Source organism: Variovorax sp. Soil_C_17 (assembly GCF_057657265.1).
This window is the reverse complement of record NZ_JBDGIT010000019.1, coordinates 1-57,671: the sequence shown is the minus strand read 5'-3', so window position 1 is coordinate 57,671 and position 57,671 is coordinate 1. Positions and strand designations below refer to the sequence as shown.

The window sequence follows — 57,671 nt, the reverse complement described above, 5'->3', positions numbered from 1 at the left end:
CGCCATGCGTCGCGAACACGCCGAAGCTCTGGCCGTGAAGGACCAGGACCTGCGCCGGACCGAGGAACGGCACGCCGTCCAGGAGCGCCGCATGCTCGAGGAAGTTGACCGGGCCCGCCAGGCGGCCAAGCAGGCCGAGGCGTGGTTTGCGAAGGAACAGCAGCGGCGCCTGCAGAGCGAAGAGGCCGCGGCCCAGACGCTGGAGGCCGGGCGCCAGCGGCTGCGCGAAACGCAGGAAACAGCGCAGCAGGTGGAACGCGAGCTGCGTGAGCGGCTCGCGGAGCGCACGGGGCTGCTGGCGAGGACTGAGTCTGAAGGCTCGGCGCTGCGGCAACGCCTGGAAGATCTCGAGCGGCAATTCGCCGAGGATAGGAAGTCGCACGAGGAGACACGGGGGCTGCTCGCCGCCGCTTTGGCGGCCGTGCGCACCGCGGACAAGCCGGCGCGCAAGCCGGCGGTCCGGCGAGGCAAGGGATCCATGCCTCCATCAGGATGAGGACGGCTTTGCTATAGGCTGACGCTGCGCATCCCGATTGCCTTCGCGCTTCCGGTCGCGTCGGTTGCCCAAGGAGGCAACATTTGTTATACTGCTCTCACCACTCCTCCTTTGAGGGCGTCGTTCAGTTGGCGTCAGCTTAGGAAGAAAAGACCGCCCTCGGGCGGTTTTTTCATGCCCGGACGATTTGTGAGAGCGCTGTTGTGGAAAGCAAGAAAACTGCCGTCTACATCGACGGATACAACCTCTACTACGGCCGCCTGAGGGGGACGCAGTTCAAGTGGCTGGATCTCCCTGTCCTCTTTGACCATATCCTGTCGATCCAAGACCCCGCGGCCGTCGTTGAGGCCGTCAAGTTCTTCTCCGCACCCGCCCTCGGCCGTTTTGCCTCCCACGGCGGTGATTCTGTCATCGCCCAGGAGAGCTACCACCGGGCCCTGCAAACGCGGCACCCTGCCCGGTTCTCAATCAAGCTGGGCAACCACAGCATGGACAACGACGGCTCCCTGCTGCCTACCTTCGTGCCAGGCCAGCCCTACGACCGCAACGTCAAAACCCGCGTGTGGCGCCTCGAGGAGAAGATGACCGATGTGAACTTAGCCATGGCGATGTACCGGGACGCGAGCAAAGGCTTGTTCGACCAGGTCGTTCTGTGCTCCAACGACAGCGACACGGAGCCCGTCCTCGAAGCCCTGCGAGAAGACTTCCCGAAGCTCGTCATCGGCCTGGTCACGCCCGTGCGGCCGCCGGCTGACGAATCAACATCACGAAGGTTCAGCGTGTCGCTCATGAGGCACGCGCACTGGACCCGCCGCTACATCCTGGACGCAGAACTCAGCGCTGCCCAGTTGCCCCCAGTTGTCCCGACGAAGAAGAAGGCGATCCGCAAGCCTCCCCATTGGTGAAGAGCGCCCCGCCGCAGCGTACGAGACTCGCCACATCGGCGACGGGAATCTGCCGCGGACAAAGGGCGAAAAACCAGATTTAGCCCATCGTCAGGCTCACGTCCAAGCCACAGTTCAGCATGCCTCGAACAAACATCGTGAACGTCCGGCGGTTCCACCTTGCGCCTGACGCGGCGCCCTCAGTGGATGGCGTCCACCTAATTTTGGCGGACGCCCATGCATCCCAATAGCTCCAGTCGTCCGGGGCATCGGCGACAACCACGACCGTGTCAATCTTTCGAAAAGATACGATTACCCCTGCAGCAGCGTCTCGAGGATCTTGAGCGACAGCTCGCCGAGGAGAGGAAGTCGCACGAGGATGCACGGACACTGCTCGACGAAGCCCTGGCCGCAATGCGCGGCTTAGAGACGTCGCGACGAACGACAGTTCGAAGGAGCAAGTCGATCTCGGCGAAACCCTGAGGAAGGGAAGCTACACCCTCTTCGGGAGCGCACATCGCAGTCCGCCGCCACCGCAGCGGTCAAGGCGGGCAAGGCGGTCAGCGGCACCAGGGCCTGACCCGCCTTGCGTTCCAAGCCTGGCTTGCCACATGGCGGCCAAGCTGGCTAGCAGTCCCGTCAACCGGGCGACCCAGCCGGCTGTGGTGCGCGGCCGTCTCGGCGGAAGCAATGCCGGTTGTCCCCCTCGCCCCGCTGCGCCAAGCCACGTGCCCACAGCGTCAAGCAAGCCGACAGGACGGCCCACGGCACAACCGACAAGCGCTCGGCGATTGCGGCGTAGGGCTGCCAGTGCGCAGTGAGCGCCGCCAGCACGCGCTGCTCAAAGTCGTCGCTGGTGCGAAGGAAAGGGTCATCCCAATCGCACCAGTAAATCCGTGAGCGCCAGATGATGAAGTGGCTCTTGCAACCCGTGTTGCGCCACACGGACGGGTACAGGCTGACCGCATGGGCCTCCATGTACACCCGCCACGCTGGCCCACTTCGCCCGTCGAGGTTGATTGTCAGCGTTTCACCGCAGCCGTCAGGGCATCGCAGCACCAGCGAGCGGTCCACACCGCGGCGGACCACAACAGCGTGGCCAGGCGCGGCCAGACGCTCGTCGGCGTCATGCCGATGTTCCACGAGCCCGCGGAAACTCAAGGATTTGGCGCGTTGCTTCATGCGGCCTCACGATACTGAAGGCACAGGGCTTGGATGCCCTCGAGCAGTTGGCAGCCGAGGATCCAGGCCCACGTGCGGCGTATCGCATCGGCTTGAGCCGCGTCGAGATCCGGCTCGAACATTGCGCGGCGCAGTAGATGCAGCGCCAGCGTTATGGCGTAGTCGATGCCCGCGCTGCTAGCCAATGCCACTTGCCGGGTCTGCAGCACGGCGTCCCGCAGCCACGGCAGCGAGGCGTCCTGCTGGGAAGCTGGCGGCACGAGCACATGGCGCACGGCGAAGAGGTCCTTTACCGTAGCCAGCCATACGTCTTCGTCCATGCCGTACTTAGGCGGGGGCATCTGGAAGGCGATCCACACCTCCATGCACGCCGGGTCGGCGCTGGGCGGCCCGAGGACCACCCTGGCCAAGTCGATGATGATCGTGTCGTCGCCACGCACCCGCGCGTTTTCCGCGTGCATGTCACCGTGCACCGGGGCCTTCGGCCAAGTCCGCGTCGGCAGATTCAGGAAGCCCTCCCAGACAGCCTGCGGATCGCGTATGAATCCGAAATCGGCAGCGGCGCGCAAATAGCGCTTTCGCACATTCTGGTAGACGAACACCCTGGACAGCGCCGGCGCGATCGAGCCGACTTCGCATTGCAGCGCCGCCGTGGGTGCACGCCAGCCGGCCAGGGTCTCCTCGAACAGGTTGGCGATGGCGCGACCAGCACGGCCCTCCAGGATCAACGTCCACAGCGACTCCGATTTGGTGACGAAGCTGCCCACGAGGATGCCCAGATCGGGCCCCACGATGCAGCGCGTGGGCTGTAGATTAGGACGCAGGTTCCAGGCGATGTGGGTCTCGGCGTAGCGCTCGTAGCATTCGCGTTCGGTCATGATGTGCACCGCACTATCAAGCTTGGCGAAAAACGGCAGAGGATGTGGCCCAGCCATCGAGTTGGACAGCGTGGCCTGCACCAGCACCGTCACGGCGGAACGCCCGCCAGCCAACGGGCTCAGCGTCACGGACTCGCAGTCCGCGAACGCACGCTGCAGTAGGAACGTCTGCGCTTCCGTGAGCGGCAGGCCCTCAGGCCGGTGGATGTGCAGCGCTCGATTGACTGCGGGTCCCGGGTCGTGGCGTGCAAAGATCTCTGCCACTTCGTGGGCTGTCGCGCCGATGCGGTACTGCACCCGATCGCGCGCCGGTCCTCTGGGCAGATGCTTTTCGAGCTTTTCCTGCACGAAGCTATGGGCCAAGCTGTCGGCCAGCATCACGACCACATAGAGCCCATGGTTGAGGGCATGCACCACGCAGTCGAGCACGGCCGTCACGGCCGGTACCTTGGGTGGCATGGCGCACAGCACGAGCCCGCGGGAGTGCACCAGGTCCAGAGCTCCGTGCTGGAAGGTGTCCAGTTCCACTTCGCACAACGCCAGCCCCCGGTGGGCGTGCTCGGTGCGGTGGTCCTTCTGCGGCGCCGCTCCCAGCCACAGGACCTTGGCGCGTTCAGGCTGACGCAGCATCATGTTCGCACCGGCAGCGCCCAGCTGCCGCCTCGTGCGAGGGCCCCTTCCACCGAGCACACGATGCAATGCGGCCGCGGCGACAGCAGCTGCGGCCGCGCGGATCCGCGCAAGCCGTCGTAGTGCAGCAGCCGTGCCTCGCCCGGGTAGGAGGTCACCGCAGACAGGAACATGGCGACCGCCGCCGATGTGACAATGCCGTTGAGCGGCATCACCGCCGGTTGCGGGACGGACGCGTTCTCGAAATACGGATCCGCCCTGCGCTGTGCCGGGCTCATCATCTCCCAGCGCACTTGCTGGCCATCGATGCCGTCGGCGCAGACCAGGCAACCCAGGCCGGGCGCCAGCATCTGCGCACGCCCGGTGACCGACGCCAGCCGGCCTGCGTCGACCCGGATCGCCACACCCATGTCGATCATCGGAATCAGGTATTGGTAGGCCAGTTGGTTGAGGACCGCGCGGCTGGCCATGGAGTCGGTGCAGCCGAAGATGAAATCGACTTGCGTCAATCGCTCGGCCAACGCACTGTCCGTGACATCGCCGACATGGGCTTCACACGCGGCGGACGGATTGATCGCCCTGATCGCGCGCTCAGCGACCTGCGCCTTGGGCAGCCCGACATCCTGCGTGGTCGATCCCAGCAGCCGGTTCAGGTTCGTCGTGTCGACTTCGTCATGGTCCACCAGCACGAAGCGTCCCACGCCGAGATGGGCCAGCTGCTGCGCGACGATGGAGCCTGTCCCGCCGAGGCCGACCACCGCGACGGTCAGCTGACCCAGCATGGCCTGTCCCTCGACACCAAAGGCGCGAATCTGACGGTCATAGCGATGGTCCGCCCCACCACCTCCAGCTTTCGAGTAGTCGCGCACAGTAGGCCCAATGGCCACGGCGGATGCCGCGATGTCGCCGCCCAGCTCGCGCAGGTGCACCCGCGCGCCCGTCACGACGGCCGCGAAGTGCTGGCGATCCGGGATCCGGGCCTTGAAATAGCTGGCCAGCGCCGCTTCGCCGGCGTCATCCACTGGGGAGAAGCCCTCCAGCGGCTGCTCGCCGGGATGGGTGTGCAGCAGGACGATGCCCGCGCCCATGCTGCGCGCGCGGTTGACGGTCTCCAGCATGAACTCCGGCGTCAGCGAAGCGCGCACGGCACTGCGTTCCTGGTAGGCGTCCTCAGGCGCCAGCACCAGGTCCTGCACGGTGTAGCGCGGCCGGCCGGCCGCTGTGCCAGCGGCTTGCACGAAGCCGACGGCGCAGGTCTCGACTGCCAGCGTCTTGGCGGCCGCGTGCAACTGGGCGAGCGACGCCCAGGGAAATGCAACCCGCTTCATACGGGCTGTGCCAGGCGTTGGCGGATCACCGACAGCCAGGTCACCAGGTCGTCGCGCGCCGCGTTCCACACCTGCAGGTGCCAGGAGAACCACAGGGCCAGTTCGCCCGGCAAGTGGGGGATGGGCGTGCCCAAGCTCGAGTTCTGCGGCACGGCGCCCGAACTCAGGCGCAAATCTGCATCGGCCCAAAAGCAGTCGGGCTGTGCGAAGGGGTAGCCTTGGGGCGCCAGCGAGTGGACGGACGTGTACGGCTTGCTCCAGCCCGCGGGCAGCGCGACCTGCGGAATGGAAACCAGCCGACTCCCATCCGGAAGCGGGCGCACCAGCATCTGCGGCTCGCGCTGGCGCAAGCGGTCCAGGTGCATTTCGATTGGTCCCATGCGCATCAACCGAAGTTGGCCGGGGGCACCAGCGTGAACCGGCGCGGGCCGCCGTGCTGCTCGTCCAGTGGCACCAGTTGGTCGTCGGCGATGATCTGGTCAGGATCGTTGCCATGGCCTTCCAGCGACAGCTTGGTACCCGGCGGCACGTTGGCCACGTAGGCCTTGATCTGCGCGCCCGTCAAGGCGGGCTGGTCCGTCTCGAACTTCTCGGTGCCTACGAAGAACTTGTAGTTCTTGGGCTTGGGGTCATGCTTCTCGTTCACGATGTAAACCTTTCTCGGTGGTGGTGCGGTCGGCATCGGTAAATCCGCACCGCATACCTTCAAATGCTCCAGCTCGGGCCGTTTCGCGACATCGGCCAGGAAAAAACTTCTTGCTTCCTGGCCGGGCCGATGCTCCCCTTCTAGGAAGTGCTCCAAGGTCGCTGCCTTTGGACAACGGGGCGCCATCCCCCGAATGGCGGAAGCACTGGAGATCCGCTTGCCCTATCCTCGAGAGTTAGGTGGCCGACGGACGGCGGCCGGAGGGAATGTCCGAGATCAGCGCCGAAAGGAGCAATTGGTGTGACAGGGAACAACAAGGACGTGATGGACGCGGAAGGCGAATGGACAGTCGAGGAATTTCAGCAGTGGATGGACGGCAACATGTCCAGCAACGCCGATCGAAAACGATGGGTGTTGTGGGCGGCGCGGCTGCTCAAGGACCTGCTCGTCGAGCCGGAGGAATTGCTGCGCGAGGCGGTCATGCGCGTGCTGGCGGGGCGGCGCACATTGAGCCGTCAGGTGCCCATCGACGTGAACATGTTCGGCATCATGCGAAGCATCGCCTCAAGCTGGCACAAGCGCCGCGCACGAAGGCCCGAGATCAGCGTCGAGGACCTAGTTGCATCGGATGACGAAGGGCAAACGCAGGATCCGTTCGAAGTCATCGTCATCCCGGAAAATGCAAAGGCAGCCAGTCCCGAGCAGGAACTGGCGTTCAAGCAGGAAATGGATGCAATATTGAACTTGTTCGCCGACCGGGAAGACGCGCAATTGGTCATCATGGGCCGGGCCGAAGGTCTTAAAGGCGCCGCGCTCGCTGAGGCGGCTGGTCTAGACCAGGCCCAGCTTGCCTCCGTGCAGCGCCTGATTGCCCGTCGGCTGGCCGTCTATAGGAGAGACGCATGACGAAGCCTGACGCACGGAAGCAGCTTTCCAACGTCTGGCAAGCCGCGTTCGAAGACTTGATGGCAATGAGCGAGAGCGAAATTGACGCTGAGCTCAAGGAATTGGGCCTGGACCCTGCGACAGCAGCACAGAAAGGCGAAAAGGCCATCGACGAGGGCGTTGCGCAGGCGCGAGCATTGCGCCGGGCGCAGCTGCGCGAAAAGATGACGTCCGCGCGCGACCAGGCCAAGGCCACGCGCGATCCTGCAGTGACTGTGGAACTGGCACGCCAACGGATTGCGCAGATGCAAGCGGCCAACGATGCGCGGCTGACGCTGGCCGCACGTAACCGTGACCCCAAGAGCATGAGCGAGGAGGAAGTCTTGGACTTGTACTGGCAGATCGAAGAATTGAAGCGGTAGCTGGCATGCGGCGACCTGAAGACCTGCTGTCGCGCTGCTATGTCGACAGCCCTGAAGACATCGACCTCGAAGTGATCGCCTTCGAGGCGGGCTTGCAAGTGCGCGACCGGCCCATGATCGGCTGTGAGGCCAGCTTGGTAGGCTTCGGGGATAGGGGCATCGTCACCGTCACGACCGGTATATCACCGGAGCGCCGGCGCTTTTCGATCGCGCACGAGATCGGGCATTGGGAGCAGCACCGCGGCCAGAGCTTTTCCTGCCGGGTCGAGGAGCGGGCGCTGGACAAGGCCGAGAAGAGCAAGGAGCGGGAGGCCGACGACTATGCTTCCTCGCTCATGATGCCCACTGGCATGTTCAAGGAGGCCATCAAGGCCGCCAAGGGCGGGGTCTCACTGGCACTCGTAGGTGACCTGGGCACGACGTTCAAGGCCAGCTTTCCGGCTGCAGCAATCCGCTTCGCCGAGTTGTCCGGGGAGCCGGTGGTGCTGATCTTCAACGGCGCCAACAATAGCCGATGGTGGTCCGCGCGCTCCAGTCGGGTGCCTGAACATCTATGGCTGAAGCGACAGGTTGATGGCGATAGCTACGCGAGTGACCTGCTGCAGGCTGCTGCGAACACCAAAAAGCAGGGCAAGATGCCTGCGGAACTGTGGTTCGAGTCGGTCCCAGAGGATCGGTACGATGTGCAGGAGCATTCGATCAGGTTCGCCGAAGGCGTCTATACCCTGCTTCACCTCACGGACGAGGCGTTGCTCGAGGAACGCATGTCTGCCAAGCGAGCCTGGCGCCATCACGAGTAGATTTGCCGACTCGGGCCAATGGGTGACGGGGCGTTGCAAGTAAAGAGCGCAGCATCGCAAAAATAGGTTTTCTATAAACTGCATCCGAAAAGAGCTTCGCGTTGAATTGCGCGATGGAGTTGTCTATAAGGCACGATGATGTTTTTCCTTCATGATGTGTCAGTCTTCTGCGAGTATTTGCGCGGGCGGCGCATTCCCAATCGCAGCGAGGTTCGCATCCGTGTCTCCCCCCCCCCGGCGGACTACTCCGTCAATGCGGCTTTTCGCCGTGGACTACATCGGGTGCTCAATGTCGGCGAGGCGGAGAAGGCCATGAAGCGCGCAATCACGCCGGAGGGTCAGTCCGGTGCAGGCCAGGCGGGTGGACGAGATGCAGGCCGTGGCCGATGCGATGAGCTTGCTCGCCAACATCGCGATGCCATGCACCATCTCGCAGATGCGGCGGTTTTCGATCGCTGGGTCCATCGACGTCAGGTCGTGCCGCCCGAACTCATTGGACGGATCGCGCCCACTCGCTGGAGGGCGTCTTACGCAGCATCTTTCGTTTGCCCCATCGGCATGCGTCGGGCCAGTCGCATCGACGAGTTGCTGCCCATCGTTGGCTCCCAGGAACAGTGGCTGACCACCGCGCGAAATAGCGCGGATTAGCATCGTCCCAAAGCGGCGCATTGGCTGGGATCGCGGGGGATCTACACAAGGAACGTGTCTACGCGGAGGTCAGTTATGGAAGACGCATGACGCATTCGTCGACAGTTAAGTGGTCCGCGCACCCGCTCGAAGCCATACGCGGCCCCCTTCACCCAGCGCTTTCCAGGCGATCTCCAGAGCCGAGGGCTCGATCACATCGCCCCTACACAAGCGAGCGTAATCGCCATGCGAGCCCGTCGGATGCGGCACGCCGACAACAGCCCGATCGCCGGCCATAAATCCAACGCCCTCGTAAGCTCGCCGGCCGAGAGCAATGATCGGCCAATGACCAGGCGCCGCACGGAGCTCATGCACCAGGAATTGTCGACTGCATTCCATCAGGGTTTCGTGAGGAACATTGGATGCCCCCTTGGGGCATTCGCACTTTGCAACGTCGGTCCAAAGAATCGATCCCTTCAAACCGAGCCCTGAAAGAAAGCCGCGGGTGACCCTGAAGTAGTCGACGTTGCAAATGTTAAGGGGGCCATGCCATGCGATCAGCTGCTGCTCGTACGCGCCGGAGTTCTGCTGGTAGTGGCGAGCCTCAGGCTTGCCGAACGCTCGACCAGGATTCATGCCGACAACGATCACGCCATCATCCGGATCGTCGCCCCGGAGCTCGAGCATCAGGCCGCGCGGAGGCACGCCATCCGCGGGGCTGTTGAGCACACCTGCGCAAGACCGAGAGCATGCCGCCATGTGCGCGCCCATCTGCCTGATGGCCAGTTCCAAAGATTCCATGTTGCCTCCAGAAGCGCGAAGCATCGGGCGACCCACCCTACGCAACCTGCGGAACGGTTCGCCAAGGACGGCGGCTCTCGGGTTCCGCGTCCCTGATGGTACCTTTTCGCAGTTTTGACCCGACGAGCGGCAACTCGGAGAAGTCGGGGTGACGAAGGCTCTTCTGAGAAATGTATCTCAACCCCATCAGGACCGAACAGGGGCCAGCGTTCGCACAGGTCGAATAGTCTCGATCAATCCTTGGACTCTTCGCTGGAGTTTTTCACGCTCCTGCTCGTGCTTGGAGTATCGCAAAGGATCGCCCGGGACGGCCCCATGCAAGAGGCGAGTTGCCTCGATGGCCAGCGAAAGCGCGACTTCCGGCTCACTGTGCTTGAGCGACACGGCCTGCTCAAGCCTGGCCCTGGCACGCTGCAAGTCGACTAGATAGTCCGGCTTACCGAATCGACGTGCAGACTCGAGTGCGCCATCGGCGGCATCAACGTCTGACCGTCGCGCGGCAATCATTCCCGACGTGAACCATGCATCCGCGTCCAATGGATCAAGCCCGACCGCTTTACCTGCGACGCTGGCGGCTTTCTCCAATCGATCATTAACCATCAAATACCACGCGAAGCGATCAAAAAGAGCCGCGTTTGCGGGATCGACCAACGTGGCTTCCTCGTACCAGCGGATAGCGCCTTCGACATCTCTTCGGTTCCCAGCCAACTTGGCTGCCTTTGCCGCATTGGTTCGAAATGCAGCTGCAACTCGGTCCGAGACCTTTTCCTCAGCCGCGGCCGTCGCTTGGAAGTGCTTCTTTCGGATATGACCCGCAGCAGTGGTGATTCGATGTCGTCCGCTGCCGTCCAAAGCTGCAAATTTTGCGGATAGGAACTCACGAGCGCCACTATCTAGGGAGATATCAAAGTATGGCCCGTAGTCAACCAGTGAGCCGAACCTGGTCTCTTCAAAGGCGGTGAGCCAATTCGGCCCATAACAGGAGAACTCCGCGCAGGCCCAGTTCAGCATCTGCTCGCCGATTGACCCGCCGAGCTGGGCAATCGCGAGAAACACATCTCGGTAGGACTGCTCCATTCGATTCCAAGCATCCTCGAACAGAAAGGCGCCGAGATCTCCTCGCTCCTGACTGAGGATTGCACTGGATCCTTCATCGATGCCGCAACTCGTATTGGCAATGTGTCGGGCAAGCACATCCAGGAGAATCGGCTTTCCACCAAAATCGCGAGTCACTTTGCGGCGCTTGGCTGGTCCGGCCTGTTGAATGGCTTTGGCATCATACGTCGCTGCCAGTTTCTCGAGCAGAAGCGCCCCAACATCTTCAGTCATCGGTGGAACCGGGATCTGTGTCGCCTCGAATCTCTCACGACGGCGCGAGGTCACAAGGAGCTTGCCAACTTTCTTGGACAGTTCTCGCAGCACCTTGCCCAGATCCGTTTCACCCGTCGTTGTTCGTGCCAGCGTTTCGGTGTTGTCAATCACCAAGAGTATCGAGTCTCTGTTCAAGCCCGCGGACTGAAAAAGCGTCGCTGCCCGCGCGATAAGGGATCTTGAGTCTTCTGTGTGCCAGTCTCTGGTTAGTGGCGATTCGAGTACACGTGCGAGACTGCGTATGGCTTCATTTACGTTCGCACCGACGCCGCCGATTGTCTCCAGTCCTGAGACGCCCCAGCGGGTAAGCTTCGCTGAATAGTAGAACAGTAGCTCTGGCATCCAAGACAGTGTCTCTGGTGGGCTGTCCAACAGGTCATTCAGGAATTCCAAGACCAAGGTTGTCTTGCCGATGCCTCCGTCACCATAGACAAGACATGCCCTGGAGTCCGTATCGTTCCACCAATCGAGCAACTCTGAGATTTCATCCGACCGGCCCTCGAAGGTTTGCGTCTGCTTGAGGGGTATGACGGTGGAGGCGCGCCACTTCGAGGCGCCCACGGATGCGAGGCGAGCAACCATCTCGGAGGGCCGTCCGGCAAGCTCCCGCAGTACTCTGCACTCGTCTGAGATCTCGATGAAGACGGGATTTGATTTGACGTGCGAAAGTGTCTGTCCTCTTATTCTCCAGACACTTCCACGATTTTCCAAGCGTCTTACTAGAACCAACTGGCCCTGATGTTGACGAATGGTTTCCACCCGTATGTCCAACGTCGGAGTGGCGACGAAACCCACCGCGGAGCCTGCGCCGCTTGGATCGAACCGAGGAAGCAGGTCCCCCAACATGTCGATCAACATCTCCACATGGCGTGGCAGCACACTTAACGCCTCAACCAAAGAGCTTTCGTCGAAGACGCCGTGGCCAATCCGATCGTTCCTGGTGCTGATGACGCGAAGGCAGATTTCTCGCCCAGAGAGTTCAGAGCTTGATCCTCGTGCATCGAACCAAGAAGGGCAGCAATTTGGCCAGACTTGTCGCAATGCAGGAATACATAAATCCAAAGTCGCAACGAAGTCGCCGTCGCTGGGCTGGAGAAGCCGCTGAGCCTGCTCGGGGAACTGCTCTGGAACTTCGGAGATAGTTGCGGTGATCTCAAATCCGGCATAGGCAGCCGACTGAACCACATAGCGAAAGAGAGAGAGCAAGTATCCGTATTTGAGTCCCTGATCCGCTAAATAGGCAGCAGTTGACAAATGATTAAGAAGGTCTGCTTTTATTGTTCTTAGGTTATATTCGCGATCCACTTTGAAGTACCGTTACCTGTCCGCATGCGTCCGAACGCGGCCAACTATGGCAATATGGTAAGCCAATCGCTCGATGGCTTTGCAGCTGGGTGGCTGAGCATCAATGTCACCTTGCGTCGGCGGCCATGCACGGCTCTTAATCCACAGCGCCAAATGGACGGCAGGTGTGCGTTGCTGCTGCCCTGGTAGCGCTGCCGGGTGCGCAGGCTCACGCCCAGGCAGCGGGGTGTTCCCGCGAAATTCCATTTGGTCGGCGAGCAGATTGGTCAAAAGCGGCAGGCTTTCGGCGTGAAGAATGGCATGGCAATCCTGCGAGCTGCGAGATGTGCGATAGCCTACGATGCAGGCCCTGCAAGGGCCATGTCCGCTTGGCGCAAGGCCGCAAGACCATGGTGCCTTCTACTCCCTGCCGTTCGGGTTTTCAGGGAGAGGAGCGAATGAAAAATGAAATCGACATGACGTGCGATCCGATCGTCTTCATGTAGACCGGCGGACCGGCGGACCGGCGTGCTCGGCGGCCTCTTCGTCGAGAATCATTTCAAGCCACGTGCGCCCTGCGACAAGAAGACGGCTGGCTTTGCAAGCACCCGTCCGGCGAAGGATGGCCGAACCAGATGCATAGGCGCCACGAGCGCCGAGCCTTGCCGTGAGGGCGCCTGCCGGACTTGCGCTCAGTCGCTTTCCGGGAACGCCTCCTGATTGAGCCCCCGGGTGAGCAGCCGCATACGCTCCCACGCCAGCGCAATGTCCGGATCACTGCAGGCATCCAGTGTCGCTCTGCACCCGGCCACCTGATCCCCAAAAAGATCATGGCGCCTGCGGTCGATCACCAACGGCTGCAGGATCTCCCACGGCGGCAGACAAAGCGCCTCGCGCCGCGGCAGGAGCGCAGCCATGGCCAGCCCCTTCGGATCGAAGTCAAAGAGCCCGATGACAGGCCGCGTGTCGGCCTCGACCAAGCGGCGGGCCGAATCGATCCGGAACCAGGTGGGCGCGCCCCTAAACAGCACCAACGTGCGTCGCCTATTGAGGTGCGGCTGCAGCCAGCCGTAGCGATGGATACGCCGCATCGGCTCCAGGTTCTCGCAGACGACAAGCACCTCGTATGGCAGCGCCAACGCTTCCTTCCAGTCCATGGCCAGGAAGCTCCCCTCGGGGGTTGCAATACCCGGGATCCGGTCCGCGACAACCGCGACCAGACCTTCGGTCACAGGTGCGGCGGCGGCCTTCTCTGAAGCTGCATCATCAGCCTCGTGCCGCCGCCGGCCAGCCTCGGGCGCTACGATCGAATACCGGGCGTTGCCCAGCTTGATCTCGGCCTTGATGAAGTCCACCTCCTCGTAGTAGACCGCGCGGCCGCGCACGCGCCCGAGATCCTCTGTGTCCGCCATCTCCTTGGCGATCGCTGAGCGAAGCTGCGGCGAGCGGTTGGCCACCAGGTTGCGAAGGAACGTGTATTGCGCTGGTGTCATGACATGACCGGCATCTCGACGGCCGCCGGCCCTTCCTCGGGCCGTGCCTGCGCCAGCTGCCGCCCCAGCGTGCGCTTGAAGAGCGCGATCGCATCGGGCGTCGGCTCCAGGAGCGCATCGCTGAAGGTGTGGCGGAATCGCTCACCAGGTGCAGCCGGGTCGACCATCAGCACCACGCGGAACTTGTAGGGGCGCAGCGCCGAGGCCGAGAACGCGAGCCACAGGTCCGGCGCCATCTCCTTGGCTACAGCGTCGCCGGCGCGCCAGTCCATCACCGAGAGCGGCTTGGCGCCTTCGGTCTTCGCATGCGCGATCGCGGCGTGCGCCAGGCGCGCGAGCGCCTGCATGGTCGGCTTGCCAGGAGCACCGCGCGGCTCCTTGGGCTGCGCTTTCTTGATGCGGGGTGACCTGTCCGCCGGCGGCGCCGCGACCGGCACCTTGGGAAGCGAATGCACTTCATCGCGCATCAGATCCTTCATGCTCCGGTCGTCGTCGTGCGGATCCATGTGGATGCGCAGTGGAGGCAACGGCGCGCCGATGAACGGCTTCGACAGCATGAACGGGGGGATGACGTCCGGGACCTGTGGGTCCTCCAGCCCCTTCCAGGCGGGGTTCTGCCGCATCAGCATGGCGGTGCGCGCGAGCAACACGTTCTTGCGCTCGATCTCGCGCATGCTGAAGATCTCACGCCGGATCTGGCTCTGATACTGGGAGAGCGTCTGCGTCCAGCGCGGCAGTTGCCCCTGGATCGTGTTGCGCAGCATGGCGGCCAAGGCCTGAAGCCCTCGCTCGCGCGCGCCGGCTTCCACCTTCTCGACAGCCCTGCTGAGGCGCGTGAGGTCGTTGCTCATCACCTCGCTTTGGCGCTGGTAGTAGCGGTTCTGGCTGCTCTTGGCGGCCAGCGACGTGACGTTGCCAAACCGCGTGCTCAGGAGAAGGCCCAGCAGGCGCAGGTTGCGCTCCACCAAGTCGGAGATGTCGAACGCGTCCTGCTCGATCTGCGCCGCGGCCTCGTCGGCCTCCTTGAAGTCGCCGGCGGACCTGAGGTCTTCCAGCTCGTTCCAGATCATCGGGATCTGCTCGACCAGCTGCCCGATGCCGGTGAGGCTCTGATAGGCAGGGTGAATCTGCAGGATGTCGTTGGCGAAGTCGCGCAGGCGGCTGTGCAGCCGGTAGCCGCGCTCGCCGGCGGACCGCAGGACGTTGAGCTCGCGCAGCGACCGAATGGCCGGGTCGGCAGCCGCCAGTTCACCATCCACGCCCACGAGCTCACGCAGCGCCACCTCCACCAGGTCGACGTGGCGGGTCAGCGCCGAGAAGACCGGCTTGAGCGGCGAGCTCCGATCGGAGTTGCTCATTCCTTGGCCGCCTCTGTTAGGCGCATCTGCTCCTGGTCGACCACCGAGGCATCGCTGATGAGCTCGGTGTTCTCCGAAATCACCTCGAGCACGGCGTAGAGGAACTCGATCTTGCCGGTGAGCTTGTAGCCGCGACTGTCATTTGGAACCGGCATCGCGTAGCGCTCCTTCACGAGGAACTCCAGCATGCGGGAGATTCGGTCGTTGCTGTTCGCATCCAGGCGCATGCCCGGCAGCGCCAGTTCCATCACCTGCTGCTCCAGGGCCGGCGTGAGGCGAACGCGCTCCGCCAGCTCCGATTCCCACAGCGTGAGCCCCGGCTGCAGGTGTGAGTCCTGGCCCTGAGCCTGCCGGATCGCTTCGAGCACCGGCACAATGGGCCAGAGCGTCGTGCGCACGTTGCGCAACGACTCGCGCACGGCCGCGCGTGCCTCGGTGTCGGCCACCTCTGGGGCGAGGAAGAAGGCGCCTTCGTCGCTCAGGCGAACGAGCCGGAAGCCCAGCTGCTCCACCCAGGCTTCGGCGGCCGCGCGGTGCTCTTCTTCGCACAGCAGGTCGTAGCCGACCGGATGCGCGACGGGGCAGATGAAGTCGCCCGCGAGGAGTGACTTCAGGGTGCTTGCGAGCTTGCTCATTGCGCGGCCTCCTCGACTTCCAGATCAAGAGTGTCGTCGGCTGGCGCGCTCGCCTTGACGATGGAGCCGTCGTCCTCGAAGAGGTGCGAGCTTTCGAACAGGCAGCCGAGCGCCGGGTCGATGCTCGGCGCCGCGCACACGGCGGTGACGTTCTGCTGCATCAGCTTGTCCAGGTACGCCAGCATGTTAAGGGGGCTCACGCGCCCCACTTCGTCCAAGACCCAGGTCATGCCTACCGGCGAGCGTGGCCCGCGCACGATGCCCAGGAACCCGAGTAGGAACATCATGGTGATCAGCACTGTCAGGCCCGTAGACGAGAGTCCTGTCATCGACCGGTCGTTGTCGACCTTGTGGTCCTTACCGTTTTCGGTGAGCTCGAAGGACAGGCGCACATGCTCGTCCAGATTCACCTGCAGGGAGCCAGTGTCGGGGATCTGGTCGCGGAAGGAGCGCACCAGGGAGATCTCCTCGTCGCTGGGCAGTTGCGGGTTGGAGGCGAGCGACGTGCGATGCGAGCTGATACGCGACTGGCTCACGTCACGCATCTCGCGCAGCGCCTTGAGCGCCGGGCTCGAGGTGGCGGTGGACGAGATGTTGATGTGCAATTTGTTGAACCGCTTGAAGCCGCTCGCTTGGTCCAGGGACTTGTTGAACTGCCGGTTGAGCTCGCCCACTCGGGCTTCGAAGTTGGCGATGTGGTTCACGAAGGACTCCGCCGCGGCGAAGTAGCCGTCCATCTCATGGCGTAGGGCGATGTGGTACTCGCGGTGCGTGAGCGGCGCGAACCATTCGCACACGGCGCGACCCCAGTCGACCGAACGCTCGTGCTGCAGGTAGGAGTCGCCCCACCCTTGGTCTTCGCGCTGCTGGGTGAGCGCGTTGTGGGCGGACTGACGGCTATCCAGCCACTGCGAGATGGCACTGGTGCGCTCGCGCATCTTCGAGCACAGATCGCGCGTGGCGCTTTCCAGGCGCTGCGTGGCGGTGCCGAGTGCGTCCAGGCGCGTCCTCGCCGAGCTGCTGAGATCGTAGTACAGGCCTTCGCCAACGTAGACCGGCCCCTGGTTGCGGTACGGAGCCAGCTGCTGATCGCGGAGGCGTCGAAGGTTGTCCAGCTCCTCCTGGGTGGTCGTCAACTGATGGCGCGCATTGGCCTCGTCGGAGACGAGCTTGGCGCGTTTGTCCATCATGTCCTTCTCGAACCTGGCCTTGTCGGTGGCGGCCATCTCCGCGCGCTTGCGAAGCTCCTGCTCCCGTTCCTCCCGCTCGGGCTTGAGGGGCAGGAGCTCCAGCTCGAACTTGCGCCATGCGGCCACATTGTGAGCATTCTGGGCGATGGCCAGCAGCTTGGCCTCCAAGCGGCCGATTCGCTCGTTCAGCTCCTGCACCTTGACAGGGTCGACGCCCAGGCCTTCCAGGGCGCGGCTGTGCGCCTCCTCGGCCCGTGCGCGTTGCTCCTTGGCACCCTTGTCCGCCGCGGCGGCTTCATCGGTGAGGCGCTGCAGCGTAGCGTCGCGCACGGTCCGCAGCCTCCCGACGCGTTCATCGAACTGGCGCATCACCGTGTTGCGGCGGGCCTGCTCGTCCTTCACCAGGGTATTCTGCTCGGAGGTGAGTTTTGAGAGCTCCAGGCCCAGCTTGCCGGCCTCATCGCTGTGGGCTTTGCGCACGCGCGCCACCTCCATCTCAAGGTGCTTCCTCGCACGCACCATCGCTTCCGCGGCATCGGCCTGGTTCGATCTTGCGCGAGTGAGTGCATGCTGGCCCGTCTGCAGAGCCTTGCGGTCGGCATCCAGGTCGGCCTGCGCTTTCTTGGCCGCGGCCAGGGCGGCGGTGTGGTGGCCACTGGCGTCGTCCAGCCTCGCGGCCGACTCGTTGATCCTCGCGCGCGTGCCGTCTTGCGTCGCCCACTGCGGCAAGTCGATGGGAGCGACGTTCAGGCGCAGCGACCCGACGGCCACCTCTTCGCTGTCGTCAGCCCCGCCCTGCCTTTCGTGCGCCGGTGCCTGGGAGGCGCGCAGGACATCGTCATCGAACTGCGGCGCCAGGTCGGTGCGAAGCAGGTGTTCGGGATCGAGCACCTTGGCGGCGCTTGCCCACTGGTCTGCGGGTCGGGTGCGAAGCGCTGAGAGCACGCTCCCGGCGGGAGGGTTGAGCTGGGCTTTCAGGATCTCGTGTCGGGACGTGGCGTCGGCCAGTTGCGCTTCGGCCTGGTTAAGGTTCTGCAGCGACTGGGCCTGCAGGGCCTCGTTGGACTTGAGCGCCAGCTCGGTGCGCTCGACATGGCGCGTGCACTCGACCAGTTTGGCGTCGGCTTCCTTGAGCGCCGCATCGGCCTGAGCTTGGTTGTCCATGGCCTCCTTGGGCGCTTCAGCCGCGCGCGACAGGGCGTCCTGCGCGCCGATGTTGTTGCGGTGGTCCGCGATCTGCTTCTCGATCTCGACCAGGCGTGGCGCCGTCGGCATCGCCTCGAGCGCCTCGAGCACCGCCTTGCGTTCCACCTCAACTGCGGCGACCTGGATTTCACAATCCTTGGTGGCGGCCTCGCGCTGGTCCTGGATCTGGCCCTTGCGATCGCGCAGGTCTTTGTCCAGCTTCGCCAGGGCCTCCTGCAGGGCTTGCTGCGCATCGTTGGCGCGCGCGGTCAAGCCGTTTCGCGCGGTGGTGGCTGCCTGTTTGTCGTGCGCGTACTGGCCCTGCAGCGCATCTTCCTGCACGAGAGTGTCGACCTTGATTGCGGCGAAGTGCTGTTCCTGGCCGTGGATCTCGCCAAGCGCCGCCTTGGCCGCGGAGTGCGCGCTCTTGGAATCACTCACCGCGCGGTCGTGGGCGGCGGCGGCGACCGAAGCGGTGCGCTGGTGCTCGTCCATCTGGATCGTAAGCTTTCCGAGCTCCAGCTTCAGCTGATCGACAGTTTCGGCCCGGCGGTCGATGCTCAGCTCACACGCTGCACGCAAAGAGCCCAGGTCCAGGGCGATCTGCCCCACTTTCCCGATCTGATCTTCGATGACCTTCTTGCGCGCGGTGTCGTTGAGAACCTCCTGGGCGTGCTTCACGTTGGCGAGCCAACTATCGACGTCCTTGCGGTCCTTACGCAGCTGGCGGGCGTTGGAGTTGCGCGCGCCTTCGAAGGCCGAATCGTTCAGCCGCTCAAGCACCAGGCTCTGCAGCTCACGGAACGACATCTTCTCGGAGGTCATGGCCACCGCGATCAGGTCCAGGCCGTAAAGGCTCGAGGGCCCAAGTGAATGCTGGGCGGCCCAATGACGGAGGCTGCGCGCCTCCTTGGTGTGGCGATGCTCGTAGAGGATGACGCTTCGATACTCGTGCAACTCCCACCGCGGCGAGACCACTTTGCCCATGCGCTCCACATGGTCCTTGAACCGGTCGCGCTCGACGAACTCGCCGTTCTCATCGACGAAGTAGGCCTCGTTGTAGGCCCCTTCGATGATCATGAATTCTGGACGGTCTACGGCGGGCTTGGCGAACATGACCGCCAGGCGCAGGTCGTCCTCGGTCTCCCGTTCGTACTCGAAGGCGACCGCGCTGCTGGGGCCGGGAAGCGTGTAGCCAATGAGGTTCTGCTTCTGGGTGCCGCGCATGATCCGCTCGGGCGTCGCGCCGTAGAAGAGCGGAATCAGCCGCATGAAGCTGGACTTGCCAACGCCGTTCTCGCCGATCGCCATGGTGTGCGCGCGCAGATCGAGCAGCGCGATCTGCGCCGATGCGGCGTCCGTGGTCGCGTTCCGAATATTGATGGCGAAGACTTTGCGAAGGCGATGGGGCATGTAGTTGGTACCAAAGTGCGGCCGCTACCGAATCACAGCCATCATCGCCTTGTTCGGCAATCGACGGACCAAGGCAGCGGCGCAGGAAATCGATGTCCGAGCGGAGGGCGTCGATGGCGAAGATCCATCCCTCTTCTTGGGATCGGCTTCGACGTCGATCGACACAAGCCGACCCTCGGCGGCAATGCGCCGGGCGCGTGCGCGCAGAGAATCGACAAAGGGGTTTTCAACGGCGGCCGGGCAAACAGCTCAAGAGCGAGGGAGCGTTTACTTGTAACAGAAGTTGACATTCCACTGCAATAGGCCAGAGGGCTGCTCACCCCTCATGAAGCCCAGAAACTTGCACTTCCGGCTGCCGGCTTGATCATCCGGGCAGGACACACCATTGGACCTTGGCTTACTTTTGTTGAGTAACCGCGTCCCCGAGCTACCTCTTGGCGCCTGCGCGATCCGGCGCAACTATGGCGTCGAGAGCATGGGCGTCGAGCTGGCGTCAATCTCGGCGCTTGGTCCGTGATCAGATGCGCACTGCTCGCGACCGCAGCGCTACTGCAAAAGGCCGATCGACCGGATACATTTGCAGACAATGAAGCAGATGCCCTGGAACCTTCATGGCGGCTGAACTGGCACGCCTCCAAAGCCCCGCTGCGGTTCAAGCGGCCCTGGACGAGTTCGTTCGCCTTGGACGGACCGCGTTCTTGTCACGCTACGGTTTCGGGAAGTCCCGTGACTTTCTGGTGCGCGATGGCAGAACTGGGCAGCTGTGCGATTCGAAGGCCATCGTCGGGGCCGCCTTTGGCTACCAGTTCCCCGACGAGGGGCCGCTCAAGCCCAGCGACTTTTCCGGCGGCGAGGCAACGGTTGTCCCCAAGCTGCAGCGCCTGGGCTTCGAGGTGGTGCGAATTGGCGAGGATTGGACTGCTGAGGAAGTGCAGGCCACGGTCTCGTCCTATTTCGAGATGCTGCGGCTGGAAGCTGCGCGGCAGCAGTACACGAAATCGGAATTCAATGCCCAGCTTCGCCAGCAGCTTCGCGGTCGCAGCAAGGGCTCGGTCGAACTCAAGTACCAGAACATCAGTGCCGTCTTGCACGGGTTGGAACTGCCATTCATCCCCGGCTACAAGCCTCGCAGCAACGCGCAACTGCTCCTTCGGCAGGCGGTTCAGAAATTCGTCCTCGATCATCCGAACCTCGTGTCCCGCGTGGTCGATGCGATGGAAGAGGTCAAGACGCCAGCCCAGCAGACTTTCCACGCTTCCGTGGTGGCACCGCCCCTCCTCGAGACAGTGGCGCAGGTCAAGAAGGACGAGCCAAAGCCCAGGTTGCCGCGCAAGATGAATTGGGCGCAGCGCGACGAAGTCAATCGAACGCTCGGCCGCGCCGGTGAGCAGTGGGTGATCGGTTTCGAGCAGCGGCGACTCACCGAGGCGGGTTATCCCGAGCTGTTCCAGCAGCTGGATTGGGTCTCGGATCGGCTGGGCGATGGAGTCGGTTACGACATCCTCTCGCACGAGCGGCCGGGCGAGCATCGCTTCATCGAGGTCAAGACCACCAATGGCGGTCATGCCTCGTCCTTCATCATCAGCCGCAATGAGCTGGACTGCGCAGCAGAGAAAGAGGACGCCTTCCATCTCTACCGTGTGTTCCAGTTTCGCGAGGAGCCCAAGGTCTACATCCTCAAAGGCAAGCTGGCCGAGCAGCTTCACCTGGAGCCGATCGACTACCGGGCGTCATTCCGACGTCTGGTGGGGTAACAACGATGACTGACAAGCCTTGCCCCTTTTGCACCCTACCGGCCGAGCGCGTCCTGGGTCAAAACGCCCATGCCCTCTGGATTCGCGATGGTTTTCCCCTCTCGCCAGGTCACAGCCTGGTCATTCCCAAGCGGCATGTGGGCTCCTTCTTTGAAATCAGTCAGGAGGAGCGTGCCGCCCTCCTGGAACTGCTCGATCAAGCCCAGGCGGCAGCAAAGACGGAATTCCAGCCCGATGGCTTCAACATCGGGATCAACGACGGCGCCTCCGCGGGCCAGACGGTGCCGCACCTTCACGTTCACCTAATCCCGCGCTTCCAGGGTGATCTGGCTGACCCGAGGGGCGGCGTTCGATGGGTGATCCCGGAAAAGGCCGACTACTGGAGCCCGCGCGCTTGACCTCCAAGGCCCCGCCTTCCGCCGAGGAGCAGCTGACGTTTCTGACGAAGCTGCAGCGCCTGTTCGCTGAGGGCGACTTCACGGCCACCTACAAATTTGCCTTGCTCATTGCGCTGTCCGACCTGGCGGTGGAGCTCGGTTCGGACGACGGCGCCGAGCTGGCGCTCACCACCCGGCAGATTGCCGAGCGGTTCATCCAGCTGTACTGGCGCCACGCCCTTCCCTACGGGACCGGGAGGCCGCACACGGGCCCCGGCGTGCTGAGTCAGAGCCTTGGGGTGCAAGCCGCTGTTCTGACGGCGATCGAGGAGTTCCGAACACGATCGAGCGCGACAACGCTGCACCAAGCACGCAACGAGGCCTTGTACGGAACTCTGTTGACCAAAGTCGCTGCGGTGGTTTCGGCGCAGCCGCTGGCCTATATGCAAAACTTCGGCGGCATCACCGATCCCTTCCTCTACGAACGGCCCGGCCGAGGCGTCGTGATGCTCAAGCCGAATGTCGCCTACTGCCTACGTCGCTTCCACCCTCTCGTGCAGCAGCTGTCCCGCACGCATTGGGTGGACCACATCAAGGCCAATCGGCGAAATCACGGAATCTTGGGCGACTCGGGTGATCTGGAAGATTTTCTTTTTGGGCTCTCCCGCCAGTCATTGGCCATCATTGGTGCCGGGCTGCGGAAACTGGATGGCCCGCGATGCTTCTATTGCGGGGAGGGTTTGCAGGGGAGCGATGTGGATCACTTCGTTCCTTTTGCGCTCTACCCGCGCGACCTTGCGCACAACTTCGTGTTGGCGCATCCGCAGTGCAACCGCAGCAAGTCCGACTCTTTGGCTGGAAAGCGTCATCTGGAGCGATGGCTGCAGCGGCTGACAGCTCGTTCGCCACAGCTCAGCGAGATTGGCGAAGTTGCAGGCGTGACCGTCGACAGCGGCACAGCTCATCGCGTGGCCGCTTGGAGCTATGCCAACGCCCATGCTGCTGAGGGACGGGCTTGGGTGAAGCCATCAACCTATGAAGCAATCCACTCCGACCACCTGCTACTTCTGGCCGCCTTGTGAACTCGGCATGCTACTGCACTGGCTTGGCATTGCCTTCCATCAGAAGGACAAGCCGGGCGCCCCGGCTGGCGGAAACGCCTCCCTCGAGACTGGCTGCGGAAATACGACTCGATCGACGAGTCCGGCTTTCTGCCGCTGAATGACGGATTCGCGTCTGATGCACGTTGAAAAAGCTCCAATGGCGAAAAGTCCCGTGAGGCCGAAGTATGAGCCTGGCACAGAACATCAGTATAGCTCTCAGCTGTTGAGAGAGTTCTTGCTGCCAGTGAAAATCTAATCAACACTAATTGGTTTTTTAACAAGCTAAAGCAATTTTAACGAGGAGAAGCATGGGCGAGACAATTAACATATCAAAAATGGCAGAGAAGCTTTCCAAGGAACTCAAGGCCATGTCGCCGGGCTGCGCGTCCTGCGGCCCGGCGGGCAGCGGCGTTGCCGGCGCTGCGAGCCATTGGGTTTCCTGGTCCAGCCGGAGCACCTGCTGGTCCGCGTCGTCGCACCAGGCGCTCGGCGCAGGGCCGACGCGGGACGTGGTGATCAGCAGGCCGAGCCGCGCGTCCTGTGCCTGGTAATCGAGGCGCGCCTTCGGGAATTCCGGGTCCAACGGCACATAGGCTGCGCCGCACTTGAGCACGGCGAGCAGCGCGACCAGCATGTCCGCGTTCCGCTCGAGGCAAAGGCCGATGCGTTCGCCACGGCCCATGCCGCGCGCGCGCAGGGCATGCGCCAGCCGGTTGGCGCGCGCGTCCAGTTCGAAGTAGGTCCACTGACGGCCTTCGTGCCGCAGCGCGATGCGATCGGGCTTCGCCGCCGCCGTCTGCTCGAAGCCTGCATGGACCAGGCCGCCGCGCGAAAGCGGGGTGGGTACTGGCTGAAGGGCGAGAAGGCGCGCTTCCTCGGCAGCATCAAGCAGGCCGACGCGGCCGAGCGCCACGCCGGGCTCGCGCACCGCCGCCCTCAGCAGGCCTTCGTACATGCCCATCCAGCGGGCGATGGTCTCGGCGTCGAACAGATCGACGTTGTATTGCACTTCCCACTGCATGCCCGCGGCGACCGGCGTGAGGTTGAGGAAGAGCTCGAAATTCTCGTACGCCCGCGGGATGCTGCGCAACTGCACCTGCAGCCCGGGGAACTCGCCGGCGGTGCGCTCGGTGCTGGCATCGACATTGAAGAGCACACTCACCAGCGGCAGGCGGCTCGGATCGCGCGGCACCAGCAGCTTCTTGAGCAGCGTGCCGTAGCTGAGGTTCTGATGCTCGAAGGCGTCCAGCAGCAGGCTCCTGCTTTGGCTCGCCAGCTGGGCAAATGGCATTGCGGCGTCGACCGAGACACGCAGCGGCAGGAGGTTGACGCAATGCCCGACGAGCCGCGGCATGTCACTGGCAAGCTGGCCCGCGGCCGCGATGCCGATGACCAGGTCCTCCTGCCCCGTGAGGCGATGCAGCACGCCGGCGAAGGCGCCGAACAGGGCTGCATAGAGGCTGGCGCTCGACCCGGCGGCGAGCTTGCGAACGCCGTCGAGCAGCTCGGCGTCGAGCAAGCCGTCAATCCGCCGCGACGAGAAGGTCCGCATTGCGGGGCGTGGGCGGTCGAGCGGCAACTCGAGCACCGGCACGCTGCCGCCCGCGAAGCGGCCGAGCCAATAGTCAACATGGGCTTGCATGCGCGGGCTGGCGGTTTCGTCGGCTTCCCACTTCGCGTAGTCCGCATAGCGAGGCGCCGGCCCCGGCGGTGGGCGCAGGCCCCGCTCGTGCGCATAGAGTTCGCCGAGGTCGGTGCAAATCACGCTCAAGGACCATCCGTCGCACACGGCATGGTGGGCGCTGATCAGGAGGGTGTGGTCTTCCGGCCTGGTGCGGTAGAGGCTTGCGCGGAAGAGCGGGCCCTGCTCCAGGATGAAGCGCTCGCGCACGGCCGCTTCGAAGGCTGCTGCCAGCCGGCGCTTCTGTTCCGCCGCATCCACATGCGACAGGTCGATGTGCTGCAGCACGGAGGCGGTGGCTGGCGCAACGAGGAGCTGGGTGCCATCCGGCGAGAAAGTGGCACGAAGGCTATCGTGGCGTTCGAGGAGGTGGTCTATGGCGCGTTGCAGGGCGGCCTCGTCAAGCGGCCCGGCGAGCCCGAGCGCGCTGGCCTCGTTGTACGCCAGGGCGGCGTCCGGACTCAGGCGATCGCCAAGCCAGACCTCGCGCTGGGCTTCCGTGCTGGGAATGATCGTCTGGACCTCGCCGAAGGCGAATGGGTCGAAGTCCTCAGAGTCAGGTTGGTCAGCCTGGTGTAGTGCACCTCTCACAAATCGATCCTCTGAGTGCAGGTTAGTCACGCATGCGCTGTCGCGTTGAAGGCGATTGATGCGCAGGGCCGGCTTTCTTTCGAAGCTCAATAGGGCGGTACCTTCGTCAATTTCAGGGAACAAAAGCGGCACGTAGTTCTGAACAACCTGCCCTTTCAGATTGCAAAGGTACCCATCCGTCCGTGTCGACGGGATCCACCGCTACAACTGGGAGACGTAAGGAAGTGAAAAATTCACTTCCTCCCAGCATGCCTTGCCTTCCTGAACTCTTGTGTAGGACAGAGCCCGGCAAGACCGTCCGAGCGCCTGCTTGCATGCAGGCAAGCCAGACGTTTTGCTGCTGCCTGAACGGAAAGCGCTTAAGCGATCGCCGCCCATCGCTTGGCTTGAGCATGCCCAAGCTCGATCCCAGTTGAAGGACGTCCGAGCTCTCCCTGAGCATTTAACAAAGTCACACCTTGCGACCGGCCGCGTCGCGCTTGCCATTGTGCGTAATTGCTGCAGTCTAGGATGGCACCAGACCGGTGGTGTGGTGCGCTCAGGGCATCTTGACCAACACCGTCGTTGAAAGACCAGGAGGAATGATGATGTGGCAATCCGACTTGCCAACGAGGACGCTCGCCCAGAATGTTGACCATGGTCGCCAGTGGCAGCACGATTTTGTCCCCGAGTGGCACAGACTTTGCGAAGGTGCGCCGATTGGGTGCAGACGAGCAAGTTCGCCGTCGAGCTGTACGCGGCTCAAGGCAGGGCAATCCCATTGAGGTTGCACGCGAAGAATGGGGTACCTAGCACAAGGGTCGCTGCTCGGCACCCTGGAAAAGCCGAGTATGGGAATCGCAACACCTCGGAAAGTTCGAGATGGTTCGAAGCGAGACGTTTTTTCGAAGAAAGTCAGGCATGACCCAGTCCAACCCTGCCGATTCTGCAGACGCGACGCCACTGGAAGAGGCGCTCGCGAAGAACGTGGATGCCACCGAAGAGGTCAAGCGGGCAGCAGACGAATTGACGATCGTCCGGGCAGTTCTCGACAAGGTTCCTGACGGAACTCCACCCGGGGACATCGAGTTGGCATCCAAACGTGCAGAAGACGTCCAGGAGGATCTTTCCTCGGCGACGGAAAAACTCGAGCAGGTGAACGACGCGCTGGCCAAAGAGGTGAAGGGCGGAGGAACAAGGAATGGATAGCGCCGGGGACATTTCTGCGTGCTGGCCTACGATGCTGCTGATGAAGCTGCAGGATCATCGCGGCGCAACACGACGGGGCCATGCCTACCAAGACATTCCTGGTTGAGGACAACGCGACCATTCGGGCGAACTTGGTGCCCGCAATGCGTGACCTTGCGGATGTCGAGGTCATCGCATCCGCGGAAACGGAAAGCGAAGCGCTCGCCTGGCTTGCCTCCTACACCGGTGAGCTGCATCTTGTCGTCGTGGATCTTCTGCTAAGAGAAGGTTCGGGCCTTGGAGTTGCCAAGCATTTCAGACGTGCGCGTTCGCAGCTCCCAATCGTGATCCTCACGAACTATGCGACACCGAGTACCCGTGAGCGGGCGCGTGCGGCCGGGGCATCCGCCCTCTTCGACAAGTCGACGGAACTGGAGGAGTTTTTCGACTACTGCATGGCGCTGCAGGGCTAGGCCGACGGCTGCGGCTATCTCTGCGAGCTTGGCCGGCTGGGCTGCGAAGGCAGTAAAGGACCGACGCTCTCTTTTCTCAAACGCGCCCGGTGACGCCGTTTGCTCCTGATTTGCCCTCACAACTGCGTCACTCGAAACTGACGCGCGTTGCGATGAGTACGCCGTTCACGACCTGCGAACCTTCGATGTTGACCTTGGTGCCGTTGCGAAGATTCGCGGCGCTGCCGTTCACGAATACCACGCCCGGACCGCTGGCATCCACCGGCTGGCCGCGGACCCGGAAACTCGCCACCGAGCTGAAGTTGCCCACGGTGCCGATGAGCAGGAAGCTCGATAGTCCACCCGTGCCTGGCACGTGACGGATCTTGAGCTTCGAAGCCTGGAGCACGCCGTTGGACATGACACCGCCGACTTCCACCTTGACCCCATTGCCGACGGCGCTGGCTGGCCCGCCCGTTACCCTTGCGGCCGAAGCGTTCACCGGCACATTGAGCACACGCAGCGAGCCCAGGCCCGAGTAATCGGTGACGATGCCTGCGAGCTGCACCGCCGTGGCGTTCGCCGTGGGCACGGGGTACCACCACTGCACGAAGGTCGCGGAGAGCCGGCCCGCTTGCACCGTGCTTGCACGCACGCGGACCAAGGTGCCATCGGCCAAGGGGCCGCCGTCGGGACTGCCGGAAAGCACGGCAGCGCCGTAGTCGATCACCGTCCCGCCGAGCGTGAAGGTACGCCTTGCGGGGTCGAGGTTCTGCACCGTGCCCGTGAGGATTGGCGCAGACGCTCCATGCTGCTCCACGCGCGTGGCCCGCAGCACGCCCGGTGCCCCTGGCAGACCCCAGACCTGCAGCGTGCTGCCGGGCGCGACGGCAGCGAGCCCGGCCGAATCGGCCCAGACGGTAGCCTCGTCCGTGGTGACCGTTGTACCCAGGATGACGAAGCTGCCTTGCGCCAGGTTGACCGAGGACAGCGCACCGCGCAGGTCGGCCGCGGACTCGACGCGCCTGGCGATGCCGCTCGTGAAGTCGGCATTGACCGGCCCCGTCACCTTCGCGCTCATTCCCAGCTGCAGCGTGGGGGCGTCCTCGACATTGAAGACGGCCGTGTCCGTGTCGTAGCGCAAGCCATTGACGATGATGCTGCCTGCGCCGTCGACGGCGCCGATGCCCGCCGCGTCGGCCGTGCTCACGCCGGTGCCGCCGGAGCCCACGCCCGAGCCGTCATCGCTGGATGCTGCGGTGGCTGTGCCGCCACTGCCACCGGATGCGCCACCCCCGCCGGACGTCCCTCCTGGCCCGGAAGCACCTGCCGGGGCAGATGCGCTGCTGCCTTGCCCATCACCTGCGCTTCCGGCGGGCGCGCTCGCATCACCAGAAAACGGCCCACCGACCGCATTGGCAGTATTGGCCGGCGCGAAGCCCGTGCCCCCACCGCCTCCGCCACCACCACATGACAACAGGAGGCCGAGCAACACGGCCAGAAAGCCGTTGCGCAAGAAGGTGTTGGCCATGCTCTCTGCTTGATCGGTGGTGTGAACGCAAAGGAGGAAGGACCCGCAGCTTACTCAACGCTTGAATCTTCGTAGTAGGCGTAGATGCCGACTCTGATGCGAGCTCTGGCGATTTTTTCGGCCGCTTCGAAGGCCCGTGTCATCTCCTGCGTCAGTTCATGGTGCAGCGCACCCCAGCGTTCGCGCACCAACTGGTGGATGCGCTCGCAGTCCTCGATCGGGATCCCAGCGGCAAAAACCGACCGTTCCAGCAAGGGTGGTTGTGCTCCCAGCGTATTGGCCACGCCGGCGAGCAAATGATCGCGAGCGTTGTCCCCCAGGAAGGCGAGCATGCCCTTCAGGTCCTTGGCCGGCACGAATGCGGCGGCGTTAATTTCGACGCTGCCCGAGCGTTCGATCACCATGTCCAACCGCAGGAGCTCATCGAGAATGCTGCGATGGTGCACGTTCCCGCGCGTGGCACGCTTAGCCAAGGCTTCGAAGGAGACGGCCCCCTCCTCTGCAGAAATAGGCAAGATGCGGGCCGCCGGATCCTCGGCGAGCATGTGAAGCCAATGGGTCAGCGTCTTGGCAGCGGCCGACATTTCCGTGTGCGGCAGCGGCTCGACGGCCTCGCGCACCTTGGCGGTCACGGCCTTGCGGTTCAAGCCCGTGGTCACGGAGAGCTGGCTGATGTTCGGCTCCGTGCCCTTCAAGCGCCAGGCCCGCCAAGCTTCATCGATCAGAAGCTCGCGCAGCGCGAGCTCGAGATGGGAGTGCTTCAGTCCGAACGCGAGCGCGAGCCGTACGACCGGCCGCATCGCGCGTGCGCAGGCTTCGAGGACCCAACCGATCTGGTTTTCGGCGTCGTTGCCAGCCTCGCCGTGTGGCGAGGTCATGTCCGCCTCACGCCTGGCGCTTCTCGATTCAATGCGTCTCGTGCCCAAAGATCCTGTCTCCCCTGGCCGCGGCATGGCTGAGCTCGCCTCTGTTGTGGGGCATGTCCGGCACCCACAAGCCGAGCCTATCGTCGCGTTCCTCAGGAGGGATCTTGTCAGACCAGCGCAGCCGGATCTCGTACAGCACGCGCAAAGTCTTGTACGACACGATGCTCCTCGGCTTAAAAGTTTGGGGAAGAACGGCCTGCCACATGCCAGGGACACCAACATCAGTCGCCGTCTGACAAACGGACGCTGATGTCTATAAGACAACAGCACTACTCGTGTGAATCTTTCCCAGCGGCCGCTCTGATCGGAGAAGAAGAATGTCACGGTTGGTCAATCGCCAGAAGAAGGCAGCCGCACGGCGCAAGTGCTGGTCAGCACCCGCGCCACGCCGCGCGAGCTCATCGACCAAGACCTGCGCCAGGAAACAAAGAGAACGCATCGACTTGGCTGTGGCGACTCGGGCAAAGCGAGCAGTCCGGGCGCGCATCGTAGATTCGTTCCGACGGCATCTGCGTGGCGCAGGAGCAGGGCCAAAGGACGAAGATCTACGGGCTTTCGCCAAGCTCGCCGTTGCGGAGCAGCGGCTTCGGCGCCGGCGCGCCGTCACCAGGTCCTCTGACAAGGAGAGTCGCCGTGAGCTCTACGTCATCAACTTGCTCGCGGGCATCACGGCGCTAGTGCCACTGGCCTAGTACAGCAAGGGTTGCAAGCCATGACCGAGGCGGCCCGCAAGCCCATATCGGACATGAGCGAGCCGGTGATTGGCTCGCCGACGTTGAGTCATGCGGCGGAAGTTGCCGCCAATGAGCCGCGGCAGGCGTCGAATTCGGCACCGTCGACGGTACCGACACAGCCCGACTGGACAGATTGGCAGGCACCGGGTCCGGCGGTTCAGCCGCAGCATCTGACCCGCGTCTGCCACCAGTGCCAGACCCTCAACAGGGACACGGCCCGGTATTGCCGCAATTGCGCCGCAAAGCTTCTGCCGGAGAGCGACGGAGCGACGCAGACGCGCACGATTGACACGCCTGTGCTGCAAGGCTCGGCCCGAACTCTGGATTCATGGCCTCCGGTGCGTGCCCAGCGCGGGAGCAAGACGTCTCGCCGTGTTTTGGGAATCCCGGTACCTGCAGGTGTCGACGTGTCAATCGTGTGGCTGTTGATCATTTTGGCGCTGCTGCACGTGGCCTTCGTGCTCTGGTATCTGGGCCGTCCAGCCAAGCACAGTCCACCGCTTTCCGATCCGGCAGCGGCCACTTGGAGGCCCCCTACGCCCAGTGCGCCAAGTACGCCAAGTACGCCAGCAGAAAGTCCGGCTGCAGCGACAGCGCCGTCTCGCCCTGCTCCATCCACTGCTATGCAGGCGGAAAGCGAGCCCGCCCCTTCGGCCGATCAGGCCTATACCGAGCCCGCGCTGGCATCCTCGGCGCAAGCCATTAACGAAGCTTCACTGCCGACAGATGCGGAACCAAGGTCAGCACCCGCGCAGCCGCAGACCCAAGAAGCTCAGCTCTCTCCACCGCCGGCAGGTGCTGTCACTCAAAACGACACCACTCCGATCCAGGAGCGCGCGGGTGATGTCGCAGAGCCTGTGCGTGTCGCACCAGCGCGCATGCCACCCAGGGCCGGGTCCGTCGGCCTTGCCGGGACTGATCGATCCGCAAAAGCCCACGAGCGTTCCACGATGGTCGACGCACGCAGAGCCACTGAGGCCACGAAGGTCGCTGCTCCCGAGAAGGCAGACGAGACAAAAGTGATCGGAGCTTCCAAGGGCAGCGCTTCGCCAGTCCTGCCTCAACAACAGTTGGTTCCCAGTGCGCCGCTTCGCGTAGGTGAGCAGCGTTCCAGCCTGATGCCGGCCCCGCAATACCAGACGCCAGTGGTTCCCACCCGCTGCGACCGCTACAACCCGTACGGCGAGGCGCCGTGTGTGAACCCCGTTCCATCGGCTCGGCTCGCGCCATTCCCGGCCGTCACCAGACGGCGTTCAGGTGAAACCGATGCGCCGCCAAAGAGACCTGGGAATGGCAGCCTCAGTTGGCTCTTTGCAGGTGGCGACGGATCTGGTGGCGGCGGCGGCCCCGGCGCGGGCGCAGGCGGTGGTGGTGGTCCTGGCGCAGGTGCCGGCGGTGGTGGTCCCGGTGGGGGTGCCGGCGGTGGTGGTCCCGGTGGGGGTGCCGGCGGTGGTGGTCCCGGTGGGGGTGCCGGCGGTGGTGGTCCCGGTGCGGGCGCCGGCGGTGGAGGGGGCGGTCCCGGTGGCGGCCCGGGCGGGGGCGGAGGTCCCGGTGGCGGAGGTCCCGGTGCGGGCGCCGGCGGTGGAGGGGGCGGTCCCGGTGGTGGCCCGGGCGGGGGCGGAGGTCCCGGTGGCGGGGGTCCCGGTGGTGGCCCAGGTGGCGGAGGTCCGGGCGGCGGCCCTGGGAGATGACACACGCCTCGCCCGACACCACACAGGCCTTCTCTCTTGACGGGCCCGACACCAATCACCGACGTGAGCAGCTCACCGACGGGTCGAGTGGTCGAATTTCACCGGCCCTGTGGTGGCGTTGTCGAGCTTCAGGTAGGTCTTGTAGAGCACCATCGTGGCATCCAGCAACAGGTTAAGCGCGCCCGCGAGCATCTAGTCCGGCGAAGTTCTGTCGCACCTTGACGTGCACACGGCTGTACCAGCCGGTGCTGAGGATCTGCCACGCGCGTCGTTGCTGCGCATCGCCAGGTTTCTTGACCCGGCTAGCTTCCATGCAGATCTCGAGAAGCCGGTCGCCTGCAAGCCGTAGCCGAGGAACTTGGTCAGCATGCCGATTTCAAGTCCGGTTGAATCTCACATCGGCGCCCAAGCTGCTCAAGTCCTGGGCAATCGCATCTAGCGGGTCTTACCCGGTCAGCCCAATTGGGCCTTTGGCCACGTCGCGAGCTATTTGGTCGCGGCGAACCCCTGCCGAACCTGGCGCCCGCCAGCTCCCTAGTTTGTCTGCTGCCTCACTGGCTGTGATGCAGCAGCCGGTCCAGGATCGCGGTCGCCACGACGGCGTCGCCGAACACCGTGCCCCACTCGGCAACCGAGCGGTTGCTGGTCACCAGCATCGAGCCGCGCTCATAGCGTCGGCTCACCAGCTGGAAGAATAGATGCGCGGCGTTCGCCTCGAACGGCAGGTAGCCCAGCTCGTCGACGACCAGCAGCCGAGGCTTGGTGAAGTGCACGAGCTTCTCCTCGAGCCTGCCTTCCGCGTGTGCACGGGCGAGTTGCGTCACCAGCCCCGTTGCCGGCACGAACAGCGTGGAGTAACCACGCACGATGGCCTCGCGCCCGAGCGCCACCCCCAGGTGCGTCTTGCCGACGCCGGGTGGCCCCAGCAGCAGCACGCTGTCGCCGTTGCCGATCCAACGCGAGGTGGCGAGCTCGCGGACCTGCTTGGGGTCCACCGATGGTTGTGCTTCGTACTCGAAGCCTTCCAGGGTCCGCACGCAAGGGAACTTGGCAATCGACATGCCCATCTGGATGCGCCGTTCATCCTTGCGCGCGACCTCGGCTGCGCACAGCATCGACAGCGCTTCGCGCAGATTCAGCTCCGCACGCCCCGCCTGATCCAGCAGCGTATCGAGCTGATCGCGGATGGCGGTCAACTTCAACCGCGTCAGCATCGGTTCCAGGTCGCCCGACACCTCCAACGCCGGGGCCTTGGCCTTCTTGCCGGCGGCCATCACCAGCGACCTCCGAGGACGCTCTCGTATTCGGCCAGGGGACGCAGCAGCTCGGCGGGCATGGCCGTGGGCAGCGCAACAAGCGAGGCTTTGGTGGCTGTCCTGGTCAGCCAGCTCACGCCCACCAAGTTCGCGCCGACGATGCCAGTCAGGTGGCTCCGTTCAATCACGGTGATGCGCCGGCCCGTGTTCTGGGCGTGGCACGCGACCTCTTGGCCGGCGTAAAGCACGCGCACCTGCCGTTCGGCCGCAATGACAGTCACACTCTCGCCGATGAGCTTCCACGGCACGCTGTAGCGGTTGGTGTCCAGCTCGATGCAGGCGTCGCTGTGGACTCGCCGGGTGAGTTCGCGCACCTGCAGGAAAGGTGCGCGGGCGGCGAGCGGCGCCAAAGCGTGGCGCTCGTCGCGCTCGAAGCGTTGTGCCGGAGGCTCTGCCGTCGTGCCGTGCACGCGCACGTCAGCGACCTCCCGCATCCAGCGCGTCAGGTGAGCCTGCAGGTGTTCCGTCGAAGTGAAGCGATGCCCCGCGATGGCGTTGCGCTTGACGTAGCCAACACCGCGCTCGTCCTTCCCCTTGGTCTGGGCGCGGTAAGGCGCGCAGGCCCGCGGTGTCACCTTCCAGTACCGACAGAAGGCATGGAAGCGGTCGTTGAAACGAACCTCGCGGGTCTGCGCATCGTGCGCGTTGACGAGGGCTCGCGCGTTGTCCACGAGCACCTCCTGCGTCGTGCCGCCGAAGTGCCGGAAGGCGCCTTCCAGGCCCTGCAGCCACGCCGACTGGCGCTCGTGCAGGAACATGGCAACGAAGGTGCGGCGGGAGTAGCCCAGCGAGGCGACGAACAGATGCACCTTCAGCGGCTCGTCGGCCACCGGCACGCGCACGGTGCCGAAGTCGATCTGCAACTGATGGCCCGGCGGCGTCTCATACCGCACCGTTGCGACGCTCTGGGCCATGACCTCACGGCGCAGATGCGCCACCGCACGCTCGACAGTGCGAAGGCTCACCTCGATGCCATGCACGCGCAGCAGTTCCTGGCGCACGACATCGCAGTTGCCACGGTGCTGGCGGAATTGACCGGCAAGCCACTCTGCATGCTCGGTCAAGCGACCGGTCCGCGGCGGTGATTCGTAAGGCCGCCATCCGCCTTGGCGAAGGTAGCGCCGGACGGTGTTGCGGCTTACCCCCAACTCGTTGGCGATGCGCTTGGCGCCCCAGCCGAGCGACGCCAGCTTGAGCATCGCTTCCACGTCCTCCGGTGCCTGCATTGCCTCGCTCCAATCCATCCGTTCGGATGGTGGAGCTTGCTCGAACACGTTGCCTTCCATCTTGGCCTCCTGCCATGAGGGGGGTCAATTCCTCATGTCGTCAGGGGGTCAGTTTCTCGTGTCGCCTGACACCCTGTCTATCCGTAGGTCCCCGGTTCGAGCTCAGGTTGAGGAGCCACTGCAATGAAGGCCTTTGCCATCCAATCGACAGCATGGTCTTACTCTTGTTCGGCGTTTATGGTGAAGCCAGGCGACGCTCGTGTCGCCACGCACCAGAATGCGCCGCGACATCAGCGGCTGATGCTGCGCAGCACGCCCGCAGCTGCAGGACCTCCGGTGCAGAAACCGCGCAGCTTCCCTCCTCGAAGCTCAATCATCCAGGACTGCATACCCCAAAATGGAATGGCCTCCAGGCTCGATCTGGCCGGGTCGCAGCACATGCGGCGAACTAACGCTCGCGCGCGGCGCGGCGCAGCAACTGGGTGATAGGCTCCAACAGGTACTGGAGGGCGGTGCGCTCGTCTCCCTGCAGGTAGATCTCGGCGGGCATGCCGGCCAGCAGCTTCAGGTCCCCGGCCGTCGCGAGCGAAGCCGGATCGGCCTCGACCAGCACCGAGTAGTAGGGAGCGCTGGTCGCACGGTCGATCAGGCGGTCGCCCGACACATAGACCACCTTGCCGTGCACCAGCTGCGTGGTCCGGTACTTGAACGCCGTGAAGCGGATGTCGGCCGGCTGGCCACGGTGGATGCGGCCGATGTCCTCGGGATGCACGCGCGCATCGGTCACCAGGCGGGTGTTGTCCGGTACGATGTCGGCAATGGTCTCGCGAGGCGGGATCACCGCGCCGGGCGTCGAATACTTCAGATCGATGACCTCGCCGCTGGCCGGTGCCGTGATCACCTGGCGCGCCGAGGCGTCGGCCGACTTGCGCCGCTCCTGCTCGATCTCGGCGAGTCGCGCCGCCGTGACCTTGAGTTGGTCGCTCGCCTGCTGTCGGTAGTCGCTCTCCAACGCCCGGATGCGCAGGTCGGCATCGACCGTGCGCTGCTCGGCGCGCGCCAACTCCGCCCGCCGCTCCTCGAGCTTCACGCCGTAGTCGGCGACGGTGCCTTCGAGCTGTGCGATGCGCGCGGCCGAGACGAAACCATCCTTGAGCAGCTTGCGGTGCGTCTCCAGATCGTTCTTTTGGGATTTCATCGACTCGCTCGCCTGCATGATCTGGGCCCGCAGTGCGACGATCTCCTCTGCCACCTTCTCGCGCTGCGAACGCAGCAGACGCACCTGCCCCCCCAGCGCATCGCGCCGCGCCTCGAACAGTGCGCTCTCCTTGTCCAATTGCACGGCCAGACGCGGGTCGGCTGCCGCGGTCTCGACCACATCGGGCGGGAAGGCGACCGCGCGCGCCATGGTCTGCTCCGCGTCCAGCCGCGCGAGGCTGGCCCGCTCGGTCTGGACGCGGTGGTCGAGCCGGTTCCTATCGGCGTCGACCGAGACATCGCCGAGCACCAGCAATGGTTCCCCCTGCCGCACATGCTGGCCGTCGCGTACCAGCACCTCGCGCACGATGCCGCCTTCGGCATGCTGCACCGGTCGCCGGTTCAGGTCCACTTTCACATGGGCCTGCGCGATCACGGCGGACGACAGCGGAGCGAAGCTCAGCCACGCGGCGGCCGGCAGCAGTCCGCAGGCCAGCACGGTCATGCCCCAGTGCGTCAGGCCGCGCGCTTCGCGCACATGGAGCGCCAGCGGGTCGTTGGCCGCAAGCGCGTTGGCAGTGGGATTCATGACACCTTCTCCACAGGGCGGGGCATCATTACCACCTGCGCCCCGCCGGTGTTCTGCCCGGCTCGCTTGATCGACTGCATGACCTCCGCCACCGGTCCGTACTGCTGTACCCTGCCGGCCTCCAGCACCAGCAGCTTGTCCATGTGCTGCACCAGCGTGCTGCGGTGCGTGACGACGATCACGGTGACTTGGCCGCGCAGCGCCTTCAAGGCCTCTGCCAGTGCCAGTTCGCCCGCGCCATCCAGGTTGGAATTGGGCTCGTCCAGCACCAGCAGCTTCGGGTTGCCGTAGAGCGCGCGCGCCAGAGCGATGCGCTGGCGCTGGCCGGGCGACAGCATCACGCCCATGCTGTCGATGACGGTGTCGTAGCCCTGCGGCAGCGACAGGATCAGCGCATGCACGCCGGCGCGCTGCGCCGCCTGCACGACCTTGTCCGCGTCGACTTCGCCCAGCCGCGCGATGTTTTCCGCAACGGTGCCGGCAAACAGCTCGACGCCCTGCGGCACATAGCCCAGCCAGGGGCCGAGCGCTTCGCGCGGCCAATGCGCAAGATCTGCGCCGTCCAGCCGCACGACGCCCGCATGGGGCTTCCAAAGCCCGGTCAGCAGGCGCACCAGGGTCGACTTGCCGGCACCGCTCGGGCCGGTGATGGCGAGCGACTCGCCGGGCTCCAGGCTCAGCGAAACGCCGGCCAGGATCATCCGCTCGCTCTGCGGCGCCCGGAACACCAGGCCCTGCGTATGCAGGCGGCCGCTCGGGGCCGGCAGCGTCATGCGTTCCGGCTGGCGCTCGGCGGCACCCAACAGCTCGGACAAGCGCGAGTAGGCGAGCCGCCCCTCGGCCAGCACCCGCCAGCTCCCCACCACTTGCTCGACCGGCGCCAGTGCCCGGCCTAACAGGATGGTGCAGGCCACCAGGATGCCCGGCGTGCCTTCGCCGGTGATGACGAGGTAGGCGCCCAGTGCCTGCAACAGGACCTGGACCGCCTGGCGCGTGGTTCGCGTGAGTACCGCCATTGCGACCGACTTGCGGGCGGTCGGGCCCTGCAGCGCGGTGACGCCTGTGTTGAGTTGGCGCCAGCGCGCGATCAGCGCGTCACCCATCCCAAGGGACTGCGCGAGCTCTGCATTCTGCATCGAGCCCTCGAGGTAGCGCGTGGTCCTGGCGGCCTCTTTCTGCAAGGCTTCGATGTCGCGGCGCGTGACACGGTCGTTCACCACCGCGAGAGCGAGCATCAGCACGGATGCGGCGGCGGCCGCCATGCCCAGCAGCGGATGCGCCAGCCAGATGACAGCGACGTAGACAAAGGCCCAAGGCATGTCGAACAGCGCCAGCAGCCCCTGCGCGGAAAACAGGTTGCGCAGCGCCGCCACGTCGCGCAAGCCTTCGGACGTCGAGCGCTCTGCGCGGCGCGCCGCGTGGCCCAGCATGAGCTTGGCCACGGCTGGTGACAGCTGTTCCGCGATCAAATTGCCGGCGACGCCCTGCAGTCGGCCACGCAGGTAATCCAACACCGCCATCAGGCCGAGAGCCACGGCCACGCCGAGCAGCAGCACGAGCAGCGTCTCCTGGCTCTGGCTCGTCAGCACGCGGTCGAAGACCTGCAGCATGAAGAGCGCGGGCGCGAGCAGCAGCAGGTTCACGAAGAAGGAGAAGCCGGCGACGAACAGAAGCGGCCGCTCCAGGAGCCGAAGGAGAGGCTTCATGTCGCCGGCCGATCATTCGACAACGTCGACATCGGATGTCTCATGAGCCGGCCTTGATGTCGTTGTTGTCGAAGGTGTCACCCGGATTGCTCAGTGTCAGCGTCGCTACCAGCGTACGGTTGGCGGCGCCAAGGCCGTCCGAGTCGTAGTAGAGGCTGCCCGTGGCGCTGTCGTAGATCACGTGAACGTCCGCACCTACTGCATCTCCGGCACCACCGCCGCTCACCGATGCGAACTCGCTCGCCGCCAGGGTGCTGCCGCTCGCGGTCGACAGCGCAGTGAAGGTGCTGAGCGACAGCTCGAGCAGGTCGCCGCTGGCGGCAGAACCCGAGGCGTCGAAGTCGGTGATCGAATCGACCGCGTTGGGTGCCGAATCGAAGACGAAGGTGTCGTTGTCAGCGCCGCCGGTGAGGATGTCGGCGCCGGTCCCGCCGACGATGCGATCGTCCCCGGCGAGGCCGTTGATCGCGTCGTTGCCGCCGCCGCCGCGCAACTGGTCGTTCGACGCGGAGCCGGAGAGGGCGTCGGCAAAAGCCGTGCCGATGACGCCTTCGAAGTTTCGGTAGCTGTCGGTGCCGAGCCCGGCGGCGCCGGTGTTGAAGCTCGTTGCACTGCTGCTTTGCGTCAGCGTGAACGTCAGCCCGGCGGTGCCGTCGGAGAAATCGAGCAGGTCGGCGTTGCCACCCGCGCCGTCGAGCGTATCGTTGCCGGCGCCGCCGCGGATGATGTCGTTCTCGGCGCTGCCGGTAAGGGTGTCGGCCAGGTTCGTGCCGATCACGCCTTCGATATTCTGATAAGTGTCGTTTTGGCCGAGACCACCCGTGTCGTTGGCGATGCTGGTCGAGCCAGTACTCTGCACGAGCGTGAAATTGATTGCCACAGTACCGTCCGAGAAGTCGAGCAGGTCTTCGCTGCCGGCGCCGCCGTCCATCGTGTCACCGTTGCCGGTGCCACCACGGAGCACGTCGTTGCCAGCGCCGCCGGACAGCGTGTCGTTGCCGCCACCGCCGACCAGAAGATCGTTGCCGTGAGAGCCGGTCAGCGCGTCACTACCGTTGCCGGCCCCTCCGATGAAGACGTCGCCGGCTGCACCACCCGCCAGCTCGTCGGCACCGCCGCGGCCGTCGATGTAGGAGGCCTGGTACGTACCGGCCGTGCTGAGATTGATGGTGTCGGCATTGTTCCCGTTGGACACGGCTCTGATGTCGATCGTCACCGTCGCCGTCGCGATGCCCCCGGCGCCGTCCGATACGGTGTACTGGAAGCTGCCGGCCGTGGCACCCACGGTGTTTCCGCTGGTGAAGCTGATTGTGCCGTTGGTGGTGTCCAGGGTGAGGCCGGAGATTCCGACTGCGCTGCCGACGCCGGTGATGGCTAAAGCGAAACCGTCGATGTCCGTGTCGTTACCGAGGAGCGAGTTCACCGACAGCGTGACCAGCGTGCTGTTCGACACGATGATCCGGTCAGCCAAGGCGACCGGGTGGTCATTCACCGCGGCGACGGTGATGCTCGCCGTATCCGTCGCGCTCGAGAATGCGGAGCTGCCTCCATTCGTCAGGGTGTTCACCGTCGTACCCGCCGTGCCGCTCGACTGGTCCCACGCACGGAAGGTCATGCCGTCGCTGACCGTCCCGCTGAAGTTCGAATCCCCCTGGAAATAGATCCGCGTGTTGGCGTCCGCAGCCAACAGCAGTGCGGACGAGTTCGTCACCGCACCCACCGTCGCCCAGGTGGCACCGCCGTTCATGGAGTACCACCAGCTTCCGTTGGCAGCATTCACGCTTGTCAAAGCGATGCCGGTGACCGAACCGTTGTCCGCATCACTCACGTTGTCGAGGCCGCCGGCCGGTGGGTTCAGATTCACCAGGCTGGATACGAGCGTTCCGACGGCTCCGAATGGTGCGCCGGCATCTTCGTTGACCGAAGTCAGCACAGGTGTCGCGGCAGCGCTCAGGACGGGGGCATCGTTGGTGCCGGCGATGGTCACCGTCACCACTTGGCTCGCCGTTCCATCGGACGAGACCGCGGTGAAGCTGTCGCTGATCGATTGACCTGCGCCCAACTGCTGGATCGCGCTCTGCCTGTTGTCGGCCGTGTAGGTCCAGTTGCCGTCGGCTGCCAGCGTGAAGCTGCCATAGCCGTTGCTGCCGGCGGTGCTCGCCTGCGGCGTGAAGTTGGACTGGCCCTGGTCCACATCGGCCATCGTCAGCGCACCACTGGTGCTCAGATTCGGCGTCGAGGCATCCTCGCTCACCGCACCGCTCGCCACGCCGCCAATCACCGGCACGTCGTTGGTCCCGGTGATCGTCACCGTCACCACTTGGCTCGCCGTTCCATCGGACGAGACCGCGGTGAAGCTGTCGCTGATCGATTGACCTGCGCCCAGCTGCTGGATCGCGCTCTGGCTGTTGTCGGCCGTGTAGGTCCAGTTGCCTTCGGCCGCCAGCGTGAAGCTGCCGTAGCCATTGCTGCCAGCGGTGCCGACCAGGGGCGTGAAGTTGGACTGGCCCTGGTCCGCATCAGCAATCGTCAGCGCACCGCTGGTGCTCAGGCTCGGGGTCGAGGTATCCTCGATCACTGCGCCGCTGGCCACGCCGCCGATCACCGGCACGTCGTTGGTCCCGGTGATCGTCACCGTCACCACTTGGCTCGCCGTTCCGTCGGACGACACCGCGATAAAGCTGTCGCTGATCGATTGACCTGCGCCCAGCTGCTGGATCGCGCTCTGGCTGTTGTCGGCCGCATAGGTCCAAGTGCCATCCGCCGCCAGCGTGAAGCTGCCGTAGCCGTTGCTGCCGGCGGTGCCGACCTGGGGCGTGAAGTTGGACTGGCCCTGGTCCACATCGGCAATCGTCAGCGCACCGCTGGTGCTCAGGTTCGGGGTTGAGGCATCCTCGACCACTGCGCCGCTGGTCACGCCGCCAATCACCGGCACGTCGTTGGTTCCGGTGATGGTCACCGTCACCATTTGGCTCGCCGTTCCATCGGAAGACACCGCGGTGAAGCTGTCGCTGATCGATTGACCTGCGCCCAGCTGCTGGATCGCGCTCTGGCTGTTGTCGGCCGCATAGGTCCAAGTGCCATCCGCCGCCAGCGTGAAGCTGCCGTAGCCGTTGCTGCCGGCGGTGCCGACCTGGGGCGTGAAGTTGGACTGGCCCTGGTCCACATCGGCAATCGTCAGCGCACCACTGGTGCTCAGATTCGGCGTCGAGGCATCCTCGCTCACCGCACCGCTCGCCACTCCGCCAATCACCGGCACGTCATTGGTACCAGTGATCGTCACCGTCACCACTTGGCTCGCCGTTCCATCGGACGAGACCGCGGTGAAGCTGTCGCTGATCGATTGACCTGCGCCCAACTGCTGGATCGCGCTCTGCCTGTTGTCGGCCGTGTAGGTCCAGTTGCCGTCGGCTGCCAGCGTGAAGCTGCCATAGCCGTTGCTGCCGGCGGTGCTCGCCTGCGGCGTCAAGTTGGACTGGCCCTGGTCCACATCGGCAATCGTCAGCGCACCACTGGTGCTCAGATTCGGCGTCGAGGCATCCTCGCTCACCGCACCGCTCGCCACACCGCCAATCACCGGCACGTCATTGGTCCCGGTGATGGTCACCGTCACCACTTGGCTCGCCGTTCCATCGGACGACACCGCGGTGAAGCTGTCGCTGATCGTTTGACCTGCGCCCAACTGCTGGATCGCGCTCTGGCCATTGTCGGCCGTGTAGGTCCAGTTGCCGTCGGCCGCCAGCGTGAAGCTGCCGTAGCCGTTGCTGCCGGCGGTGCTCGCCTGCGGCGTCAAGTTGGACTGGCCCTGGTCCACATCGGCAATCGTCAGCGCACCACTGGTGCTCAGATTCGGCGTCGAGGCATCCTCGCTCACCGCACCGCTCGCCACACCGCCAATCACCGGCACGTCATTGGTCCCGGTGATGGTCACCGTCACCACTTGGCTCGCCGTTCCATCGGACGAGACCGCGGTGAAGCTGTCGCTGATCGATTGACCTGCGCCCAACTGCTGGATCGCGCTCTGGCCATTGTCGGCCGTGTAGGTCCAGTTGCCGTCGGCCGCCAGCGTGAAGCTGCCGTAGCCATTGCTGCCAGCGGTGCCGACCTGGGGCGTGAAGTTGGACTGGCCCTGGTCCACATCAGCAATCGTCAGCGCACCGCTGGTGCTCAGGCTCGGGGTCGAGGCATCCTCGCTCACCGCACCGCTCGCCACACCGCCGATCACCGGCACATCGTTCGTTCCAGTGACGGTTACCGAGACTTGCTGATCAACCGCGCCCCCATGACCGTCGCCGATGCGCACGGTGAAGCTCTCCGTTACCGTCTGGCCGGCAGCCAGATACTGCGTGGCCGCGTTGGAGACGCTGTAGTTCCAGCTCACGGTGCCGTCGCCCGCGTCCGTGGCGGCGTCGTCAACGACGGGCGTCAGCACCCCGCCGAGCATGTTGGCCGGATCGACCATCACGCTGACGCTGTGCGCGTCACTCAGGTCCACGTCGTCGAAGCGGATCGTGCCGCTGTCGCTCAGGGTCGGCGTCGCCGCGTCTTCGGTCACCGCTCCGCTCGCGTCCGCAGCGCTGATTGCCGGCACGTCATTGGCGCCGGTGATGGTCACATCGATTTGTCTGGTCACGAGACCGCCGTGCTGGTCGTCCAGCGTGATGGTGAAGCTCTCGACCCGCGTCTCGCCTGCAGCGAGGTACTCGACGGCCGTCGCGTCCACGGTGTAGGTCCAGGTGAGCTGGCCGCCCGTGCCGGTGCCTGTGCTGTCGCTGTCCACGACCGCCGTCAGGCTGCCCAGCACGCTGCCGACCGGCATGCCCGTGGCGCTCACCAGGTGCACATCGCTCAGGTCCGCATCGCTGAACCCGATGACGCCGCTGTCGCTCAACTGGCCCGCCGGCGCAAGCTGCTCGCCCACCGCGCCCGTCAGGTCCTGCGCTGTGATCACCGGACCGTCGTTGCTGCCAGTGATGGTGATGGTCACCGTGGCCTGGCCTGTGCCTCCGTCGGCATCCTTCACCTCGTAAGTGAAGGTGTCGGTCGCGCTCTCGCCGGCCGCCAGGTGCTGGAAATCGGCCGCACGGGGCTGGTATTGGAAATGCCAAGTCGATGGATCGTCCATCGCCGGCTGGACGAGCGTCGCCGTGCCGTGAGCCGGAGCCGAGGCCAACGCCAAGCTCTTGACCAGGTCAGGGACCAGATCGTTCTGCAGCACGTGGATCTGCACCCCTGGATCGTCTTCAGTCGCCGTCCCCGCATCGCCCAGCGCCCTCACCGCCTCGTTGGCCGGGTTCAGCTGGACACCGTCCACGAGGACTCTCAGGACTTCGGTCATCTGCAGCGTCAGCGTGGATGACCCGAACCTGAAAACGAAATCGCTGGCGGCGCCATTGGAAACTTCGCCGGTCAGGGCATTGGTCACTGCCGCAAGATGGGCCAGATAGGCGGCGATCTGCGTCTGGGTGGCGGCGTCCAGCCACTGCGCCCGCGTGAGCTGGAGCTCGAGCGTATCGACCCCCACGCCGCCCGTATATACGTCCTTGGTGCCTGCTGCGATGTTTTCGCTCACGTTGTAGACCAGGGTGTCGTTCCCCGATCCCCCGTTGAGCTGGTCGCTACCGCTGTCGCCATCGAGCCTGTCGTCTCCCGCGCCACCATTGATTGAGTCGTTGCCGCTTCCGCCGCTGATGCTGTCGTCCCCGTTGCCGCTGTTGATGGTGTCGCTGCCGGCCGTGCCGGTGAGAAGGTCGTTGCTGTTGGAGCCGGTAATCGCGGTCATGTGCTTCCTTGGTGAGCGCCGGAAAGCCGGCGTGCCTGCGTCAATGACGTACTGCTTTTGTTTGCAAATTTGACATCACTGATGGTTGAAACACATGGGAGGAATGTCCTTTCAGTCCTCATCAACAAGTCCTAGGGCGGCTTCGAAAAGTCGGTACTTTTGTCCTGCCTAACTATCCGCGCGCGGCTTGGCGGTGGCGGGCTGGAACCGACGGAATGGCACGACAGCGGAGTCAACGCAAACCTTGGTGATCGCCAAAGGCCTCGCCGCCGTGCATCAAGGGCACAGCGCTAAGCAAACGGGCACACCTTTCCAAGAAGGCGGTCATGACATCCGCCGGTTGATCTAAGCGGCAGCCGGAATGACGGCCTTCGATATCCTCAAGCGGCTGGGAGAACCAGCTTCGCAGACTTCCTCGAGAAGGTCATTGCCAGCGAGTTCGTGGCACGAGAGGAGCGCAAGCGCGTCACCATGATGCGCCTGGCGACAATGCCCTCCATGAAGACGCTGGAGCAGTTCGGCCGAGAACGTGGTGCTGCCCGGGCCAAGCGGCGTCGGCAAGACCCATGTCGCGTTGGCACTGTGCCACCGCGCGTGATGGCGGGACACAAGGCCCCCTTCATCACCGCGGCCAAACCTCATGATGCAACTGGCAGCGGCCAAAGCGCAGAGCCGGCTGAAGGAATACTTCAACCGAGCCGTGCTCGGACCGAAGCCGTTGGCGATCGAGGAGATCGGCCACCTCCCGTTCGGGCCGGACGAAGCCAACCTGTGCTTCAACGTAGTGGCCAAGCGCTCCGAGCGTGGCTCGATGCTGCTCACGAGCAACCTGCCGTTCACGCAGTGGGCGAGCGCCTTCGCGGACAACAAGACGCTGACGGCGGCAATGCTGAACCGGTTGCTGCACCACGCCCACATCGTGCAGATCACGGGCGAGAGCTTCCGATTGAAAGACAAACGCAATGCCGGCCAGGCGGCAAGGAGGGCCACGTCGGTGACATGACCGGCGCCGCGCGCTGCTCGGCCGCCTCGGACTACGCGCTCCGCGCCCGAACAGCGCATCGATCGCGACCTGGGGTGGGGCAGATTTACTTCGGCGATCAGGGGGTCAGATCTACATCGGCGGTTGACACTTGGCATGCATGCTCCTGGTCGTCATGCTATGCCTCGCACACAAAATTCCGGACAGGCTCAACAGACGTCGTCGCCCGCTGCGCATTGTTGATCGCGAGTTCATGAGCTTTTCCCCACCCAAGTTGAGTTCGCGCGTAGCTCAGTTCTTGAAGGCGACTTGCGCGAGGGCTTCTTGGAAATGCCAAAACTGTTTCCAGCCCCTCCGCAATACTCGAGTCAGTGCGGGTCGCAAACACCCAGGCGCTTGCGCTTCGTAGCGCGCTCCGCCAACGATGATCTCAAGGTCGTGAACAGAGCACTGGCCTCGGTCACGACAAAGGACTTCCAGACAGCAAGCCGAGAACAAAAATCTCGTTTGGCCAGAGATGATGGAAATTGATTCCGACCGCACGACTCTGACGCTGACTCATGCCACTCCTCGCGGGCCACCCGCACTGGATGACGGCGCCAATGCGTTGGGTAGAGTTCGATTGCCCAGTTCTCGATGTCGCCCACATCAGAGCGGCTGTCTGCTAGACGGAACCACTCGTCTCGGAACGCTGTGCGCCACGAAGTGGAAGTTGGGAACTCTGCCTGTGGTGTCATCAGTAGAACTCGTAGTTCATCAAAAGACTCTGTCCGCGGGGTGATTCGGATTGCGTCGAATCCACGCTACACACTATGCAGCTGTCCGAGGGCAATGAGGTCCGCTGCTTTCGGCGGTCAACGCCGTTGGGGCTTCCTCGGCTGTGGCTGCAGTGGAGAAGACTAGCGTACACAACGCAAGAGCAAAGCCTGCGAGCAGGACGGGCCAGCCAAAGGCAATCACCAGTGCCGCCGTCACAAGGGGGCTGACAAGGAAAACGACACATCTCATATCCAACTCCTATGCTGCTTTCCAGTCCCATCAATTCGCATAACGGGTCTGGCTTAGATCCGAATGTAGGCGTGAAGGCAAACGTATACATGAGCATTGAGTCCCAATTTGAGGAGGGCAGAAGCCCGTCTTCATGGCTGGTCTGGCCATGACAAAACGCCTACATTCTTGGTGCACCCCAAGTGCCCTGCGCGGGCGCGGAATGGATAGGCTCCGTCATAACGGTTGCCGCTCATGGCTTTAGCTTTCACGGTGACCGTGCTTACCTGCTTACCCCGATTGTTCGGAGGATTGTGGAGCGCAGCGAGCCCCGGGCGATCCTCGGACCTCAAGGTAAGCCCAAGGCTGCATGCACGGGTAGCATCTACAAACTCTTCAGGGGGCCGTCCGAATGTCGTTGTTGCTACTTCGCCGGGCCTTGCTTCTGGTCTGGCTGCGCGCACTCGCGCCTGGTCCTCCGCCGCCGCCGCGACCCCTCGCCGATACCGACAAAGTCTTCGCCGCCTGAGACAAGCCCGATCCTCCGGGTTTGGCTCCTGGCCGTCGTGCAAGAACGCATGATCGTCCACGGCCGCGGCTACGGCCAAGCCAGCTTGGAATACGGCATTCCGATCAAGCCGAACATCGGTTCCCCGCGGAATCGCCCTCCAAGCAGTTCACGGCTTACGCCAGCCACCTGCTGGCACAAGGAGGAAAGCTGTCGCTGGACGACACGGTGAAGAAACACGTGCCGCAGCTGCAGATGGAAGGGCCATCCAGCACCATCCGCAACCTTGCATCCCACCAGCGGCCTGCGCGACCAGTGGGACCCTGGCGGGTTTGCGGCTGGAGGTCACAATCACCGAGAGCGACATCCTGAGCCTGGTCTTCCAACAAAAGCCATTGAACTGGGCGGAGCATATTACAGCAACACCGGTTACACGCTTCTCTGGTGGATCGTACGGCGTGTCAGCGGCCAGAGCCTGGCCGACTTTGCGCACGAACCCATCTTTGCGCCCGAGGGGCCGGTTCCAGCGGGGGGCCCAGGTCCAGTTCGTTGGCATACAGGGCGCCCAGCTCGCCCCATATCACGCCCCACGACCACCCATCGCACACGGCGTGGTGGGCGCTGATCAAGAGCGTGTGATCTTCCGGGCAGGTGCGATAGAGCCTTGCGCGAAAGAGCGGGCCTTGCTCCAGGATGAAGCGTTCATGCACTGCCGTGTCGAAAGCCGTCGCGAGCCGGCGCTGCTGCTCCGCCGCATCGAATGTACATCGCGTTGCGCTGTCGCGCGGACGCGGATCGGACTGGAAGAGGTGCGTAAAAATGTGAAAACCTCACAACCGCCCCCCTGCTTGCCGTGTATGCCAAATCGCTATGTTTCGGACAAGGTTTCGCGGCTCTGTGCGAAAAGCCCGTTGAGTTCGACGCTGCAGGCGGGTGCTCGTGATTGTCCCGCGTCCATTACCAAAGTCACAACTCGTGACCGCAGCCGTCCACTGCTCTCCTGAGAGCCATTTCTGCAACTTAGGATGGCTCAGACCGGTGGAAGTCACGTGCTCGACGCAGCGAGCTGACCACCGCCACTGAAAGAAAGACAAGGAGGAAAAAATGACTTGGCAGCAACAGGTGCAGACGACGAGGCCCGGCCCGAACCGCAGCCGCCAGTGGCAGCACGATTTCGTCGTCGAGTGGCACCGCCTCTCCGAAGGGTGCGCCGACCTAGAGCAGACGGCCCACTTCGCCCTCGAGTTGTATGCGTTGAAGGGCACGCGCAATCCTGTTGAAGTCGCTCGTGAGGCATGGGGCGTGGAGGTGTAGCGTGCCTTGGTCGCAAAGACAGGCCTTCCGGGAAAGAGTCCTACGTCACGCGGCCGGAGCGTCGCGTGTTCCCAACGCCGAAGTTCGCCGACAACGCGGCCAGCCGTAGGAGAACTTCGCAAACTTCCGCTCATGTCAGGCGCACGACATATAACCGCAAAGTACTAACATTTTGCGGAGCACCGATGTCTTGCAAGTGCCAGGTCTTTCGCCTGACCGTCGTCGCCCTTTCCGTTGCGGCCTTGATTTCCGCCTGTGGCGGTGGTGGCAGCGGCGTGAATGGCCTTTCGGCAGGCGCCGGTCAGGGAGCGTCGAACGATGGCAGCAGCAGCAGCAGCAGCAGCAGCAGCGGCACCGGCGCGCCCGAGGCCGCCAGCAGCGACGCCGCCAAGGCAGGCAAGGTCCGCCGTGCCGTGCGCACGCGCGAAGACATCGAGCGCGAGCGTGCGCGCGAGCGCCAAGTGCCGGCGCCCATCGATCGGGGCGATGGCCACCCCCAGCGCAAGAGTTCCAACCTGCAGACCGGCAGCGTGGCCGGCCCCGAGATCCAGGGCCAATGGTCTTCCGCAAGCAGTTGGCCGCTCAATGCCATTCATGCCATCCTGACGCCGGACGGCAAGATCATGAGCTATGGCACCGACCCCGACGGGAACCAGGGTGCGCAGCTCTACTACGACGTGTGGAATCCGGCGACCAGCGCCCATAGCCTGCTGCAGCACGCCACACGCACCGACATGTTCTGCAATGCCCAGGTGATGCTGCCGACCACCGGGCAGGTGCTGCTGGCGGGCGGCGATACCCGCGGCCTGAACGACGGCACGCCACCCAACCTGGGCGTGCGCGACACGAACCTGTTCGATCCGCTCCTGCTGGAGCTGAAGGCCTCCGGCACGCCGATGCAGTACGCGCGCTGGTACGGCTCGCTGTATCCCCTGGCGGACGGCCGCGTGCTGACGGCCGCCGGCATCGACGAGAGCGGCGCCGGTGCGGGACCGCCGGAGATCTACACCCCGGGCTCGGGCTGGAAGACGCTGTCGAAGATCGCCCACTGGCCGGCGGACTGGTATTACCCGCGCGGCTTCCTGGCGCCGAACGGCAAGGTCGTGATCGCCAGCGGCAGCAGTCTCTTCAGTCTGGACGTCGAGGCGGAGACGATGGACGCCATCGGCACGCTGCCCAAGAACACCGACTGGACACTGCCCTGGGCGCTGTTCGACCGCGGCCGCATGATGATGGTGGACGACGAAGGCGGCGCGATGGTGGTGGACGTCAACGGCAGTACGCCCGTCGTCACGCCGATCGCCGGCCCCGGCACCAACCGCATCTGGAGCACGGCGACCGTGCTGGCCGACGGGAAGGTGGCCGTTACCGGCGGCTCGTCGGAAGACAACGTGCTGGTCGACACGGCCTTCTCGACCCTGATCTGGGACCCGAAGACCAACGGCTGGACCACCGGCGCATCGGCCGCGAAGCCGCGGCTTTATCACTCGTCGGCGATCCTGCTGCCCGATGCCACGGTGCTCTCCGTCGGCGGCGGCTCGCCCGGCCCGGTTGTCAACCTCAACGCCGAGATCTATTCGCCGCCCTATCTCTTCGACAGCAACGGGCAGAAGCAGGCCCGTCCGATGATCAACGCCGCGCCGGCCAAGGTGGACCTCGGCTCGACCTTCGGCATCACGGTGGCGTCGGGCCGGGCGATCCAGCGCGTGACGCTGATCCGCACCGGCTCGGTGACCCACTCGACCAACTTCGAGCAGCGCTTTCTCGAGCTGCCCTTCACGCAGGCGTCGGGCAGCTCGACGGTGAACATCGAGCTGAACGAAGGGCCGAACACGCTGCCGATCGGCTACTACATGCTGTTCGTCATCGACAGTGCCGGCGTGCCCTCGGTGGCCAAGATCATGAAGGTCGATGCGAGCTGGTCCAAGGCCGCCGATCAGGGGCAGAGCTTCACGCTGCCGACGGCGACCACCGTGCGCTATGGCAGCGGCAGCAAGTGGGTTCAGAAGACCGCATCCGGCGTCGTGGCCTGCAACAACGAATTCTTCGGCGCCAATCCCGCACCCGGACTCGCCAAGGCCTGCGAGGTACTCACGCCGCAGGCGGCTGGCGTCGTGCCGGGCAACCAGCCGCCTGCGGGCGACAAGCTGGTCGCCAACGAAGGCGGTAGTTTCAGCATGGCGAGCCCGGCCTTGGTGAGCTTCGGCGCAGACTCCCGCTGGATCAGCAAGACCGTCTCGGGCAGTGCCAGTTGTTCCAGCACCTTCTTCGGCCTGGACCCCGCGCCGATGACTGCGAAGGCCTGCTTCGCGGACACGCCTTCCGCGCCAGCCCCAGCCCCAGCCCCAGCCCCAGCGCCAGCCCCAGCCCCAGCCCCAGCCCAGCAATACACCACTCTGGCGCAGGAAGGCGGCACCTTCACCGTGCCCAACGGCACACTGGTGCGCTACGGCGCCGACACACGTTGGCTCGAACGGGCCGTGAGCGGCAATGGTGCGTGCACCAACACCTTCTTCGGCTCGGACCCCGCGCCGTACATGGCGAAGTCGTGCGTAACTCCGACGGCAACGCCCGCACCCGCCCCTGCCCCTGTCCCCGCACCCGCCCCTGCCCCTGCCCCTGCCCCTGCCCCTGCACCCGCACCCGCACCCGCACCCGCACCTGCACCCGCACCCGCACCCGCACCCGCACCAGCGCCAGCGCCAGCGCCAGCCCCAGCGCCGCCGCCCTCGGGTGCATTCCTGGCCAACGAGGGACAAAGCTTCACCATGTCGGCGCCGACCGTCGTGAGGTATGGCGCCGACACGCGCTGGGTGCAGAAAACGGTCAACGGGACGGTGGCTTGCACCAACGCCTTCTTCGGCACCGACCCGGCGCCCTTCGTTGTCAAGTCGTGCCGGGTCTCCTGAGCGTAGGCTTCAGGAGAAGCGCGCGCGTTGTTAGCACCGCCAAGAGAGTTCAGGCCGCGCAGTTGCCTCAACTGGCGCAGGCACTGGATCTTGAACAGCGGGCGCGTGTGCCCGCGAGACCTGCTACTACGGCCGCAACGCGGCACCATTGGCGACTTCGGCTGCTTCTCCGAAGGCGTGCGCGCAGTCCTCAATGACCTTCAGCCAGTGCTGCCGGGCGAGCGCCATCAGTTCGTCCATCTCGCACGGTCGCCCTGGAAGTGGACCGGCACGATGGGCCGCGTGCGCGGGCTCAGGCTGGAGATGATCGCGTTGACGGTGGCTCAGAAGGTCAGCGGCGCCGATGATGACCCTGTACAACGACGACCAGCTGTGCGCCGGCGCGCTGAGCGTGCTGGCGGATGCCTGCGCCAACGAGAAGGATGCCCGCGTCAAGCTGTGGTTCGGGACGCCGTTGATCATGGACGAGGCCGGCGTGGTCGATCCCGAGCTCTCCGCTGCCAGCGACCAGTAGTACGGCCGGCAGGGCCCGGCCGCTGCGCGCCCGATGTGGGAATGGTGCCTCGAGGAGTCCATTTCGCCCGATGCCTTCCTGGTGGAAAAGGCGAGCCATCTGCAGCACATGCGCAGAGAGCGCGATGGCAACGTGGGCGACTGGAGCTTCTCGGTGCGCCTGGCCAACAGCGGCGCCTGGGCGCGTTATGTGGGGCAGACCGTATCACGCTACCGCGTGCAGGCGGGTTCCGTCACCGTTGCGGGGCGCGGCGTGGAAGACCACCGGGCGTTTGAGCCGGCGTGCGAGCTGCGCATGCCGCCCGAGCATGAGGCCGCGAAACAGCGCTCTATCGGAACATGCGCGTGGTCGCCGTCCGCTATGCGCGCGCCGGCAAGCGCTGCTGTGGCCCCGCATTCCATGGGAGCATGGCCTGTCGCTCCGCTCGTCGTGATCGCCCTGATGCTGCTGACGCCGCGCCCGTTGTGGCTGTGGGCGCTGAACTACAAAAGCTGATCAGGGCTGGCGAGTCGCTCCATCGGCCCCAGGTCGGCCTGGGCTTGTGGACGGTGCGCATGATGCCGTTGCCGGCGTTGTTTTTTAAACGAGCTGAGTGGCCTCAGTGAGTCATGCACTGTGAGCACCGAATGAGGCATCGTCGCATCAAGTCTTTTGAGCGGGCGCTTCTTCGATCGATGAAGTAGTCACTGCCCTCAGCGCGCGCAGGCGTTCGTTCGCGGGTTCGGTCGTAAGGGCCGCGGCCCGCCTGTCCACGCTGGTCGAATACGTCCTGGCTTCCTTGCGAGCGCTTCTCGTGTCAAGCCACTTGATTATTCCCGTAATGCACAGCCCGACGCACGAAGCAATGGCAACAAAGAAAGAGGCAATCATGACGAGCAGTTGAAGGTCGCGCAAACCGTAGCTCGTTTCACCTCCCCCGCCCGCGGAGAGCGCATAGGGCTGCGTCGCCTCGGGCGGGAAGATGAGTCCCAAGCCCAACAGGCCGAGTACCAAGATCGTTGCGAACACAGCTGTCCGTGCGAAAACCCGCCGATACGTTCTGCGCGCCTTCACTGGTGAGTCCATATGGTGAGTCATTCGCTCGGAGCTCCGCGTGTCATCTACCGGGACCGCCGCCAGGGCCGCCACCACCACCAGGTCCACCACCACCGCCGGGCCCACCGCCTCCTGCGGGGCCGCCGCCCCCGGGTCCGCCGCCTCCGGGACCACCACCGCCAGCACCGCCACCGCCGCCCGCGCCGGGGCCACCGCCACCGCCGCCCGCGCCGGGGCCACCGCCACCGCCGCCTGCGCCGGGACCACCGCCACCGCCGCCTGCGCCGGGACCACCGCCACCGCCGCCTGCGCCGGGGCCACCGCCACCGCCGCCTGCGCCAGCGCCGGCACCACCACTACCGGGCCCACCTGCTCCAGGACCACCGGCCGAGCCGCCGCCAGAGCCGTCGCCGCCGGCAAAAAGCCAGTTGAGACCGCCACCGCCAGAGCCCTTGGCGGGCGCCGCGCTTCCAGTCGGGCGCGAACCAGCAACGGAAAGCGATGGCTGCGCCACTCGCGCTGACGCAACAGCGTTCAGACAGACCGCCTCCCCGTACGGGTTATATCGGTCGCAATGACTGGGCACTGCTGGCCGCGGCGCAGCGGTCTGATACTTCGTGCCGGGAATGGGCCTGGCACGCGGTTCACCGACGCGGGGCGGGGCACTGGGAACGATCGAAGGTTGAGCGAGTGCAGGCGTGGGGTTGCTTCTTTCTGGCGTGGCCATCCTCGCCGGCTCGTCGGCTTTTGGCACGTCGCGCACGACCGGATGCTCATGGGCCTTCGCCGACCTTTGCCCATCTGCCACCCAAACGGTGGCAGACCTGGTTCGCGGTCGCGCTGGCGAAGCAAGCGTCGATTCGGGCGCTGCAGGGCTGAACTGCGCTTTCCGCTTTGCCGGGGCGGGCGCCGGGACGTCCTCAGCAGGAGTAACTACCGGTGATTGGGCGACCTGGGCCTCCAGGGCGGGCGACTGCGGGGGCTCGCTCCTGGCCTCGACGGTCGCGGGTGCAGACTCGCTCTCGGCTTGGGCCGAGGGCGCGGGAACAGGTTCGCCTTGGGCCTGATTCGCCGATGGCGCGGCAGGCTCTCGCTCAGCCTGGGTGGCGACGGTCGGCCCGGCTTGGGGCGGCACCACCGCCGCGTGCGCCGGGCCTTCGCCTGCTGGCGTCCTCTGCCACGAGACCGACTCCGGGTCAGAGCGCGGTGGGCCCCGCTGCGTAGAGCGACCGACGTACCAGAGCACGAAAGCGGCATGCAGGACCCCCAGGATGATCAACAGCCAGACGATCGACACATCCACACCAGCGGGCACCGGAATCCCGAGGACGTACCGCGGCACCTTGCTCCGACGCTGTGTGCGCACTGGAGGCCATGAATCAACTGATGAGGACGAGACCTGCTGCGCGACCGTGGGGGGGTCTGCGGCCCCGTTGATTCCTCGCCAACCTGTGGCAGGAGCTTGCGCGCACAACGTCGGCAATAGTGGGCCGTGTCTCTGTTGAGGGTCTGACACACACTGCAGACCCGCGTCAAAAGGTGTGGGGGAACTGCCGGCCCTGGTGGCTGCCAATCAGTCCAAATGGGTTGCGCCGATGTTGTCTTGGACGCAGCGGAAGGCAGCGCTTGAACCGGCTCATTCGCGGCGGCGTCGGGCGAATGATCCAGCGTCGGCTCCCTGCTCACCGTCTCGCCAAAGTCCGGCTTTACATGAAGGACTGCGTCGCTCATGGCAGGTATCCGGCTGCTGGCGTCACACGACCGGGACCCATGCTGTCGCGCCTGCCAATATGGTAATCACCAGCCAGAAGGCGCCCAAGTCCCAGGTCCAGCTCCGCAAGGAGGTGGGCCGCTGGGGCCACTGCAGTGTCGCGTCGAAGGTGCTCCTTGCCGCATAGAACGCTGGCAGCTTATGCGAGCAGGTCTTGCAGAATCGCGCAGCGCCGAGATTGACGGTGCTGCAGGCCTCGCAGATCTCTGTCGAGTCCAGCCCAGTGCGTGCCTGCGCCAAATCAATCAGATTGGCAAAGACGACGTCTGACTGTTTTTCACCGAGCACAACGGTACTAGAGGGCACGGCGGCGCTCCTTGCCCAGGGCCTTGGCGCGTCCGAGCCGGCGCCGAAGGCGCTGTTCAGCAATGGCCAGCTTAGCGAAGGTCCGGAGATCTTCGTCGGCAGGCCCTTTTCCGGTGCCGAGAAGAAATCTTCGGAACGCGGCAACGATGCGTGCCTGCACCGCTTTCCTGGCACGCCTCGCGGCAGCCCGGTCGCCGCGTTCGCGTTCCTTCCTTGCGCAGGCTTCGTCTACAGGCCCTCTCGTGTGTCGTGAGGCAAGGGCCGGCCAGCACCTCCTCCAGGCGGCCGCCTTCTTCTGGCGCGTGACGGAATGCGACATTCTTCTCTCCGAAGTGGCGGCTAACGTGGGAAAGATTCACACGAATAGAGCACTTCTCTTACACTCATGTGCATCCATTTGTAAGACACAAGCTGTTTTCACTGTCATGTTCGTAACCTTGTGTTACTGCACCGTGCCCCGCCTTTGAGGATCATCTTGTTGCCCAAGAGCTTGCGCGTGCTGTACGGGATCAGGTTGCGTTGGTCCGACAAGGCATCTTCTGGGGACCGTGACCATCGTTTCGGCTTGTGGATGCCGGACATACCGCACAACAGAGACCAACTCCATCACGCCGCGGCCAAGGGAAGCAGAATCTTTGGGCACGAAACGCACTGGCGCTAGAAAGACCGAGCGTGAAGCGGCTATGTCCGCATCCGCCGGCGAGAGGGGCAGCGAGGCCGAACGCAAAGCGGGCTGGGTGCTCGAAGCCTGCGGGCGCGTGATGCGGCCAGTCATTCGCCTCGCGCTGGCGCTGGGCCTCAAGCACGCGAACCTCGAACTGATGCTGCGCGAACTCCTCATCGACGAGGCGCGCCGGGCATGGCTCGCCAAGGGCGTGGAGCCCAACCTCAGCCAGATCTCGGTGACCACCGGCTTGAACCGCAAGGCCGTGACGGCCAAGGTGCGCGAGGCAGAAGAACCGCTGCCGCACACCGAAATGTCGGCAGCCGCCAAGGCTTTGACCCTCTGGCTCCAGCGGGTGGCCGACGATCCGACGGCCCGCGTCCTGCCCATCACGGCAGAGGGCGAAACAAGCTCCTTCGAAGCCTTGGCCCGGCAAGCGACGCATGGCAACTTGCATCACCGCAGCATCCTCGACGAGTTGCTGCGATTGGACATGGCGATCGAGCATGCGGGCAGCGTGGAGCTCAACACCGCCGCCTTCGTCCCGTCGAAGGACCTGAAGAGCATGCTCGCCTTCCTGGGCGACAACGCCCGCGACCATCTGCTGGCCGGCGTGGCCAACACCCTGGGAGCAGAGCCGCCTTTGCTGGAACGCTCGGTGTTCGCCACCGGAATCCCGCTCGAGGACTGCGAGCGAATCCATCGGCTGGTGCGCGAGCGCTGGGCCGTGCTTCACAACGAGCTGGCGCACGAGATGACGCGCGCCTTCGAAGCGTCCGGGAAAGACGCCAAGGGCCGCATCAGAGTCGGCATCTATACCTACTTCGATGATTCACCAGACGAGTAAGCTGCGCGTCCTTCCTTCGTCCTTCCTTCGTCCTTCCTTCGTCCTTCCTTGGTACTTACGTCGCACCGATAAAGCAGAAGATGACAAATTCCTGGCTGCGCAACGGCTTTCTGGCACTGCTGATCGGGGCGCTGGTCTCGTGCGGTGGCGGTGGCGGTGGCGGTGGCGGCGGCGGCGGTGGCGGCGGTGTGGCCGTCGGCGGCACCGGCGTGGCCGGGTCGGGCGCGGTATGGAGTTCGCTCGACGGGAGCAGCCCGGCTGGCGGCGGCGGGGGAGATGGCCAGGGTGGCGTTGGCTCGGGCGGCTCGGACGGAACGGCCTCCGCCCCCGGCGGCACCGGCTCGGGCGGCACCGGGACCTCCACTGCATCGGGCGGGGGCGGCGACGGCGGCGTCGGCTCCGGCGGCACCGGCGTGAGCACCGCCGATGCGTCCGGCGTCGGCGCGGTCGACGGCTCGGGCAGCATCATCGTCAACGGCCTGCGCTACAACACCGACACCGCGGTGCTGAACGTCGAAGACGCGCCTGCCTTGCAGCTGGGCATGAGCGCCAAGGTCACCGGGCCGGTCAACGCCGACTTCACCAGCGGCATCGCTCGCCGGGTCGAATCCGCCGCCGATCTGCGCGGCACGCCCTCCTCGGTCGATCTCGCGCAGGGCAGCTTCGTCATCCTCGGCACCACCGTGACCACCGACGAGGCCACCGTGTGGGCCGATGCCGCCGGCCTCGCGGCGATCCCGCCGGGCACCACGCTGCAGGTGTGGGGCCTGCCGGGCGCACCGGGCATCCTGCGGGCCACGCGCATCGAGCAGCGCGGCCCCTCCGCGGCCATCCTGACGGGCACGGTGCAAAACCTCGATCCCCTGCGGCACACCTTCACCCTCGGCGGCTTCACGGTCGACTACAGCGCGGCGGTACTCTCCGGCAGCCCGGACGGCAGCGCGCTGGCCGATGGCACGCTGGTGCGCGTGCGCGCCAACACCGTGCTGCCGGGCCGCTTGCCCGCCACCCTCGTGCAGTGGTGGTATCCGGTGCCGAGGGCGAACGCCACGCCGGTGCAGCTCGCCGGCCTCGTCACCGACTACGCCGGGCTGGGGTCCTTGCGCGTGCTCGGCGTTCCGGTGAACGCCGCTGCGGCGCAGATCACCGGCGGGCTGGCCAGCGCGGTCGGCAACGGCGTCAAGGTGCAAGTCGGCGGCATCATGTCCAACGGCATCCTCCAGGCTTCCAAGCTCAGGATCCGCCACGTGCCGGGCGCCGGCGGACCCGCGTCCTTCACCCTGATCGGCACCGTCGGCAACTTCAGCTCGGCCGCGAGCTTCCGGGTGAAAGGCCAGCCCGTCGACGCCAGCGGTCCGGGCGTGGTGTTCGTCAACGGGACGGTGGCCAATCTCGGCAATGGGGTCAAGGTCAACATCGAAGGGGCGCGGGTGGTGAACGGCGTGCTCATCGCCACGCGCGTCGCCTTCGAGTGAGGGAAGTTCAGCGCTTTGTCGGAAAGCGAAAAGCAATTGCGACCTGCGGCAAGCATGTGCTCCCTCGAAATAGCTAAAGCGCTGCCTGCGCCTTCCCGCGGAAACCCTCATAGCCGTGCGGCAGAAAGCTCGCACTCCGAGAAACTCACGCGCAGGAAGGCAAGACGCCTACATGCAGGGTGTCGGAGCTGACAACTCTGTAGACGACTCAGAAGGAAAACGCCATGCCCGATGAAACCTCCCGACCCGTCCGCGATAGCAGGTTCATCGCGCTCGACCAAGACCATGAGTTTCGCTACTGGACCAAGAACCTCGGCTGCACCGAGGGCGAATTGCGCGCCGCTGTGGTGGCCGTCGGCAACTCTGTCAACTCAGTGCGCAAGTATCTTTCCATCTTGAGGTTGCGCCGGTGACGTGCGTCCCGGAAAACGCAGCAAGCGGTGGACCAACCGGGGCAGAGTGCCGCCGGAGTTGACGGAGCGCATCGCGCCGACCCGCCTCGAGGCCATCCAGCGCATCGGCATCGGCATCACGCGCGACGGGAGAGGATCACCGGATCATAGCCATCGAGGACGAGAAGCTGGTCGGGCGGCGACTGCTTCGGGGTGATCGTCCTTTTCATGTAATTTGATACGGTTTGCTCCGGAAGCCTTTGCTGGCGCGGGTTTCCGGGCGTCAAGGCGCCGCTTACGCAGCGGCCAGCGGCTGCCGTGTACAGTCCCTCGACAGCCTGGATTGGCCGGTCATGTCCACCTACGTCTATCACTTCGTCGGCCTGGAAGCCCTGCCCGCTCGCCTGACGGACTTCGACCTCCAGCACTTTTTTCAGCTCGGAGATGGCGACGTTCTGTCGGTCCGCCAGCGATTTCGATCCGACCGCCGGGTCGCCGGCGCACTGCAACTGCTGTTTCTGCGCGCGTGCGGCCGTCCGATGGATCGCTTCTTCCGTCCTGCCTCGCAACCTGTTGCGGTACGTGGCGGAGACGCTGGAAGCGGCCCCGCTGTCGATCGCGAGCCTGCGCAGTCTC

At 64.7% G+C, this 57,671-nt stretch carries 43 protein-coding genes and 3 pseudogenes (1 of these 46 running past the window's edge); 21 read left to right on the top strand and 25 right to left on the bottom strand.

Annotated features, from left to right (window positions below; genetic code table 11):
- Together AC3A6Y_RS33660 and AC3A6Y_RS33655 are read left to right on the top strand one after the other, a co-directional pair.
- Nucleotides 1–496, top strand: the final stretch of a protein-coding gene (locus tag AC3A6Y_RS33660; RefSeq protein ID WP_487872557.1) for a DNA-binding protein. Its footprint begins 581 nt before the window's first position; 496 of the gene's 1,077 nt are visible here — the last part of the coding sequence; the start codon falls outside the window, past its left edge; it ends in the stop codon at nt 494–496.
- A gap of 203 nt (nt 497–699) precedes the next feature.
- Nucleotides 700–1,401, top strand: coding sequence for an NYN domain-containing protein (locus AC3A6Y_RS33655; RefSeq protein ID WP_487872556.1), 702 nt, complete (start codon nt 700–702; stop codon nt 1,399–1,401).
- A gap of 618 nt (nt 1,402–2,019) precedes the next feature.
- Here AC3A6Y_RS33655 and AC3A6Y_RS33650 read toward each other — a convergent pair.
- From AC3A6Y_RS33650 to AC3A6Y_RS33630, 5 genes are read right to left on the bottom strand one after another with little or no spacing between them, the layout of a single operon-like run.
- On the bottom strand, nt 2,020–2,562 hold the full coding sequence (locus tag AC3A6Y_RS33650) for a ubiquitination-like system serine protease family protein (protein ID WP_487872555.1): 543 nt from the start codon (nt 2,560–2,562) through the stop codon (nt 2,020–2,022).
- Complete coding sequence (locus AC3A6Y_RS33645; RefSeq protein ID WP_487872554.1) at nt 2,559–4,073, bottom strand: phosphotransferase; 1,515 nt, start codon at nt 4,071–4,073, stop codon at nt 2,559–2,561. The genes AC3A6Y_RS33650 and AC3A6Y_RS33645 overlap by 4 nt, the downstream gene beginning before the upstream one ends.
- The gene (locus tag AC3A6Y_RS33640; RefSeq protein ID WP_487872553.1) at nt 4,070–5,359 is read right to left on the bottom strand and encodes a HesA/MoeB/ThiF family protein; all 1,290 of its coding nucleotides are present in this window, start codon (nt 5,357–5,359) and stop codon (nt 4,070–4,072) included. The genes AC3A6Y_RS33645 and AC3A6Y_RS33640 overlap by 4 nt, the downstream gene beginning before the upstream one ends.
- Nucleotides 5,360–5,394: 35 nt before the next feature.
- The gene (locus AC3A6Y_RS33635) at nt 5,395–5,778 is read right to left on the bottom strand and encodes an E2/UBC family protein (RefSeq protein WP_487872552.1); all 384 of its coding nucleotides are present in this window, start codon (nt 5,776–5,778) and stop codon (nt 5,395–5,397) included.
- A 5-nt stretch (nt 5,779–5,783) separates the two neighbouring features.
- On the bottom strand, nt 5,784–6,044 hold the full coding sequence (locus AC3A6Y_RS33630) for a hypothetical protein (RefSeq protein ID WP_487872551.1): 261 nt from the start codon (nt 6,042–6,044) through the stop codon (nt 5,784–5,786).
- Nucleotides 6,045–6,344: 300 nt separating this feature from the next.
- Between AC3A6Y_RS33630 and AC3A6Y_RS33625 the strand changes: the two genes are divergently transcribed.
- The 4 genes and pseudogenes from AC3A6Y_RS33625 to AC3A6Y_RS33610 all read left to right on the top strand — a co-directional run.
- Complete coding sequence (locus AC3A6Y_RS33625; protein ID WP_487872550.1) at nt 6,345–6,950, top strand: RNA polymerase sigma factor; 606 nt, start codon at nt 6,345–6,347, stop codon at nt 6,948–6,950.
- Nucleotides 6,947–7,351, top strand: coding sequence for a hypothetical protein (locus tag AC3A6Y_RS33620; RefSeq protein WP_487872549.1), 405 nt, complete (start codon nt 6,947–6,949; stop codon nt 7,349–7,351). The genes AC3A6Y_RS33625 and AC3A6Y_RS33620 overlap by 4 nt, the downstream gene beginning before the upstream one ends.
- Nucleotides 7,352–7,356: 5 nt before the next feature.
- On the top strand, nt 7,357–8,151 hold the full coding sequence (locus AC3A6Y_RS33615; RefSeq protein WP_487872548.1) for an ImmA/IrrE family metallo-endopeptidase: 795 nt from the start codon (nt 7,357–7,359) through the stop codon (nt 8,149–8,151).
- A gap of 237 nt (nt 8,152–8,388) precedes the next feature.
- A pseudogene (locus AC3A6Y_RS33610) lies at nt 8,389–8,789 on the top strand (Tn3 family transposase); the annotation flags it as partial.
- A gap of 115 nt (nt 8,790–8,904) precedes the next feature.
- On the opposite strand, the gene AC3A6Y_RS33605 reads toward AC3A6Y_RS33610, so the two are convergent.
- The 6 genes from AC3A6Y_RS33605 to AC3A6Y_RS33580 form a co-directional block, all read right to left on the bottom strand.
- The gene (locus tag AC3A6Y_RS33605; RefSeq protein WP_487872547.1) at nt 8,905–9,579 is read right to left on the bottom strand and encodes a hypothetical protein; all 675 of its coding nucleotides are present in this window, start codon (nt 9,577–9,579) and stop codon (nt 8,905–8,907) included.
- 186 nt (nt 9,580–9,765) lie between these two features.
- A complete protein-coding gene (locus AC3A6Y_RS33600) occupies nt 9,766–12,255 on the bottom strand; it encodes an AAA family ATPase (protein ID WP_487872546.1) in 2,490 nt (829 codons plus the stop codon).
- Nucleotides 12,256–12,926: 671 nt separating this feature from the next.
- Entirely contained in the window at nt 12,927–13,727 is an 801-nt protein-coding gene (locus AC3A6Y_RS33595) for a DUF7281 domain-containing protein (RefSeq protein ID WP_487872545.1), read from the bottom strand.
- Nucleotides 13,724–15,085: a hypothetical protein gene (locus AC3A6Y_RS33590; protein WP_487872544.1), complete on the bottom strand. Its 1,362-nt coding sequence runs from the start codon at nt 15,083–15,085 to the stop codon at nt 13,724–13,726. The genes AC3A6Y_RS33595 and AC3A6Y_RS33590 overlap by 4 nt, the downstream gene beginning before the upstream one ends.
- The gene (locus AC3A6Y_RS33585) at nt 15,082–15,720 is read right to left on the bottom strand and encodes a condensin complex protein MksE (protein WP_487872543.1); all 639 of its coding nucleotides are present in this window, start codon (nt 15,718–15,720) and stop codon (nt 15,082–15,084) included. The genes AC3A6Y_RS33590 and AC3A6Y_RS33585 overlap by 4 nt, the downstream gene beginning before the upstream one ends.
- A complete protein-coding gene (locus tag AC3A6Y_RS33580) occupies nt 15,717–19,508 on the bottom strand; it encodes an ATP-binding protein (protein WP_487872542.1) in 3,792 nt (1,263 codons plus the stop codon). Before AC3A6Y_RS33580 ends, AC3A6Y_RS33585 begins: the two co-directional genes overlap by 4 nt.
- A gap of 611 nt (nt 19,509–20,119) precedes the next feature.
- Between AC3A6Y_RS33580 and AC3A6Y_RS33575 the strand changes: the two genes are divergently transcribed.
- Genes AC3A6Y_RS33575 through AC3A6Y_RS33565 form a run of 3 tightly spaced genes read left to right on the top strand, consistent with a single transcriptional unit; the run spans nt 20,120 to nt 22,721 of the window.
- The gene (locus AC3A6Y_RS33575; RefSeq protein ID WP_487872541.1) at nt 20,120–21,262 is read left to right on the top strand and encodes a protein NO VEIN domain-containing protein; all 1,143 of its coding nucleotides are present in this window, start codon (nt 20,120–20,122) and stop codon (nt 21,260–21,262) included.
- Nucleotides 21,263–21,267: 5 nt separating this feature from the next.
- Nucleotides 21,268–21,660 (top strand): HIT family protein, encoded by a 393-nt coding sequence (locus AC3A6Y_RS33570; protein WP_487872540.1) that lies wholly within the window; start codon nt 21,268–21,270, stop codon nt 21,658–21,660.
- Nucleotides 21,657–22,721, top strand: coding sequence for an HNH endonuclease (locus tag AC3A6Y_RS33565; protein WP_487872539.1), 1,065 nt, complete (start codon nt 21,657–21,659; stop codon nt 22,719–22,721). The genes AC3A6Y_RS33570 and AC3A6Y_RS33565 overlap by 4 nt, the downstream gene beginning before the upstream one ends.
- A 295-nt stretch (nt 22,722–23,016) precedes the next feature.
- Here the strand turns inward: AC3A6Y_RS33565 and AC3A6Y_RS33560 are convergent, their stop codons facing one another.
- Entirely contained in the window at nt 23,017–25,104 is a 2,088-nt protein-coding gene (locus AC3A6Y_RS33560; protein ID WP_487872538.1) for a condensation domain-containing protein, read from the bottom strand.
- A gap of 810 nt (nt 25,105–25,914) precedes the next feature.
- On the opposite strand from AC3A6Y_RS33560, the gene AC3A6Y_RS33555 reads away from it, so the two are divergent.
- Nucleotides 25,915–26,202 carry a hypothetical protein gene (locus AC3A6Y_RS33555; protein WP_487872537.1) on the top strand — a complete coding sequence of 96 codons (288 nt, stop codon included), beginning with the start codon at nt 25,915–25,917 and terminating at the stop codon, nt 26,200–26,202.
- 80 nt (nt 26,203–26,282) lie between these two features.
- A complete protein-coding gene (locus tag AC3A6Y_RS33550; RefSeq protein WP_487872536.1) occupies nt 26,283–26,654 on the top strand; it encodes a response regulator in 372 nt (123 codons plus the stop codon).
- Between the two features lie 127 nt (nt 26,655–26,781).
- Here the strand turns inward: AC3A6Y_RS33550 and AC3A6Y_RS33545 are convergent, their stop codons facing one another.
- From AC3A6Y_RS33545 to AC3A6Y_RS33535, 3 genes are all read right to left on the bottom strand, one after another.
- A complete protein-coding gene (locus AC3A6Y_RS33545; RefSeq protein WP_487872535.1) occupies nt 26,782–27,843 on the bottom strand; it encodes a DUF5666 domain-containing protein in 1,062 nt (353 codons plus the stop codon).
- A 371-nt stretch (nt 27,844–28,214) separates the two neighbouring features.
- A complete protein-coding gene (locus AC3A6Y_RS33540) occupies nt 28,215–29,042 on the bottom strand; it encodes a DUF6502 family protein (RefSeq protein WP_487872534.1) in 828 nt (275 codons plus the stop codon).
- 28 nt (nt 29,043–29,070) lie between these two features.
- Nucleotides 29,071–29,250: a hypothetical protein gene (locus tag AC3A6Y_RS33535; protein ID WP_487872533.1), complete on the bottom strand. Its 180-nt coding sequence runs from the start codon at nt 29,248–29,250 to the stop codon at nt 29,071–29,073.
- 1,864 nt (nt 29,251–31,114) lie between these two features.
- On the opposite strand from AC3A6Y_RS33535, the gene AC3A6Y_RS33530 reads away from it, so the two are divergent.
- Nucleotides 31,115–31,555 carry a hypothetical protein gene (locus AC3A6Y_RS33530; protein ID WP_487872532.1) on the top strand — a complete coding sequence of 147 codons (441 nt, stop codon included), beginning with the start codon at nt 31,115–31,117 and terminating at the stop codon, nt 31,553–31,555.
- A 511-nt stretch (nt 31,556–32,066) separates the two neighbouring features.
- Here AC3A6Y_RS33530 and istB read toward each other — a convergent pair.
- The 5 genes from istB to AC3A6Y_RS33505 all read right to left on the bottom strand — a co-directional run bounded on the left by istB (nt 32,067) and on the right by AC3A6Y_RS33505 (nt 43,331).
- Entirely contained in the window at nt 32,067–32,789 is a 723-nt protein-coding gene (gene istB, locus AC3A6Y_RS33525) for an IS21-like element helper ATPase IstB (protein ID WP_487872531.1), read from the bottom strand.
- Nucleotides 32,789–34,117: an IS21 family transposase gene (gene istA / locus AC3A6Y_RS33520; protein ID WP_487872530.1), complete on the bottom strand. Its 1,329-nt coding sequence runs from the start codon at nt 34,115–34,117 to the stop codon at nt 32,789–32,791. Before istA ends, istB begins: the two co-directional genes overlap by 1 nt.
- 388 nt (nt 34,118–34,505) lie before the next feature.
- Nucleotides 34,506–35,843 carry an HlyD family type I secretion periplasmic adaptor subunit gene (locus tag AC3A6Y_RS33515; RefSeq protein WP_487872529.1) on the bottom strand — a complete coding sequence of 446 codons (1,338 nt, stop codon included), beginning with the start codon at nt 35,841–35,843 and terminating at the stop codon, nt 34,506–34,508.
- Nucleotides 35,840–37,549, bottom strand: a complete 1,710-nt coding sequence (locus AC3A6Y_RS33510; RefSeq protein WP_487872528.1) for a type I secretion system permease/ATPase — start codon at nt 37,547–37,549, stop codon at nt 35,840–35,842. The genes AC3A6Y_RS33515 and AC3A6Y_RS33510 overlap by 4 nt, the downstream gene beginning before the upstream one ends.
- Nucleotides 37,550–37,589: 40 nt before the next feature.
- A complete protein-coding gene (locus tag AC3A6Y_RS33505) occupies nt 37,590–43,331 on the bottom strand; it encodes a VCBS domain-containing protein (RefSeq protein WP_487872527.1) in 5,742 nt (1,913 codons plus the stop codon).
- 529 nt (nt 43,332–43,860) lie between these two features.
- Here AC3A6Y_RS33505 and AC3A6Y_RS33500 point away from each other — a divergent pair.
- A pseudogene (locus AC3A6Y_RS33500) lies at nt 43,861–44,334 on the top strand (ATP-binding protein).
- 1,516 nt (nt 44,335–45,850) lie between these two features.
- Nucleotides 45,851–46,313 (top strand): annotated as a pseudogene (locus AC3A6Y_RS33495) (serine hydrolase domain-containing protein); the annotation flags it as partial.
- Here the strand turns inward: AC3A6Y_RS33495 and AC3A6Y_RS33490 are convergent.
- Nucleotides 46,270–46,629, bottom strand: coding sequence for a condensation domain-containing protein (locus tag AC3A6Y_RS33490; protein ID WP_487872558.1), 360 nt, complete (start codon nt 46,627–46,629; stop codon nt 46,270–46,272). The pseudogene AC3A6Y_RS33495 and the gene AC3A6Y_RS33490 overlap by 44 nt on opposite strands.
- Before the next feature lie 283 nt (nt 46,630–46,912).
- Here AC3A6Y_RS33490 and AC3A6Y_RS33485 point away from each other — a divergent pair, with 283 nt between their 5' ends.
- Nucleotides 46,913–47,122, top strand: coding sequence for a hypothetical protein (locus AC3A6Y_RS33485; RefSeq protein WP_487872526.1), 210 nt, complete (start codon nt 46,913–46,915; stop codon nt 47,120–47,122).
- 185 nt (nt 47,123–47,307) lie between these two features.
- Nucleotides 47,308–50,031 (top strand): galactose oxidase early set domain-containing protein, encoded by a 2,724-nt coding sequence (locus AC3A6Y_RS33480; protein WP_487872525.1) that lies wholly within the window; start codon nt 47,308–47,310, stop codon nt 50,029–50,031.
- A 126-nt stretch (nt 50,032–50,157) separates the two neighbouring features.
- On the opposite strand, the gene AC3A6Y_RS33475 is transcribed toward AC3A6Y_RS33480, so the two are convergent.
- Entirely contained in the window at nt 50,158–50,271 is a 114-nt protein-coding gene (locus tag AC3A6Y_RS33475; protein ID WP_487872524.1) for a DegT/DnrJ/EryC1/StrS family aminotransferase, read from the bottom strand.
- Nucleotides 50,272–50,377: 106 nt separating this feature from the next.
- Between AC3A6Y_RS33475 and AC3A6Y_RS33470 the strand changes: the two genes are divergently transcribed.
- Together AC3A6Y_RS33470 and AC3A6Y_RS33465 are read left to right on the top strand one after the other, a co-directional pair.
- Complete coding sequence (locus AC3A6Y_RS33470) at nt 50,378–50,545, top strand: hypothetical protein (RefSeq protein WP_487872523.1); 168 nt, start codon at nt 50,378–50,380, stop codon at nt 50,543–50,545.
- Nucleotides 50,546–50,578: 33 nt separating this feature from the next.
- Entirely contained in the window at nt 50,579–51,040 is a 462-nt protein-coding gene (locus tag AC3A6Y_RS33465; RefSeq protein WP_487872522.1) for a hypothetical protein, read from the top strand.
- Nucleotides 51,041–51,187: 147 nt separating this feature from the next.
- Here AC3A6Y_RS33465 and AC3A6Y_RS33460 read toward each other — a convergent pair whose 3' ends face one another.
- Nucleotides 51,188–52,108, bottom strand: a complete 921-nt coding sequence (locus AC3A6Y_RS33460) for a hypothetical protein (RefSeq protein WP_487872521.1) — start codon at nt 52,106–52,108, stop codon at nt 51,188–51,190.
- Nucleotides 52,109–53,333: 1,225 nt separating this feature from the next.
- A complete protein-coding gene (locus AC3A6Y_RS33455; RefSeq protein WP_487872520.1) occupies nt 53,334–53,801 on the bottom strand; it encodes a hypothetical protein in 468 nt (155 codons plus the stop codon).
- Nucleotides 53,802–54,292: 491 nt separating this feature from the next.
- On the opposite strand from AC3A6Y_RS33455, the gene AC3A6Y_RS33450 reads away from it, so the two are divergent.
- From AC3A6Y_RS33450 to AC3A6Y_RS33440, 3 genes are all read left to right on the top strand, one after another.
- Nucleotides 54,293–55,168: a DUF6502 family protein gene (locus AC3A6Y_RS33450; RefSeq protein WP_487872519.1), complete on the top strand. Its 876-nt coding sequence runs from the start codon at nt 54,293–54,295 to the stop codon at nt 55,166–55,168.
- Nucleotides 55,169–55,248: 80 nt separating this feature from the next.
- A complete protein-coding gene (locus tag AC3A6Y_RS33445) occupies nt 55,249–56,643 on the top strand; it encodes a DUF5666 domain-containing protein (RefSeq protein ID WP_487872518.1) in 1,395 nt (464 codons plus the stop codon).
- 224 nt (nt 56,644–56,867) lie between these two features.
- Nucleotides 56,868–57,056 (top strand): DUF3606 domain-containing protein, encoded by a 189-nt coding sequence (locus AC3A6Y_RS33440; RefSeq protein ID WP_487872517.1) that lies wholly within the window; start codon nt 56,868–56,870, stop codon nt 57,054–57,056.
- 116 nt (nt 57,057–57,172) lie between these two features.
- Here the strand turns inward: AC3A6Y_RS33440 and AC3A6Y_RS33435 are convergent.
- Nucleotides 57,173–57,671: hypothetical protein (locus tag AC3A6Y_RS33435; RefSeq protein WP_487872516.1), on the bottom strand; the 499-nt coding region annotated here is incomplete at its 5' end.

What these genes read in the sequence shown, in the direction of transcription:
- AC3A6Y_RS33650 (WP_487872555.1), bottom strand. Translation starts at nt 2,562, where the DNA reads ATGAAGCAACGCGCCAAATCCTTGAGTTTCCGCGGGCTCGTGGAACAT.
- AC3A6Y_RS33645 (WP_487872554.1), bottom strand. Translation starts at nt 4,073, where the DNA reads ATGATGCTGCGTCAGCCTGAACGCGCCAAGGTCCTGTGGCTGGGAGCG.
- AC3A6Y_RS33635 (WP_487872552.1), bottom strand. Translation starts at nt 5,778, where the DNA reads ATGGGACCAATCGAAATGCACCTGGACCGCTTGCGCCAGCGCGAGCCG.
- AC3A6Y_RS33620 (WP_487872549.1), top strand. Translation starts at nt 6,947, where the DNA reads ATGACGAAGCCTGACGCACGGAAGCAGCTTTCCAACGTCTGGCAAGCC.
- AC3A6Y_RS33615 (WP_487872548.1), top strand. Translation starts at nt 7,357, where the DNA reads ATGCGGCGACCTGAAGACCTGCTGTCGCGCTGCTATGTCGACAGCCCT.
- AC3A6Y_RS33605 (WP_487872547.1), bottom strand. Translation starts at nt 9,579, where the DNA reads ATGGAATCTTTGGAACTGGCCATCAGGCAGATGGGCGCGCACATGGCG.
- AC3A6Y_RS33595 (WP_487872545.1), bottom strand. Translation starts at nt 13,727, where the DNA reads ATGACACCAGCGCAATACACGTTCCTTCGCAACCTGGTGGCCAACCGC.
- AC3A6Y_RS33590 (WP_487872544.1), bottom strand. Translation starts at nt 15,085, where the DNA reads ATGAGCAACTCCGATCGGAGCTCGCCGCTCAAGCCGGTCTTCTCGGCG.
- AC3A6Y_RS33585 (WP_487872543.1), bottom strand. Translation starts at nt 15,720, where the DNA reads ATGAGCAAGCTCGCAAGCACCCTGAAGTCACTCCTCGCGGGCGACTTC.
- AC3A6Y_RS33580 (WP_487872542.1), bottom strand. Translation starts at nt 19,508, where the DNA reads ATGCCCCATCGCCTTCGCAAAGTCTTCGCCATCAATATTCGGAACGCG.
- AC3A6Y_RS33575 (WP_487872541.1), top strand. Translation starts at nt 20,120, where the DNA reads ATGGCGGCTGAACTGGCACGCCTCCAAAGCCCCGCTGCGGTTCAAGCG.
- AC3A6Y_RS33570 (WP_487872540.1), top strand. Translation starts at nt 21,268, where the DNA reads ATGACTGACAAGCCTTGCCCCTTTTGCACCCTACCGGCCGAGCGCGTC.
- AC3A6Y_RS33555 (WP_487872537.1), top strand. Translation starts at nt 25,915, where the DNA reads ATGACCCAGTCCAACCCTGCCGATTCTGCAGACGCGACGCCACTGGAA.
- AC3A6Y_RS33550 (WP_487872536.1), top strand. Translation starts at nt 26,283, where the DNA reads ATGCCTACCAAGACATTCCTGGTTGAGGACAACGCGACCATTCGGGCG.
- AC3A6Y_RS33540 (WP_487872534.1), bottom strand. Translation starts at nt 29,042, where the DNA reads ATGACCTCGCCACACGGCGAGGCTGGCAACGACGCCGAAAACCAGATC.
- AC3A6Y_RS33530 (WP_487872532.1), top strand. Translation starts at nt 31,115, where the DNA reads ATGGCAGCCTCAGTTGGCTCTTTGCAGGTGGCGACGGATCTGGTGGCG.
- istB (WP_487872531.1), bottom strand. Translation starts at nt 32,789, where the DNA reads ATGGCCGCCGGCAAGAAGGCCAAGGCCCCGGCGTTGGAGGTGTCGGGC.
- istA (WP_487872530.1), bottom strand. Translation starts at nt 34,117, where the DNA reads ATGGAAGGCAACGTGTTCGAGCAAGCTCCACCATCCGAACGGATGGAT.
- AC3A6Y_RS33515 (WP_487872529.1), bottom strand. Translation starts at nt 35,843, where the DNA reads ATGAATCCCACTGCCAACGCGCTTGCGGCCAACGACCCGCTGGCGCTC.
- AC3A6Y_RS33510 (WP_487872528.1), bottom strand. Translation starts at nt 37,549, where the DNA reads ATGAAGCCTCTCCTTCGGCTCCTGGAGCGGCCGCTTCTGTTCGTCGCC.
- AC3A6Y_RS33505 (WP_487872527.1), bottom strand. Translation starts at nt 43,331, where the DNA reads ATGACCGCGATTACCGGCTCCAACAGCAACGACCTTCTCACCGGCACG.
- AC3A6Y_RS33485 (WP_487872526.1), top strand. Translation starts at nt 46,913, where the DNA reads ATGACTTGGCAGCAACAGGTGCAGACGACGAGGCCCGGCCCGAACCGC.
- AC3A6Y_RS33480 (WP_487872525.1), top strand. Translation starts at nt 47,308, where the DNA reads ATGTCTTGCAAGTGCCAGGTCTTTCGCCTGACCGTCGTCGCCCTTTCC.
- AC3A6Y_RS33475 (WP_487872524.1), bottom strand. Translation starts at nt 50,271, where the DNA reads ATGGACGAACTGATGGCGCTCGCCCGGCAGCACTGGCTGAAGGTCATT.
- AC3A6Y_RS33470 (WP_487872523.1), top strand. Translation starts at nt 50,378, where the DNA reads ATGACCCTGTACAACGACGACCAGCTGTGCGCCGGCGCGCTGAGCGTG.
- AC3A6Y_RS33465 (WP_487872522.1), top strand. Translation starts at nt 50,579, where the DNA reads ATGTGGGAATGGTGCCTCGAGGAGTCCATTTCGCCCGATGCCTTCCTG.
- AC3A6Y_RS33445 (WP_487872518.1), top strand. Translation starts at nt 55,249, where the DNA reads ATGACAAATTCCTGGCTGCGCAACGGCTTTCTGGCACTGCTGATCGGG.
- AC3A6Y_RS33440 (WP_487872517.1), top strand. Translation starts at nt 56,868, where the DNA reads ATGCCCGATGAAACCTCCCGACCCGTCCGCGATAGCAGGTTCATCGCG.